Source organism: Pseudomonas sp. CGJS7 (genome assembly GCF_036961695.1).
The window spans coordinates 1-54,917 of sequence record NZ_JBAMDI010000033.1 but is presented as its reverse complement, the minus strand read 5'-3'; the positions used below and the strand labels follow the sequence as shown (position 1 = coordinate 54,917).

Here is a 54,917-nt window from a genome sequence, read left to right as displayed (position 1 = left end):
GCGATGGCGATGCTCATTCGACGTCGCCATCACGTCGCGCGACCCACACTGCGGTCATCCCCATTCAGGGGGCAGCGATCGTCGGCGTTCAGGCGCGGCGTCGCGCATCGACTAGCGAACCGCGAGGAGAAGGCATATGAGCATTACCGGTTTGATCGTGTGGCTGGTGGTCGGCGGCGTAATCGGCTGGATCGCCAGCATGATCATGCGCACCGACGGTCAGCAGGGCATCATCCTCAACATCGTCGTCGGCATCGTCGGTTCGTTCCTCGGCGGCTGGCTGGGCGGTTTGCTCGGCATCGGCGCGGGCACCATCAACAGCGGCGCGTTCAATCTGCCGGGCTTGTTGCTGTCGCTGGTCGGCGCGGTGGTGTTGCTGGCGATCGTGAATTTGTTCCGGCGCGGACGCGTGCGCTGAAGACGTCGCGCGAACGCGCTTAAGCGCCGGTTTTCGCGAGCGAGAGAAAACGCCCGGCTTCGGCCGGGCGTTTTCGTTTTCGTTATCCAGCGCGTTGTGGTGCGCGCTTGCTTTGCGAGCAAGCACGCGCGAACCGACTCCGCGCAACGCGCGATGAATGTGTGGCGGCGACTGCGTTGCCGAAAGCTTCGAAAGGATTCGATCGAATGCACCGCGCGCTTTGGATCGCGCAGCGCGCATCTCACGACGACATCGCCAATCGCGCGAACTTCGACAAGCGCCGAATCGGTGCGCAAAAAAAAGTTGATGCAATCGGCTGAGCGATCGCGACGCGCGACATCGCCGCTCACCAACGACCGCGTTCGCCGCAATCGGCCCGGCTTGATTCAAAAGACAGGCTAGGTGCCTAAGCGGAAACCTACTTATGTAAATAAAGTGTCATTTATTTACCATATTTATGACATATAGCGCGATTTATGTGTGATGGAAGTCAATTTCATATGTAGGGTAGACACAATTCTGAAACAGTTGGTAGCGTCGATCCCGCTGGTTATCGCGGTCCGCGTTCAATCAGCGTCAACCCAAAAATAAGGAGATACACATGGATAAGAAGAGCCAGGAACTGGATCTGCGCAACCTCGACATCGTCACCGAGGTCTCCGCTAAGGCTGCCGGCGTTGATGTCAGCGAACCGTTCGAAATCTGGACCATCACGTTCAACCCGCACACCAATCCGCGCGTGGCCTGATCCGGCCCCTCGCGTTTGATTGCGGATGCGGGACCGGTTGATCCGGTCCCGCATTTAAAAACAGGAATGCGCCTCGCGCGCCGGGTCAATGGACGACTACGTTAGTAAATGAGCAGCTTCGCCGCCTCGAAATTCAGCCGGATACTCGGCTCGCAAAAGCCCGAGGCGCTGATAGTCGCGATCACTCTCGCCTTCGTTTTGGCGATATCGCTGCCGCTGCGGCTGATCGCCATCCACGATTACGTGGACGATGTGGAAGGCGCGATCATGACCGACGAGCCGCCGGTCAAGCTCATTTCCGAAGACCAGTACCTGATCAGCCGCGCCTATCGCCAACTGGGCGAACGGGTCGAACGCGGCGAACTGTTGGTGCAGTTGGACGGCGCCAAGCAGCGGGTCGGTCTCAGCAAGCTGGAGCAATCGCTGGAAAGCAAGCAGTTGCAGCTCAAATACGATGAGCAGTCGCTGCTGACCATCCAGAACAAGCTAGCCATCAATCGCCGCATCGTCGACGGCAAGATCCGCCTGGCCCGGATCGAGGACGAGGAAATCCGCCTGGCGGTCGAGCTGGACGCCAAGGGCAAGAAAGCCGCGGGCGAAATCGAGCGCCTGTCCGAGCGCATCCTGGCCAAGACCATTCCCGCCCTGGACAGCCCGGCGATCTCGCAGATCGAGAAGGCCAAGATCCTGTCCACCGCGCACTCGGACCTGCGCCAGATGCATCAGGTCACCGCCGAGGCGCAGGCCAATATCCACAAGCGCGAGCGCGAAGGCCTGCGCACCGAGATCGAGGTCGCCGAGCTGCAGAAAGAGCGCTCCGACCTGGAACTCTCGCACACCGACGCCGAGCGCGGCATCGCCGCGTTGCGTGCGGAGATCGGCACCCTGGTCAAGGAGCGCGAACAGATCAACGACGCCCTGACCCGGCTGGAGATCCGTTCGCCCACCCGCGGCACGGTGATCCGGGTCTCGCCGAACCTGCAGAACGCCAATCTGGTCGAGAAAGCCGAGGAGCTGTACCTGATCCAGCACGAGGGCTCCAAGCTGGAGGCCGAGCTGGTGCTGACCGATGAGCAGTACAAGGACGTCAAACCCGGGCAGAAGGTCAATCTGGAGCTGTACGCCTGGAACCACTACAAGCACGGCGCGGTGCGCGGAACGATCTTCTTCGTCTCCAAAAGCAAGGTCATGCCGCAGATGTACCCGTCCAAGAGCCCGATCTTCGTGGCGCGGGCGCGGATCGATCCCGGCCAGAGCCTGACGATCCAGCCCGGCTACAGCTTCAAGGCGCGGGTGATGCTGGAAAAGATCAGCCTGTTCGAGTTCATCCTCAAGAAGATCCGGTTCGAATGAAAAGGAATGGGTTCTTCGCCAGGTTCGGAGCGGCCGCGCGTTTGCGCACGCTGAACAAATGCGCCGAGCGCCAGCTGGCCAACAACGATTGCGGCCTGGCGGTCAGCAAGTCGGCGTTGAACTTCTGCGGCGTGTCGGTGGCGCGCCACGAGTTGCGCGAGGCGCTGTCGTTCGACGAAGAGGGCAGCAGCTTCGAGGACATCAAGCGCACCCTGGAAGGCCACGGCGTGGAGTGCGTGTACCGCATCATCGAGACCTCCAGCCTGTCGTTGGACGCGCTCGAGGCGGTGCTGCCGTGCATCGTGATGGTCGAGTCCAAGCGCCGCAATCACTACCTGCTGCTGCACTCGCTCTCGCCCACCGGCGTGTACGTGCTCGACCCGCAGAAGGGCTATTTCGAAGACCGCAAGCTGGATTTCCTGCGCGACACGCTCAGCCGCATCACCTCCACGGTCAACGAAGAGGCCACCCTGGCCTTCGTCAGCAGCTACAACCTGCGCCGCTGCGAAGAACTGGGCATCGCCTACGACCCGCGCAAGCCGCGCGCGGGTTTGATCATGGACTACAACAAGATCGTCTACTTCGAGTCGCTGGTGGAGCGGCTGGGGCTGGAGGACCGCCGGCAGAAGGCCGAGTACCTGTCCGAACTGCTGGCCAGCGCCGACGACTCGGTGATTCCATCGCGCTTCAAGACCTTCCGCGTCGACACCGAGCAATTCATCGCCAAGGCGCCGCTGGCGCTGAGCTTCCGCTCCGGCCAGAAGCCGGTGCTGAGCGAGGAATCCAGCGGCGCCGAGCCGATCCAGCGCCTGCTGCTGCGCATGCTCGACGCCGACGAACAACGCGCCAACCTCAAGCGGATGTTCGTGCTCGGCGTGGCCGGATCGCTGATCTCGTTGCTGATCGTCTACGCCAACCAGATTCTGGTCGATGAGGTCATCCCCTCGCGCGAGCTGTCCACGCTGTACGCCTTCGTGACCATGCTGCTGCTGTTCCGGCTGTTCGAACTCAGCCAGAACCTGATGAAGTCGTACGTGGAAGTGAGTCTGGGCAAGACCATGGACCAGTGGTTGTGCCAGAACCTGCACGAGAAGCTGATCTATTCGAGCTTCGAGTCGATCTCCAGCTACAGCCGCGGCGAGCTGTCGCTGCGCCTGAACGACCTGCTGCGGATCAAGACCATCGTCTCGGTCTTCATCAACGACTACATCTTCAGCTTCGTCACCTTCGTGCTCGCCTTCTGCATGGCGTCCTACATCAGCGTCAAGGTCAGCCTGGTGATCGTGCTGGTGTCGGCGTCCTACGCCTACATCCTCGGCAAGACCGTGGCCTATGTGAAGTCGATGGAAAGCCGGCGCTTCTCCGAGAAGAGCCAGGTGGTGAACTCGCTGATCAACATCGTCGAAGGCCATGCGGTGATCGCCAAGAACCACGGCGAAAGCGTGTTCCTGGACGATCAGCGGATCAAGGTCGAGAAGTTTCTGGACGTGCAGTTCAAGGGCATGCTGGCCTCGCAGCTGCTGGTCTACATCCCGCGCTTCATCGCCATCATCGGCAGCCTGTTCGTGGTCCTGATCAGCGCCAAGTCGCACATCCTCGACGGCGAGCTGTCGCTGGGCGAGATCTTCACGCTGATCGCGCTGTCGGAAATGTGCTTCGTCGCCCTGCGCACGATCCTGCGCACCAAGCTGAACCTGCAGGAGCAGGCGGTGGTGGTCGAGCGCTATTTCGACCTGATCAACATCGAACAGCGCAAGCGGCCGGACGTGGACCACGACCGGGTCCAGGCGATGAACATCCGCGGGCTCGAATACCAGTACCCGGCCTCGAATTTCCGGATCAAGGTGCCGGAGCTGAGTCTGCGCGCCGGCGACCGGGTGCTGCTGACCGGCAGCAACGGCTCGGGCAAGTCGACTTTCCTGAAGATCATCTCCGGCATCCTGCAGAAGAACGTCGGCGGGTCGATCGAGTTCCTCGGCGAGAACGGCCTGCCGATCTCGCGCGATCAGGGTCTGCTGCGGGTCGCGCTGATCCGCGCCGAGGACAAGATCTTCAGCGAAACCATCGGCTTCAACATCACCCTGAGCAACGAGCGCGGCGGCAAGCGGATCTACGAGTTCGCGCGCAAGGTCGGCGCCGACGATTTCATCTCGCCGGTGGTGTACCCGCTGGACACGGTGATCCACGACCAGGGCGGAAACCTGTCGACCGGGCAGAAGCGCAAGCTGCTGATCCTGCGGGTGCTGTTCTCCAAGGCCGACGTGATCATCTTCGACGAGATCTTCCGCGGCATCGACGCGGATTCAAAACGCAAGATCGTGCAGACCCTGAACGAGATATCGGACCGCAAGATCGTCATTTACACGACCCACGAAGAACTGGACCAGCTGTCGATCACCAAGAAAATCGAAATTTCGGGCGGCTGCGCGGTCGAGTACGCCTGATCGGCCATCAAGGAGAGGCCTGGTGCGATGAACGAATCCCAGCGATTGCTGCGCCTGCATCCGGCGCTGGAGTACCAAGACGGCGATGACGGCCGGATCGTGGTCAGCGTGCGCCGCGGCGCCTCGACCACGCGCTACACCGTCAACGCCGCGATCCGCGACTTCCTTGAATGTTTTCGCCAGCCCGCGAGCCTGGAGCAGGTCGCCGACCGGATGGCCGCCGACGGGTACGAGCGCGCCCAGGCGATGCGCTTGGGCGAGAAGATCGTCAAGACGCCGATGCTGGAATTCGCCGAAGCGCAGCAGGGCGAGGACGCGGCCGAGCGCAGGATCCAATCGCTGGGGCTGCGGATCGAGGCGCGGTTGAAGGAGCGCAAGTACGACGGCGTGTACCGGGTGCGCGGCGCGGACGGCGCGCTGCGGGTGCTCAAGCTGCTGCATACCCGCGGCAAGGGCAGCAACGGTACGGCGATCCGCAAGCGCCTGCGCAACGAGTTCGAGATCCTGCGGGCATTGGACGCGGTCGAGGGCGTGGTCGATCCGCACGACTTCGACGAACGCGGCGGCGATTACTTCAGCATGCGCCATGTCGACGGCACCCCGCTGCTGGACCGCAAGTACGAATCGCTGGACAAGGCGCTGGGGCAATGCCGCCGGGTCGCCGAGATCGTTTCGGCGGTGCATGCGCGCGGCGTGGTCCACGGCGACATCCACACCTCCAATTTCCTGCGCGACGACGCCGGTCGCATCACCCTGATCGACTTCGACTGCTCGTTCCGTCCGGGCCAGGGCTACGTGCCCCGAGTCGGCGGTGCGGTCCACTTCATGCCGCCGGAGCGGGTGGTGCGCTCGTGGCACGACAAGACCATGAAGGCCGCGGATTTCCGCTCCGACGTCTATCAGTCGGCGGTGGTGATGTATGCGGTGCTGACCGAAGACCTGCCTTACCGCGGCGCGACCTTGAGCGAGCTGTCGCGCAACATCGCCGCCGGCGAATACCGGCCGCTGCAACGCGCGCGCTGCGGCACGCCGGTGCCCGCGGCGGTGCGCGAGGCCATCCACGGCGCGCTCGACGCCGATCCCGGCAACCGTCCCCAATGCCTGAAGGAGCTGATGCATGTCTTCGCATGACACCGAAGCGATGGAGTTCCTGCAGGCCCCGGACGGCGAGGGCGGCGGCGGCTTCACCGGGTTGGCCGACCTGTTGAGCCCGCTGGGCGAGCAGCGCTTCGCCGAAGAATTCGCCGAGAAGAAACCGTTCTTCATCAAGCGCAACCGGGTCGGCTATTTCGATCCGGTGATCTCGCTGGAACAGATCGGCGATCTGCTGTCGTCGGTGGTGTTCTACGAAAGCGAAGTGCGGGTGGCCAAGGACGGCGGCATCGTCCCCAACTCCGCCTACTGCAACAGCGGCACCGTCAACCGGGCGAAGATCTGGAGCCAGTACCGCTCCGGCGCGACCCTGGTGTTCGAGCACCTCAGCCGCAAGCACGCCGGCCTGCTGCGGTTGATGAGCGCTTGCGAGCAGTCGCTGATGGTGCCGTGCCGGGCCAACGCGTACATCACCCCGCCGTCCTCGCGCGGGTTCAATCTGCACTACGACACCCACGACGTGCTGATCCTGCAAGTCTCCGGCAGCAAGCTGTGGCGGGTCCACGACTCGCCGCTGGCGTTGCCGCACGAGGAACAGAGTTTCCGCCCGGAGTGGGCGCAACGCTCCAGGCTGCTGGCCGAGATCAATCTGGAACCCGGCGACGTGCTGTACCTGCCGCGCGGTTACATCCACGGCGCCAGCACCAACCACGACACCTCCTTCCACGTCACCATCGGCATCCGCAGCGTCACCCTGCGCGATGTCTACGCCACCGCGTTGCGGCGCGCGCTGATCGCCGATCCGGCGATGCGTCCGGTCGCGCTGTTCCAGGTGGCGTCGACGGATGTGGACGCGCTGCGGCGCTCGCTGCTGGAACGGGTGGACTCGGTCGATCTGCTCGGCGCGCTGCGCGATGCCGAGGTCAGCTTCCTGCGCAAGCGCGGCCGGCCGTTCGACGGGCGCCTGATGCAGGTGGTGCAGCAGGGCGATATCGAACTGGACACGCGCTTGCGGGTCAGCCCGGGCGCGATCTTCAGCGCGTTCGAGCACGATCGCAGCGTGACGGTGAAGTTCGACCGCCGCTCGATCACCTTGCCGTCGGGCGTGCGTCCGGCGCTGGATTTCGTCAAGACCACGCCGGCGTTCCGGCCGGCCGATCTGCCCGGGCTGGAGCAGGAAAGCCGGTTGATCTTCGCCCGCACCCTGTTTTCCGCGCGCGTGATCGAGCGTGCCGCATGAAGGAGGACGCGATGGAGCTGCAACTGGACGAATTCGAAGCCGGCCCCGACGACGGCGGGATCGATCTGGCCGACTTCCACGGGCTGCTGGCGCCGGTGTCGGCCGAGCGCTTCCAGGCCGAGTATTGGCAGAACAAGCCGCTGCTGATCCGCGGCCGCCTGCGCCGGTCGATCCAGCGCGTGCTGAGCTTGCCGCTGATCGACGCGCTGCTCGGGCAGGCGGTGCTGCGGCCGACCGATCTGCGCGCGTCCAAGGATCACCATCCGGCCGAGCGCGACCGTTTGTTCCCGGAAGGCGTGGCCGACAAGCAGGCGGTGTTCGATCTGTTCGGCGAAGGCTATTCGTTGATCTTCGACCAGATCGACCGCCATCTGCCGGCGCTGGGCGCGGTGATGTACGCCTGGGAAACCGCGCTCAAGCAGCCGGTGCGGGCCAATGCGTTCCTGACTCCGCGCAGTTCGCGCGGCTTCAATCGCCACTTCGATACCCACGACGTGGTGGTGGTGCAGGTGCACGGCAGCAAGGTCTGGGACGTATGCGACAGCCCCCTGCCGCTGCCGCACGAGGATCAGCAGCACCTGTCCAGCCATCACGGCGCGCGCGCCGCGCTGATCCGTCAGGTCGAGCTGCAACCCGGCGACGTGCTGTATCTGCCGCGCGGCTTCGTCCACGGCGCCCAGGCCAATGCCGGCGACACCCTGCATCTGAGCGTGTCGATCCGCAACCGCGCCCTGCGCGAAGTGCTGGCGGCCGGGCTGCGCGAACAAGTGTTGCGCACGCCCGCGCTCAAGGCCGGGTTGCGCTTCGACACCGACGCGGCGCCGCGGATCAAGCGCGAGCTGTTGGCGGCGGTCGAGCGGATCGATGTCGGCGCCGCGCTGGCCGACCTGGGCGCGGCCTTCCTCGGCCAGCGCCAGCGCGTGGACAACCGCTTGAGCGAGTTCGAGGCCGCGCGCGCGCTGCGCCCGGAAAGCCGGCTGCGCTTCGCGCCGCAGGCGTGGCTGGAAACCGTCGAGGACGCCGAAGGCATCAGCGTGATCGCCAACGGCGAGCGGATCCGCTTCGCCGGCGGCGACGAGCGCTTGCTCGCCGCACTGCGGTCGCGCACGCCGTTTTTGGCCGGCGAGTTTCCTTGCGCGGCCGGCCAAGAGCCGTTGGCGGCCGCGCGCGATCTGTATCTGTCGGGCGTGCTGCGCGCCGACGACACCGATGTTCGGGTCTGAAACCAAGGAGTGGCGACAATGAGCAACGCACTGGAAATCATCGAGCCCCAAGGCCCGCACGGACAGTTCCGTTTCGACGGATTCGATTCGATGGTCCATCCCAAGACCACCGAGGAGTTCTACAGCCAGTACTGGGAGCAGCGGCCGTTCTTCGTCCGCCGCGACGCGCCCGGCTATTTCGATTCGCTGCTGACCTTGGCCGATGTCGACCGTTACCTGGGCACCAAGGCCTTGCACGCCTCGGAGATCCGCATCGTCAAGGGCGGCGTGGACAAGCGCTTCGAAGACTATTCCAAGGACGGCATCGCCGACGCGGCGCAGATGATGGCCGCGTTCCGCACCGGCTCGATGCTGCTGCTGTCGCACATGAACCGCCATCACCCGCCGCTGGCCGAGCTGCTGAGCCGCTGCGAGGCGCAGACCCATGTGCCGATGCGCGCCAACGCCTACCTCAGCCCGCCCGGATCGACCGGGTTCAAGCTGCACTGGGATACCCACGACGTGCTGGTGCTGCAGATCTCCGGCGCCAAGAAGTGGCACATCTACGACAATCCGCTGCCGCTGCCGCACGAAGAGCAGATGTCCGAGCTCAAGCATTGGGTCGGCCAGGCCAACAAGATCGACGAGATCGCGATGCGCCCGGGCAGCGTGCTGTTCCTGCCGCGCGGTTATGTGCACGGCGCCGAAGCCGAGGACGAACATTCCCTGCACATCACCTTCGGCCTGCGCAGCCTGACCGTGGCCGATATCGTGCTGCGCGAGTTCCGCCGCGCCTCGCTGGAGGATGAGGACATGCGCAAGGTCGCCCGGCTCGGCGACTACGCCGATCCGGCCAGCGCCGAGCGCGCGCGCCAGGCGCTGCGGCGGGTGATCGAATCGATGGACCTGCAAGGCGCGATCGACGAAGTGCACAAGTCGTTCATCCGCAGCCGCCAGCCGCCACGCCTGGGCGCGCTGCTGGAGATCACCGGCCAGAGCGCGATCGATCACGCCACCGAGCTGCGGCTGCGCGAAGACGCGTTGTACAAGGTGTTCAAGAACGCGGACGGAATCAGTCTGGCAGTCGACGGGACGGTGTTGAATTTCCCCGGCGGCATCGAGACCGCGATCGATTACGTGGTCGAGCACAAGCGCTTCACGCCCGGGTCGTTGCCGGGGCTGGAGCACGAAAGCAAGCTGCTGTTCTCGCGTTCGATGCTGGATTGCCGGCTGGTCGAACGCGCGCAAGCCGCGTGAGCGCGGCGGCGATGACGGCGGTCAAGCGCTGGACCCGGCGGCTGCTGGGTCTGACCGCGGTCGTGCTGGCCTTGGTGTCGGCGCTGTTGGCCTGGGCGCTGGCTTCGGCCCAGGTCGAGCTGAGCCCGGGCGGCGTGCATCGGCGCCTGCTGGTGCCGGCCGGCGGCGGCCGGATGATGGCGTTTCCGATCTACTCCGGCACCGGCGATGCGGTATCGATTCCCGGCTATCTGGAAGGTCCGGTGGTGCGGCGCGGCAGCGACGGCGGCTGGACCGCGGCGTGGTTTTGCCAGGACCGGGTGCAGCACGCGAGCGGCCGCGGCGATGCGTTGAGCATCGATTGCGCCGGCCGCCGCCGCCGCTTCGATCTGAGCCAGGTGCCGGCGGCCGAGGCGGTCGCGCCGATGCCCGCGGCGCTGACCGTGCTCAGCGACCTGGAAGGCAATGCCGAGTTCCTCGATGCGGCCTTGCCGGCGCTGGGCATCGCCGACGCGCAAGGCCGCTGGACCTATGGCGCGGGCCAGTTGCTGATTCTCGGCGATTCGGTCGACCGCGGCCGCGACGTCTCGGCGGTGCTGTGGCGGCTGCACGATCTGGCCGCGCAAGCGCAGCGCGCCGGCGGCGCGGTGCACATGCTGCTGGGCAATCACGAGCAATACCTGCTGCGGACCAACAACTCGCGCGCCAATCCCGAAACCGTGTACGCCTTGAACCGCCTGGGCGGTTACGGCGAAGCCTTCGCCGATGGCACCGTGCTCGGCGACTGGCTGCGCGCGCAGCCGGTGGCGGTGAAGCTGGGCTCGACCTTGTTCGTGCACGGCGGCGTCTCGCGCGGCGTGGCCGAGATCGAAAACGATCCGCGCAAGCTCAATCGCGCCATGCGCGAGTACTGGCCGGCGTCGCGTCAGGGCCAGCATCTGTCATCGCCACATTGGGACGCGGTGCTGGGGCTGGGCGGGGTGACCCAATACCGCGGCTATCTGATGGCGGTGGAAGGCCACTACGGCCGCGTCGGCGAAGCCGATTTGAACTACGCGCTCGAGCGTTTCGGCGCGCGGCGGATGGTGGTCGCGCATACCCCGGTCGATCGGGTCGAAGCCCTGTTCGGGGGACGGTTGTATGCGGTCGACGTCAACGAGCCGGGCGCGCGTTCGCAGGTGCTGGTGTTCGAGAACGATGAGCCGCGGGTGGTCGAACTCGCTGTGCCGCGTCACCCCGATGCGCGCGCGCCGGTGCGTTTGCGCGATTTCGAGCCCTCGCGGGCCGAAGACCGGCGTTTGTTGTGGGCGATGATCGGACAGGCGCGCAAGTTGTCGGCGTTGCCGCATCCTTATTGATCGAGTCCGGACCGCGTTGCCCCGCGGCCCGGACGCGCGCGGCTCAGCCGGCCAGTTCCACCCAGGCCGGCGCGTGATCGCTGGGACGGTCCCAGGTGCGCGGTTCGCGATCGATGCCGGCGGCCACGCAACGCGCGCGCAGCGAGTCGGAGATCAGGGTCAGGTCGATGCGCAGGCCCAGATTGCGGCGGAACCCGGCCTGGCGGTAATCCCACCACGAGAACTGGCCTTCGTCCTGGTGGTGCAGGCGGTAAGCATCGTGCAGGCCGAGCGCGAGCAAGCGTTGCAGCGCGTCGCGTTCGGCGGTGGAGGTGAGGATGTGGTTTTCGTTCCACACCGCCGGATCGTGGGTGTCGCGCGCTTCGGGGGCGATATTGAAATCGCCGAGCACGACCAGATCCGGATGGCGCTGGATTTCCTGCGCGATCCAGCCATGCACCGCGTCCAGCCAGCGCAGCTTGTACTCGTACTTGTCGGTGCCCACGTCCTGGCCGTTGACCACGTACAGGTTGACGATGCGGATCCCGGCGACGGTCGCGGCGATCACCCGCTTTTGCTCATCCTCGAACCCTGGGATGCCGATCTGCACGTCCTGTGCGTTCTCGCGCGAGAGGATGGCCACGCCGTTGTAGGTCTTCTGCCCGGCGAACACGCTGCGGTAACCCGCGCCGAGCAGCGCGGTGTCCGGGAAGCGCGGGTCTTCGAGCTTGGTTTCCTGCAGCGCGACGATGTCCGGTGCGAACCCGGCCAGCCACTGTTCCAGGTGCGGCAGGCGCACGTTGAGGGAGTTGACGTTCCAGCTGACGATTTTCATGCGCGCCAGTGTAGCCCGCGGGCCGGGCGTTGTCGGCGGCCGGGCGTCGGGCGCGGCGGCGCCGGCCGGTTACGCCGCCGGTTCGCCCCGGGATGCGGCCGGCTTGCACAAGGCGGCGTGGATGCGCGCGGCCGCGGTTTTGCGCTGCGGCGTATCGGCGCGGATCCGCTCGCCGCCGTTATCGGTGGAATGGCCGGCGGCGAGCCGTTGCGCGCGCCAGCGTTCGCCGCGTTCGAAGATGGAGCATGCGTTCTGGCTCTGCCCGCCGCCGCGCTGCGGGGCGGCGATGAGCGCGGCATAGGTTTCGATCAGCTCGGCCTGCTGCGCGGGCTGCTCGCTTTGGTCGAGCGCGGAGGGCAGGGCGAATGCGATCTGGCCGAACACTTCGCCGCCCGCCGGGTCGGCGGCCAACACCCGTTGAGGATCGACCCCCGCCGCGCGCAGCCGCTGCAGCGCGGCCGGCGTGCGTATCGCCGCGAGCGCCGGCCCGGTTTGTTCGTCGGTGAAGCCGAAACCGGCGTCCAGCCAGGCCGCCAAGCCGAGGTCGTGCCAGCCGCCGAGGATCAGTTTGGCCAGGGCCAGATCGTCGCCGTCGCGGCAGGCGCCGTCGCGGACCGGGTAGCGCGGGGTGTCGAACACCAGGCGCTTGGAGGTCGGATCGGCCTGGGTGCCGCGCCACAGTTCGGTCCATTCGCGCAGATAGACGTCCTGGTCGCGATGGGCCATCGACCGCAGCACCGCGTACAGCGCCGCCTGTTTTTGTTCGCGCGGCCAATCGCCTTGAACCACGCTGCGGGCGGCTTTGAACAGATCGTTGGTATCGACCGAGCGCAGCTCGCCGCCGGGCGCGCGGGTCAGCCAATCGCCGGTGCCGGGTTCTTCGCCGCCGCCGAGCGCGCACAACGCGTTGGGCATCGGAAAATCCGCGGGCAAGCCGCGCAGCGCGCGATCGATCCGGCCGTGGTCGCCGTCCTCGACGATGTCGATCAGCCCGGCAAAGCGGCCCTGCGCGGCTTCGATTCGCGCGGTCTTGCGCGCCGCGTGGGCGCTCTGGATCGAGTCGTGGACGAAGTTCAGCAACACCAGCCCGGCCGGCATCCCGAGCAACAGCCCGATCAGGCAATGCGGCAAGCTGCGGGTGAGCGCGCCGTGGACGATCGCGCCCACTACCGCCAAGGCGGCCATGGCCGCGCCGAGCAACAACATGTTCATGCCGTTGATCAGGAATTCGACCATGTGCGGGCCGAACAGCCCGCCCTGCGGCATGTGCCGGTAGCTGATCGCCAGCCAGATCATCGCCAGCACCGGCCCGGACGCGAACCACAGGCCGAACCCCAGCCAGGGGCGGTTGGGACGCGCGCGCGGCGCGACGGGCGCGCCGCTGGATGCGGAATCGGAAGAGCCGGCCATGGCGTGACTGTCCTTGCGTGGCGGTGGACGCGGCGCGCAAGCCGCGCCGCTGTCGGTGTCCGCTATTTCGCCAACCAGCGGATCATCGTGTCGATCATGCCACGGTACGGCGGCTTGAGCAGATCGCTGCCGGCCTTGGAGCGCTGATAGAACACCGGCAGCAATTTGCTGAAGGCGTCGAAGCCGCTGCGGCCGTGGATCGCGCCGATGCCGCTGGGGCCGATGCCGCCGAAGGGCAGGTCGTGGGCGCCGAAATGCAGCAGGGTGTCGTTGACGGTGACGCCGCCGGACAGGGTCTGGGCGAGGATTTTTTCCACCGAAGCCGAGTCGTGGCCGAACGGATACAGCGCCAGCGGGCGGTCGAGCGCGTTGATCCGGGCGATGGCTTCGTCCAGGGTCTTGTACGACACGATCGGCAGGATCGGCCCGAAGATTTCGTGCTGCATCACCTGTGCGTCGGCGTCGGGTTCGATCACCAGCGCCGGCGGGAAGATGCGTTCGCTCTGGCGCTGTTCGCGCGAGCCGGTGTCGGCGAAGGGCTCGATCACTTGCAGGCCGCGGCTGCGCGCGTCGTCGAGGTAGGACGCCAAGCGCGCGTACTGGCTGGCGTTGATGATGCGGGTGTAGTCCTGCGGCGCGACCAGGTCGCCGTAGCGTTGCTTGAGTTGCTTGAGCAGCGCGGCGACTAATTGATCGCGGCGCGCGGCGTCGACCAGCACGTAGTCCACGCCGATGCAGGTCTGCCCGGCGTTGAACCACTTGCCGCTGGCGATGCGCGCGGCGGCTTGTTCGATCGGATAGTCGGCGCAGATCAGCGCCGGCGCCTTGCCGCCGAGTTCCAGGGTGACCGGGGTGAGGTTGGGCGCGGCCGCGGCCATGACCTTGCGGCCGACCGCGGTGGAGCCGGTGAACAGCAGGTGGTCCAGCGGCAGCGCCGAGAACGCCGCGCCCACCTCCGGCCCGCCGATCGCCACCGCCACGCGGTCGGCCGGGAACACTTGCGCCAGCAATTCGCGCAGGAACTGCGCGGTGTGCGGGGTGTGTTCGGACGGCTTGAGGTAGACGTGGTTGCCGGCGGCGATCGCCGAGATCAGCGGCACCAGCGCCAGATTCACCGGGTAATTCCACGGCGACAGGATGCCGACCACGCCGACCGGCTCGGGCCGGATTTCCGCGCGCGCCGGCCAGAACCGCCAGCCCACCGCGGCGCGGCGCGGGCGCATCCAGCGGCGCAGATGGCTCAAGGCGTGGTCGAGCTCGGCCAGGGTGATCATCGCCTCGGACAGCAGGTTCTCGTGGCTGGAGCGATGGCCGAAGTCGGCGCGGATGGCCGCGTCCATGTCGGCGCGGCGGTCGCGGAACACCTCGCGCAGGCGGATCAGGTCGGCGCGGCGCTGGGCATAGTCGGGCTTGCGCGCCTGCCACGCGGCGCGCAGGCGCTCGCGGGTGGCGGCGAGTTCGGCGAGCGGCGTGTCCGTGGCCAGTGCGTCGGTGGTGGGCATGTGCGGTGCGAGCCTGTCTGAGGCGGGCCTGGTCGAGGCCGGCGGGTCGGCGAGGGTGTCCATACGCCGCAGTGTAGTCGCCTGCGCGGCGCGAAAGTGGGGTGACGGTGGGGCGGCTGAGGTCAGGCGTGGGGGGCGGGGCGGTCGAGTTGGCGTCTCTCTGACATTCGGCGGGTCCTTTCGCATTTCGTCAGTCCCGCGAAGGCGGGAATCCAGAGCCAAGAGCCTTCAGCGCGATTTCTCCAGAACGTCATTCCCGCGAAGGCGGGAATCCAGAGACTTCAGCGCCATCTTCCCTGGTCGTCATTCCCGCGAACGCGGGAATCCAGCGACTTCAAAGGTTCTCGCACGAAAGGCCCTGGATTCCCGCGTTCGCGGGAATGACGTTCTGGAAAGACGGCGCCCGCTGCCCGGATCGGGCGATTCGCGCACCGCCCCCCGGCCGCACCGCCGTCAGCGCCTACAATGTCGAAATGAACCTGCGCCCCTACCTCGATACCTACCCCACCCTCGGCGAACGCGTCTACGTCGACCCCGCCGCCACCGTCATCGGTGCGGTGACCCTGGCCGACGACGTGTCGATCTGGCCCGGCTGCGTGGTCCGCGGCGACGTCAATTCGATCTCGATCGGCGCGCGCACCAACGTCCAGGACGGCACCATCGTCCACGTCACCCACGAAGGCCCGTTCACCCGTCCCGGCGGCCTGCCGACGGTCATCGCCAACGATGTGACCATCGGCCACGGCGCGATCGTGCACGCCTGCACCATCGACGAATTCGCCCTGATCGGCATGGGCGCCAAGATCCTCGACGGCGCGCGGGTGATGCGTTTCGGCTTCGTCGGCGCCGGCGCGGTGATCGCGCCGGGCAAGGTGGTCGGCGAGGGCGAGCTGTGGCTGGGCAATCCGGCGCGGCTGGCGCGCAAGCTCAGTGAGCGCGAAATCGAGCAACTGCAATACAGCGCGCAGCATTATGTCCGGCTCAAGGATCGCTACCTGGGCATGTCGGTGGGCTAGTCAGGTCCGGCGGCCGCGTTTACAGTCGCGGCAGGGGAAAGCAGGGCTCAGGGAGTCATCGCCACATGGAAGAAACGCAGAATCCGTACGCCGCGCCGAGCGCGCCGCCGCCGTTGCCGTCGGAATTGGGCGAAAGCGTCAAGGCCGACCGCGGCATCCGCCTGGTCGCGCGCCTGATCGACTGGGGCCTGCAGATGGTGTTCCTGGTGCCGGCGGTCGTGGGGATGCTGTTGCTCAGCCCCCCCAATTCCAATCCCGGCCAACCCAACGATTTCACCCCAGCGCAAATGGCGGTGCTCGGCGTGGGCGTGCTGCTCGCGCTGGGCCTGGCGGTCTATCAGCTGGTGCTGCTGTACCAGACCCAGCAAACCCTGGGCAAGCGCTGGATGAACATCAAGATCGTCCGCAACGACGATTCCCAATGCAGCTTCGGCCGCATTTTCGGCCTGCGCATGGTGCTGGTGGCGGTGATCGAGCAAGTGCCCTGCCTCGGCGCCTTGTTCGCCCTGGCCAACGTGCTGTGGATCTTCAGCGAAGACAGCCGCTGCCTGCACGATCTGCTCGCCGACACCAAGGTCGTCAACGTCTGATGCTGGACACCTACCGCCAGGTGGTGACGCCCGAAGGGGTGGCGCTGCACCTGCGCGCGGCCGGTCCGGTGCCGCGCGCGCTGGCCTATGCGATCGATCTGGCCGCGCGCGGCGCGATCTACACCGCGATGTTCCAGGCCTTGGTCACCCTGTTCGGCGGTTCGGGCTACGCGATCTTGATGCTGATCAGCTTCGTGCTGAGCTGGTTCTATTCGGTGCTGTTCGAAGTGCTGATGCAAGGCCGCACGCCCGGCAAATGGGCGCTGGGGCTGCGGGTGGTCGCCGCCGACGGCGCGCCGGTGGGCTGGATGGCTTCGTTCACCCGCAATCTGTTGCGCGTGGTCGATGCGTTGCCGGTCGGTTACGCGGTCGGTCTGACCACCTGTTTGATCGATCCCTGGGGCCGCCGCCTCGGCGACATGGTCGCCGGTACTTTGGTGGTGCACGCCGCGCGCTCGCAGCCGCTGCACGAGGCCGCGCAGGCGCCGGCGCTGGCGCCCAATCAAGTGTTGCTGCCGCACGAACAAGCCGCGGTGGTCGCCTTCGCCGAACGCGGCCCGCGTCTGACCGCGGCGCGTCAGGCCGAACTGGCCGATCTGGTCGAGCCGCTGGTGCTCGCGCGCGGCGCGCCGGCGGTGGCGCGGCTGCACGGCATCGCCAACTGGTTGCTGGGGCGGCGATGAGGCAGGACCGTTTCGTCGAGCGGCATCAGGCCGAGTGGCGCGAATTCGAGCTGTGGCTGGACAAGCGCTCGCTCAGCGCGCGCGATGCGCGCAAGCACCGGCGCGAGTGGACCGGCATCGGCGACGACGAACTGCCGGCGCGGCATCGCCGCCTGTGCCAGCAACTGGCGCTGGCGCGCCGGCGCGGTTACAGCGCGGTGGTCACCGACCGCCTGCAGGCGCTGATGCAGCGCGGCCACAGCGTGCTGTACCGGAGCAAGCCGCTGCATCCGCGCCGCGCGGTCGAGTTCCTGCTGGCCGGCTTCCCGCGTCTGGTCCGCGCCGAATGGCGCTGCATGCTGGCCGCGACGGTGTTGTTCGTGGTGCCGCTGGTGACCATCTTCATCGCCATCCAGATCAAGCCCGATCTGGCCTCGGGCCTGTTCGACGCCGGCACCCTGGCCAGTTTCGAGCAGATGTACGACCCGTCCGGCAAGCGCGATCTGGGCCGCACCGACGAAGACGATCTGCAGATGTTCGCCCATTACATCGGCAACAACGTCGGCATCGGCTTCCAGACCTTCGCCAGCGGCCTGGTCGCCGGGCTCGGCACGGTGTTCGTGCTGATCTTCAACGGCATCATGATCGGCGGGGTGGCCGGGCATTTGCAGGCGGTCGGCCACGGCGATCCGTTCTGGCGCTTCGTCGCCGGGCACTCGGCGCCGGAACTGACCGCGATCGTGATCGCCGGCGGCGCCGGTTTGCGCCTGGGCCTGAGCCTGATCGCGCCCGGGCAGCGAAGGCGGGTGGATTCGCTGATCCACGGCGGCCGGCGCGGCGCCAAGATCTGCATCGGGGTGTTCGCGATGCTGGTGTTCGCGGCCTTCGTCGAAGCGTTCTGGTCGTCGATCGGCAGCATGCCGGCGCCGATCAAATACGCGGTCGGCGCGCTGTTGTGGTCGCTGGTGGCGCTGTGGCTGGCGCGCGGCGGCCGCAATGCGCTGCATCAAGACGACGAAGACGCGCAATGAAGCTCGAAGCGCTCACCGTCGCCCTGCGTCCGCGCACCTCCTGGGAAGCCTGCGAGCTCGGCATGGCCCTGGTCCGCCGCCACGCAGGCGCGATCTGGAAGCCGTGGCTGCTGGTCACCCTGCCGTTGCTGGTGCTGCTCAACGCCGCCGGCTGGGCGCTGGACCTGCTGTGGCTGTCGGGCCTGCTGATGTGGTGGCTCAAGCCCTGGTTCGACCGCATTGCGCTGTACGTGATTTCGCGCGCGGTGTTCGGCGATGTTCCCAGCACCCGCCAGACCGTGCGCGAACAGTTCCGCTGGGGCGCGCGCTGGTGGTTGCCGTATCTGACCTGGCGGCGGCTCGGTCCGGCGCGGTCGCTGTATCTGCCGGTGGACTTGCTCGAAGGCGGCAGCGGCGCGGAAGCGCGCGAGCGCCGCGCGGCGTTGGGCGCGCCGGTTTACGGCGTGTGCGCGCTGCTGACCTTGGTGTGTTCGAACTTCGAGTTGCTGATCATCATCGGCGCGGTGTTCGGCGGCTTGATGTTCATTCCGTTCGACTACCTGCCCGACACGTTGAAGTCGCTGTGGGATTCGTTCCTGGAACAGCCGCATTGGATGAACGCGTTGTTCAACGCGCTGATGTGGCTGGCGGCGAGCGTGATCGAGCCGTTCTACGTCGGCGCCGGCTTCGGCCTGTACCTCAACCGCCGCACCGAGATCGAAGGCTGGGACATCGAAATCGTGTTCCGCCGCTTGCGCGCGCGGCTGGCCGCGGCGGCCGCGCCGACCCTGCTGGCCTTGTGCCTGTGCATCGGTTTTCTGCCCGATGCCGCGGCGCAGGCGCACGCCGATCCGCACACCGGCGGCGAAGTCGCGGTCGAGGTGGATCAAGCGGGCGCCGACGGCGAAACGGCGGACGAATCCGGCGAGGAAGAAGACGCGAGCGAGGCGACCACCCGCAGCGCGCCGATCCGCGCCTTCGTCGACGGCAAGAAATCCAAGCGCCTGCCGTCCACCTTGGGCGAGCTGTACGGCGATGCGCGCAGCGACGACCGCGCGCTGCGCGAGGCGGTGGCCAAGGCGATGAAGGAACCCACCGTCGCGCCCAAGCGTAAGGAAACGGTGTGGAAGTCCAAGGAAGAGATCAAGGAGCGCGAGCGCGATCCTGAGCGCTCGCGTCGCGATTTCAGCGGCCTGAGCGGCGGTTTCGCGTCGCTGGTGCAGATCGTGCTGTGGGGGATCGTGGCGTTGATCGTCGCCGCGTTGCTGTTCAGCATCGGCCGCTGGGCCGGCTGGTTCCGCGGCGGCGGCGATGCCGAACCCGATGCGCCGGGCGAGCTGCGCACCGGCGCGATCGCCGAAGCCGAACCGCTGCCCGACGACGTGCCCACCGCGATCCGCCGCTTGTGGAACGACGGCCGCCGCCGCGACGCGCTGGCGCTGATGTACCGCGCGGCGGTCGAATCGATGGCCACCCGCGCCGAAGTGGTGCTGGTGCCCGGCGCGACCGAGGCGCAATGCCTGCGCGCCTCGCGCAAATTGAACTCGGCCGAAGACCGCGAGGTGTTCGCGCGCGCGGTGCGTACCTGGCAGTACGCGGCCTATGCGCAAGCCTTGCCCGCGTCGGACGACTTCGACGATCTGGTGGCGCAGTTGAGCCAACGCTTCGGGTGGGCGGCATGAACCGCGGCAACGGCGTGTTCATCGCCATCGGCGCGGCGGTGCTGATCGCGCTGACCGTGCTCGGCGCGGTGATCTGGAAGCGCGGCTACACCAAGGTCGAAGAAACCGTGGACGCGCCGCGCACCGGCGAGGCCGCCAGCAATCCGCTGTACGTGCTCAAGCTGGCGTTGCAGAACGACGGGGTCAAGGTCGATGCGCGCCAGCGGCTGTTGCTGCTGACCACCACCCTGCAGCCGCGCGACACCGTGCTGATCTACCGCGACCCGCGCACCCTCAGCAGCGGCGACGCCGAGCGCCTGCTGGCCTGGGTCGAGGGCGGCGGCCATCTGATCGTGCGCACGCCGCCGTGGCGCGAACGCCTGGGCAGCTCGCCGGTGCCGGTGCTCGGCGCGCTCGGAGTGACCTTGCTCGACGCCGAGGATGTCGGCGTGGATGCCGAGAACGAGCGCAACGATTGCGTGGGCCTGTACGAGCGCAGCCTGGCGCCGCAGCGGATGTTCTGCGGCGGCCGCCGGTTCTATTTCTACAACAGCGAGGTCGAGCCGGATTTCGCCTGGGGCGATGAAGACGAAGCCTACGTCTACGCGCGCTTCCCGCACGGCCGGGGCAAGGTCGATGTGCTGTCGGATCTGGACTTCCTGTCCAACCGCGGCGGCAGCGGCAATCCGTTCTTCGATGGTTTCCGCCTGGGCGGCGACCGCATCGCCGAACCGGCCAACGTCGCCTTGGCGCGGCAGGTGCTGGCGCCGAACTACCGCGCCGGCACCGTGCATCTGATTTACGCGGCCGATGTCCCGTCGTTGTGGAAGACCTTGATCGTCAACAGCTGGATGGCCTGGGTGCCGTTGCTGCTGTGGTTGTTGGGCTGGCTGTGGCAGCGCATGCAGCGGTTCGGGCCGCTGCGGCCGGCGCCGGCGATGGAGCGGCGCTCGCTGCTCGAACACATCGTCGCCAGCGGCGAGCACATCTACCGTTACGGCTACGGCCCCAGTCTGTACGCGGCGGTGCTGGCCGCGTTCATGGCGCGGCTGCGCCGGCGCGATCCCTATGCCGCATCGACCCAGGGCGAAGCCCAGGTCGATCTGCTCGTGCAACGCTACAAGAACGAACCCAACCTCGGCCTCGCCCAGATCCGCGACGCCCTGACCCCGCCGCTGGCGCGCGACCACGCCGCGTTCCGCACCCGCATCGCCACTTTGATCCGCATGAGAAACCGCTTATGAGCCTCGACGCCGCTCCGCTCGTTCCGATTACCGGCGCCGCGCTGGCGCAACGCGCCGCCGATGTGCGCGAGGAAGTCGGCAAGGCCTTCATCGGCCAGGCCGAAGTGCTCGATCAGATCCTGATCGCGCTGCTCGCCGGCGGCCACGCGCTGCTGGAAGGCGTGCCCGGCCTGGGCAAGACCCTGGTGGTGCGAGCGCTGTCCAAGGCGCTGGATTGCGGCTACGCACGCGTGCAGTTCACCCCCGACCTGATGCCCAGCGACATCAGCGGCCACGCGGTGTACGACCCCAAGACCGAGAGCTTCAACATCCGTCGCGGCCCGGTGTTCACCAACCTGCTGTTGGCCGACGAAATCAACCGCGCCCCGGCCAAGACCCAGTCGGCGCTGCTGGAGGCGATGCAGGAACTGCAGGTCACCATCGAAGGCCACAGCTTCGAACTGCCGCCGCCGTTTTTGACCCTGGCCACCCAGAACCCGGTCGAGCAGGAAGGCACCTATCCGCTGCCGGAAGCGCAGCTGGACCGGTTCCTGCTCAAGATCCTGATCGACTATCCCAGCCGCGCCGACGAGAAGCGCATGGTCACCGCGGTCAGCCTTGGGCGCAGCGCCTCGGACTTCGATCTGTCGCAAGTGCGGCGGGTACTGGGGCCGGAGGAAATCGTGGCGATGCAGCAGGGCACCGCGCTGGTGCGGGTGGATGAGGCGGTGATCGATTACGTGGTGCGCATCGTCGGCAAGACCCGCGACTGGGCCGGCATCGCGCTCGGCGCCGGTCCGCGCGGCAGCCTCGGCCTGGTCCGCGCCGCGCGCGCGCAGGCGGTGCTGGCCGGCCGCGATTTCGTCACCCCCGACGATGTGCGCGAAGTGGCCAAGCCGGTGCTGCGCCATCGCATCGCCTTGTCGCCGGAACTGCAGATCGAAGGGCAATCGCCCGACGACGTGCTGCACGCGTTGCTCGCCACGGTGGAAGCGCCGCGGCAATGAAATCGGCGTTGCCGCCGCCGTTGCCGGTCGCCTCCCGCGCTGCCGCGCTGTCGGTGCCGCGCGATCGCGCGCTGCCGGCGCGCGGTTGGGCGCGGCCGTCGCCGCGGCTGGCCTGGGTGGCGTTGCCGTGGTCGGCGTTGGGATTGGCGGCGAGCGCGGGCTGGATCAAGCCGCAGCTGTGGCAGTTGGCGACCTCGGCGATTCTGCTGATCTTGATGATCGACTTGTGGCGTTTGCTGCGCGCGCCGACGCCGCGCGCCAGCCGGCGCATGCACGACACCTGGGCGATCGGCGTGGAACGCCCGGTCACCCTGGAATTGGAAAGCGAGCGGCGCCTGAGGTTGGATGCGTTCGATCTGCATCCGGGCGGCTGGGCGATGCGCGACTTGCCGCGCCGGCTGGATCTGGACGCGGGCCAGAGCGCCGCCTTCGAGTATCACTTGCGCGCCAACGCGCGCGGCGACTTCCAGTTCGACGGCGTGCAATTGCGCCTGCATTCGCCGTGGGGCTTGTGGTGGCAATCGCGGGTGGCCGGGGAAATCCAGCGCGTGCGCGTGTTCCCCAATTTCGCGCCGTTGGCCAAGTTCGCGATGTTCAGCGCCGAACAGGCCTCGCGTCTGGTCGGCGCGCACGTCAAGCGCCGCCGCGGCGAAGGCACCGACTTCCATCAGATGCGCGAATACCGGGTCGGCGACAGCCTGCGCCAGATCGACTGGAAGGCGACCGCGCGCGCGCGCCGGTTGATCTCGCGCGAGTATCAGGACGAACGCAATCAGCAACTGGTGCTGATGCTCGACACCGGCCGCCGGCTGATGGCGCGCGACGGCGATCTGTCGCACTTCGACCACGTGCTCGACGCGGCCTTGGTGGTGGCGTACCTGGCCTTGCGCCAGGGCGACGGCGTCGGCCTGCTCGCCAGCGGCGGCCAGAGCCGCTGGGTGCCGCCGCAGCGCGGCGTCGGCGCGATCGACAACCTGCTGCGCGCCAGCTACGCGTTGCAGCCGCAACCGGTGGCCACCGACTTCCTCGCCGCCGCGACCGAACTGTCGCTGCGGCAGCGTCGGCGCTCGCTGGTGATGCTGGTGACCAACCTGCGCGATGAGGACATGGACGACTTGCTCGCGGCCGTGCGGATGCTGCGCGGGCGCCATCTGGTGTGCGTGGCGAGCTTGCGCGAAGGCTCGCTGGACCAGGCCTTGGGCGAAGACGTCGAGGATCTGTCGGGCGCCGTCCGCGCTGGCGCTACCGCGCAGTACCTTGAGCATCGTGTGCGTGCGCACGAAGCGTTGCGCAATCATGGGGTGATGGTGCTCGACGTCAACTGCGATCAGCTGGCCGCGTCGTTGGTGGAGAAGTATCTGGCGGTCAAGCGCGACGGGTTGCTCTGACTCCAAGCAAAAGCAAATCCCCCACGTCCGCTGCGCGGCCGTTCGCCCCCTTTTCCAAAGGGGGCAACAGCAAAAGCGTCCGACTTCGCCTCTCCAAGCCCCGCTCTGCCGTTCCCCCCTTTGAAAAAGGGGGGCTAGGGGGGATTTGCTTTTGCTTTTGCCTTTGCTTCAACTCAAAGCAAAAGCAAATCCCCCACATCCGCTGCGCGGCCGTTCGCCCCCTTTTTCAAAGGGGGCAACAGCAAAAGCGCTCGTTCAATTAGGCGCCGTCGCCCGCTCCAATTCCGCCAGCCAAGCCATCGCCTCATCGCGATCGCCCCCGCACATCTCCCGCTGCGGCTGCAACGACCCGCAAAACGCCGGTCGCTCCGGTTTACCGAACAACCGGCAACGCAACTCATCATCCAGTTGCACGCAAGGAATCCCAGCCGGCTTGCCGTGCGGCATCCCCGGAATCGGCGAAGTGATCGAAGGCGCGATGCAACACGCGCCGCAGCGGTCGCGGCATTGCATCGCGGGGTCTCAGGCGTCCGGTGCGGGGCGGCGGGCGAGGATCGCCGCCAGCAGCGCGATGGTGCCGGTCAGCGAGACCACCGTTCTGACGATGCCCATCGCCGTCATCCGCATGGACAACGAGCTGCCCGCGTGACCGTCCTGCACCATCCATCCCAGCCACAGTTGCGCGCCCGCGCCCAACAGCGCGCCCAGCAGAAGCAAGCCGAAGCCCAGGCTGGCGTAAGTGCTGGCCACGCCCAAGCTGCGGCGCCTGGCCAGGCACAGCGAGATGCCCAGTACGTACAGCAGCATGCCCGGCACCGCAAACGCCAGTTGCGGCAGAGCCGCGAGTACCCAATCGCTCATCGTGATGCGCCCTTGTCGAAGTCGTCCATGAAGGCGGCCGATCCAACGGCCGCGCGCCGCGCGCATGCAAGGCGACGGCGATGCGTCGTCGTCGCCCGCGCATTCGCGCCGATGGTCAGTCCGCGGTGACCAATGCGACCGCGCCCTGGCGCAACTGCGCATACACCGGATCGGTATCGGGGCGCTTGCGGTGCCAACGCTCGAAACTCTCCGCGGCTTGTTCGACCAGCATGCCCAACCCGTCGATGCGGTCGTGCGCGCCGGCGACCTTGGCCCAGGCCAGGAACGGAATCGCCGCTTCGCCGTAACTCAGGTCCACCGCCGCGGTGCGCGGGGTGGCCAGACTCATCGGCAAACTCAGGCTGCCGTCTTCGCGCGCGGCCGAGGTGGCGTTGACGATCAGATCGAAATTGCCGAGCGTGCCGACGTCGGCGAGATAGCGCGGGTGCACGCGGCCGGGTTGGCCGAGCGTGTCGGCCAGGGCGTCGCTGCGTTCGGCGGTGCGGTTGACGATGTACAAATCGCCGATGCCGGCGTCCAGCAACGCCGGCGCCACGCCGCGCGCGGCGCCGCCGGCGCCGATCAGCAGGGTGCGGCGCTCGCGCAGGTCCAGGCCGTGGCGTTCGGTGAGGTCGCGGATCAGGCCGACGCCGTCGGTGTTGTCGCCTTCCCAGCCGGTGGCGCTGCGGATCAGCGTGTTGACCGCGCCGGCGCGGTGGGCGCGGTCGCTCAGGTGCCCGCAAGTGCTGGCGGCGCGGGTCTTCAGCGGCAGGGTGATGTTGGCGCCCAGGCCGCCCTCGGCGGCGAACTCGGCCAGGGCCACGTCGAAGCGCTCCGGCGCGGCGTCGATGGCGGTGTATTCCAGCGCGATCCCGAACTGCCGGGCGAACGCGGCATGGATGCGCGGCGACAGCGAATGGGCGACCGGATGGCCGAACACCGCGTAGCGCAGGACCGGGCTGGACGAACTGGAATCGATCGACATGAGCGCGCCTCGTTCTAGACTGTGGACCCTTCCTGTGGGAGACGCACAATGCGGCACGCCGGGGTCTGGTTCGGATCGAGTGTACTCCTCGCCTGCGGGCTGGCCAGCACGGTCCAGGCGGGTTTGAGCGAATTCGGCATAGAAGGCATGGGCGTTGTCTCGACCCCGCACAGTGAGGTGCGCGCGAGCGTGAGTCCCGACGGACGGCGCATCGTCTGGGGCAGCAGCGACCGCCCCGGCGGGCCGGCCGGGCGCGACCTGTGGCAGGCCAGCCTGATCGACGGGCGCTGGCAGAACCCCGAGCCGCTGCCGATCAACAGCCCGGCCAAGGACTACGACCCGATGTTCAGCGGCGACGGCCGCTGGCTGTATTTCTTCTCCGACCGCCCCGGCGGGCAGGGCAAGGAAGATCTGTACCGCGCCGCGGTGCTGGCCGACGGCGGCTACGGCCCGGTCGAGAACCTCGGCCCCGGGGTCAACACCGCCGGCAGCGAATGGGCGCCGGCGCCCAGCCGCGACGGCCGTCATCTGATGTTCGCCAGCGACGGCCACGGCGGCGCCGGACGCCAGGATCTGTGGATCGCGCGCTGGGACGGCAAGGCCTTCGTCGATCCGCTGCCGGTGCCCGGCATCAACACCGCCGCGGACGAATTCGACGCGACCTGGATCGGCGACGGCCGCGCGATCGTGTTCACCCGTTCCGAGGACGTGATGAACAAGCCGGTGCGTCTGTACGTGGCCCAATGCGACGGCCGCCAGTACGGCGCGGCCGAGCCGTTGAAGCTGTCGTTCAACAGCGAAGACGGCTTCACCTACGGCCCGGTGATCGACTGGAACAAGCCCGGCGAATTGCTGCTCAACGGCAGCGCCAAGGCGCCCAAGGCCGGCAAGCAGGACATCTATCGGATGAAAGCGCCGACGGCGACCGGGCAGGGCGGCTGCGTCGCCGACGCGGTGCTCAAGCAAGGACGGGAGCGGGCGTTGCCGCGGATTCGGTGACGGCGCATCGGTCGCGGCGCGGGCGCGACGTCGAAACAACGCGCAGCGGCCAACCTTCCGTCGGGCGCGAACGGTAGCGCGCATTTGATGCGGTGCATTAGCGATGAGCGCGCGCGGCGCGATCGCATTCCGTCGATCCGCATCGATTCGCCGCCCATCGGCTTGGCGGCGGCCACCGCGTTTGCGCGCGTCCGCGTCTGTCTATGCTGCGCCGGCCACAGTCGGTGGCTTACAAGAAAAGGACTTGCTATGCGCAACATGACTCGTAGCGCGGGGGGAATGCTGATCGCGTTGTCGTTGGCGATGGCGGCGATGTCGTCGGCCGGCGCCGCGCCCGTCGGCGGGATCAAGCCGCAACCGCCGCAGCCGCGGTGGGGCACTTGGGAAGCGACGGTGCGCTGGATCGAGCCGCACACCGTGCCGGGCCCGAACGGCCCATTGGTGTACACCTTCAAGTACGCGCACATCTCGGCCGCTACTCAGGGCGATTGCGAGACTCAGCTGTACGGCTACGCCAGTCAGCCGGGCGTGACGGTGACCGAGTTCTGCACGTTCCACTCGTTCTGATGTAGTGCGCCGCGGGGCCGTGCGGCCGGCCTCGTGGTATTGGGATGTGGAAGGTTAGGCGTTGCTCGGAAACGGTGATGTACGCGAGCCGGGGAGGGCAAAGTCAAAATGGATTCCGGCTTTCGCCGGAATGACGATTACGCAGTTACGCAGTTACGCAGTTACGCGGTTGTTTCGGCGGTGGTTTGCACGCCAGCCGTTCGCGCCGATCGGCACTGCCTCAGCGCGCCTCGCGCAACCACTGCGCCGCATCCAACGCGAAATACGTGAGTACCCCGTCGGCGCCGGCGCGCTTGATCGAGGTCAGCGCTTCCAGCACGCAGCCGCGTTCGTCCAGCCAGCCGTTCTGAATCGCCGCGCGCAGCATCGCGTACTCGCCGCTGACTTGATAGACGAAGGTCGGCGCGCCGAACTCGTCCTTGGCGCGGCGGACGATGTCCAGATACGGCATGCCCGGCTTGACCATGATCATGTCGGCGCCTTCGTCCAGGTCCAGCGCGATCTCGCGCATGGCCTCGTCGCTGTTGGCCGGGTCCATCTGGTAGGTGTACTTGTTGCCCTTGCCCAGCGCGCCGGCCGAGCCGACCGCGTCGCGGAACGGGCCGTAGAAGCTCGATGCGTACTTGGCGCTGTAAGCCAGGATGCGGGTGTGGATGTGGCCGTCTTGTTCGAGCGCCGCGCGGATCTGGCCGATGCGGCCGTCCATCATGTCGCTGGGCGCGACCACGTCGGCGCCGGCGACGGCGTGCGAGAGCGCTTGCTTGACCAGCGCTTCGACGGTTTCGTCGTTGATGACGTAGCCGTTGTCGTCGATCAGGCCGTCTTGGCCGTGGGTGGTGTAAGGGTCGAGGGCGACGTCGGTGATGACGCCCAAGTCCGGGAAGCGCTGCTTGAGCGCGCGCACCGCGCGCTGGCACAGGCCGTCGTCCTGCCAGGCCGCTTCGGCGGTCAGCGACTTGGCTTCCGGCGCGGTCACCGGGAACAGCGCCAACGCCGGCACCCGCAACTCGCTGGCGCGTTCGGCCACGCGCAGCAGTTCGTCGATCGACAGACGCTCGATCCCGGGCATGGAACCGACCGGCGCGCGGCCGTCGAGTTCGTGGACGAAGACCGGATAGATCAGGTCGTTGGCGGTGAGGACGGTCTCGCGCATGAGGCGGCGCGAGAATTCGTCGCGGCGCATCCGCCGCGGGCGGGTGTAGGGGTAGCTCATGGCGGGTAGTTTACTCCCGCCGCGCGCGCCGGCCCGCGACCGGCTGTCGCGGTGGGGTGGGGATGGTGTGTTCTGCCGGTTTGGGCAAGGTCGAACTGCTCCCTCTCCCGCTTTCCACCCAAGGTGACTTCCTTCGGGGCGCGGGAGAGGGTTGGGGTGAGGGGATGAGCGCCTTAGGCGCGAATGCTCTTAGAGCTGCGAGGCGGCTGGTTGCCCTCACCCCAACCCCTCTCCCGCGCCCCGAAGGAAGTCACCTTGGGTGGCAAGCGGGAGAGGGGCTCATGGGTCACTCCGAATAAACGCGATACCGCAACGGCCGCACATGCACGGTACTGCCCGAAGTCGGAATCACCGCATCCGGCGTAGCCACCAAATCCAGCTCCAGCGGCCGCTGCTGCCCTTCGATGCTCAGCTCCAACGTGATCCGCTCGGCCAAGCGATGCGCGGAAATCACCCGCGCCGGCAAACCTTCGCCGTCGCCGACCAGGGCGATGTCGTGCGGGCGCACGTACAAGCGCGCGCGGCTGCGGCTGTGGCTGTCGACCGGCAGACGCAGCGCATGGCCGTTGACCGACAACTCGCCGCCCTCGGTCTGGCCCTCGATCACGTTGGCGCGGCCGATGAAGTCGAACACATACGCCGAGGCCGGCGCGCTGTAGATTTCATCCGGCGTGCCGATCTGTTCGATCCGCCCGTCCTTGAGCACCACCACCCGATCGGCCAGCTCCAGGGCTTCTTCCTGATCGTGAGTGACGAACAAGGTGGTCTGCCCGGTCTGTTCGTGCAGCCGCCGCAACCAGCGGCGCAGTTCGACCCGGACCTTGGCGTCGAGCGCGCCGAAGGGTTCGTCCAGCAGCAGCACGGTCGGATCGATCGCCAGCGCGCGCGCCAGCGCCACCCGCTGCTTCTGTCCGCCGGAGAGTTGTTCGGGATAGCGCCCGCCCAACTCGGGCAGTTGGATCAGGCCCAGCAATTCCTGCACGCGCTTGGCGATGGCGGCCTTGTCCGGCCGCCGCGAACGCGGCCGGCTGCGCAGGCCGAAGGCGATGTTCTCGGCCACGGTCATGTGCTTGAACAAGGCGTAGTGCTGGAACACGAAGCCGACGTTGCGCTCGCGCAAGCTCAGCCGGGTGGCGTCCTGTTCGCCGAACAGCAACTGCCCCGAATCGGGTTGCAGCAGCCCGCCGATCACCCGCAGCAAGGTGGTCTTGCCCGAGCCCGACGGCCCCAGCAGCGCGACCAGTTCGCCCGAGGCGACGTCCAGGCTGACCGCGTCGAGCGCGGCGACGTTGGCGTAACGCTTGGCGATGGCTTTGAGATGCAGATCCATTGGTACCGATATCCAGTCAATCCAGGCCGGCCGTTCAGTGCCGGCGATGCGAACGCGCGAGCGCGTCGCCGTGGCGCGCTTCCAGCCAGATCTTGATCACCAGCGTGACCAGGGCCAGGCCGGCCAGCAACGAGGCCACCGCGAACGCCGCCGCCGGCTCGCCGCCGGCTTGCATGTGCAGCACTTCCACGTGCAGCGACAAGGTGTTGGTCAAACCCATGATGTTGCCCGAGACCACGGTCACCGCGCCGAACTCGCCCATCGCCCGCGCGCTGCACAACAGCACGCCGTACAGCAGGCCCCATTTGATGTTGGGCAGGGTGACCCGGAAGAACATCGTCCAGGCGTTGGCGCCGAGCGAACGCGCGGCGAGTTCTTCGTCGCTGCCTTGTTGCTCCATCAGCGGGATCAACTCGCGGACCACGAACGGAAACGTCACGAACATCGTCGCCAGCACGATCGCCGGAGTGGCGAACATGATCTTGATGTCGTGGGCGTTGAGGAAATCGGCGAAGAAGCCGTGGCTCGGGCTGAACAACAGAACCAGGCACAAACCGGCGACCACCGGCGAGACCGCGAACGGCAGATCGATCAACGCCAGTAACGTGCTTTTGCCGCGGAACTCGAAGCGGGTCACCGCCCAGGCGGTGAACACGCCGCAGACCGCGTTGACCGGCACCACGATCGCCGCGGTGAGCAAGGTCAGCTTGAGCGCCGAGACGGTGTACGGGTCGGTCACCGCGTTGAGCCAGACCTTTAGCCCGCTGCCGAACGCGGTGCCCAGCAGCATCAGCAGCGGCAGCACCACGATCAACACCATGATCGCCGCGGCCGCGCCGATCAGGGTCCAGCGCAGCCAGGCCGGTTCGCGCAGCGGATCGTTGGCGGCGTGCGGCTCAGCCATCGCGGCGATTCCCGTGCGAGAACAAGGCCGAGGCCGCGTTGATCGCGACCAGGCAGGCGAACGACATCAACAGCAGCAAGGTCGCCAGCACGATCGCCGCGGCGATGCCGCCGTCTTCGTCCAGACGGATGGTGATCAGCAGCGGTGCGATCTGGGTCTTCAGCGGCAAGTTGCCGGCGATGAAGATCACCGAACCGTACTCGCCCAGGCCGCGGGCGAAGGCCAGCGAGAAACCGGTCAGCAGCGCCGGCAGCAGTTCGGGCAGGATCACCCGCCGCAACGTGGTCCAGCGCGAGGCGCCGAGCGAGATCGCGGCTTCCTCTTGTTCGCGGCCCAGCGCTTCCAGCACCGGCTGGACCGTGCGCACCGCGAACGGCAGGCCGATGAACACCAGCGCGATCACGATGCCGGTGAGGTTGTGCACCAGCTTGATCCCGAATGGTTGCAACAATTGTCCGATCCAACCGGTCTCGGCGTAGATCGCGGCCAGGGTGATGCCGGCGACCGCGGTCGGCAGCGCGAACGGCAGATCCACCAGCGCGTCCATCAGCCGCCGGCCGGGGAAGCGATAGCGCACCAGCACCCAGGCGATCAACGCGCCGAACACCAGCGCGATCACCGCGGCGATGAAGGCGCTGAGGAAGCTGACCTTGAGCGAGGACAGCACCAGCGGATCGGAGATCGTGCGCAGCCAACCGGCATAGCCGAGCCCGCCCGAGCGCAGGATCAGCGCGGCCAGGGGCAGCAGGACGATCAGGCCGAGCCAGATCATGCCAATGCCCAAGCCGAGCCCGAGACCGGGCAACGGCCGGCGCCAGCGGGTGGCGGAGGTCGGCAGGGGAAGGACTTGCTCGCTCATGTGGCGGTGGGCGGCAACAGGTTGTGGGGACAGAGGGTTGGACGCTATCGCGGGCGCGGGGTTCCTGGGAAATGCGCGTTGGTTGTTTCGAGGTGCGCTATGGCGATATGGGGCAGCGCAGGATGGCTGCGGGGGTGTTCGGGTGGGATGAATGCGGTCCGTGATCCTGCTTTGGCCGTTGCTGTTGCCCCCTTTGCAAAAGGGGGCGAACGGCCGCGAAGCGGACGTGGGGGATTCGCTTTTGCTTTTGCTTCTTCATAGAAAGGCAAAAGCAAAAGCGAATCCCCCCTAGCCCCCCTTTTTCAAAGGGGGGAATCGGTCGTGAGGGGGCGTGTGAGGGCGGGGGTTACTTGGGCAGATAGATCTTGTCGAAGAAACCGCCATCGGAGAAATGCGCCGCCTGGGCTTTCTTCCAGCCGCCGAACGCGCCGTCGATGGTGACCTGCTTCACCGCCGGGAACTTGGCCAGTTCCGCCGCCGGGACCTTGTCCGGCTCGGACGGGCGATAGCCGTGCTTGGCCGCCAGGCGCTGGCCTTCCGGGGTGTAGAGGAAACGCAGGTAAGCCTCGGCCTGTTTGCGGGTGCCGTGCTTGTCGACGTTCTTGTCGATCCAGGCCACCGGCGGCTCGGCCTTGATGCTCAGGCTCGGCACCACGATTTCGAACTGATCGCGGCTGTTGGCCTGTTGCAAGGTCAGCAGCGCCTCGTTCTCCCAGGCCAGCAGCACATCGCCGATCTTGCGGTCGACGAAGGTGGTGGTGGAGCCGCGCGCGCCGGTGTCGAGCACGGGCACGTTCTTGAACAACTGGGTCAGGTAGTCGACGACTTTGTCGCCGTCGCGGAACTTGGTCGAGGCCCAGGCCCACGCCGCCAGATAGTTCCAGCGCGCGCCGCCGGAGGTTTTCGGGTTGGGGGTGATCACCGCGATGCCCGGCTTGACCAGATCGTCCCAGTCCTTGACGCCCTTGGGATTGCCCTTGCGCACCAGGAACACGATGGTCGAGGTGTAGGGCGAGCTCTGATGCGGCAGGCGCGATTGCCAATTGGCCGGCAACTGCTTGGCGTTGGCGATGGTGTCGATGTCGCCGGCCAGCGCCAGAGTCACCACATCGGCTTCCAGGCCGTCGACCACCGCGCGCGCTTGCTTGCCCGAGCCGCCGTGCGAGGCGCGGATGTTGAGCGATTCGCCGGTCTGTTGTTTCCATTGCGCGGCGAAGACTTGGTTGACCTCGGCGTAGAACTCGCGGGTCGGATCGTAGGACACGTTGAGCAGTTCGGCGTCCTTGGCCGCGGCGGTGCCCGCGGCCAGCGCCAGGCTCAGCAGCATCAGGCGGAAAGCGGTTTTCATGGTGAAGTCCTCATGCGGAATAGCGATTCGTCGGAAGGCGGAAGGTCGCAACGGTGCGGATCAGAAAGCCAGCTGAGCGCGAGTGAAGAAGGCTTTTTCGTCCTCGCGGTCGCGGCCCGCGGCGGCGCCGCCGTCGAATTGGGTTTGGGTGTAGTTGGCGACGAGCTTGAGGTTGCCGGTGAGATACCAGTTCAGGCCCAGGCCCCACGAACGCGCCGCGGACGCGACCGCCGCCGGATCGGCGTAACGCGGGAACGCGTCGCCGTCGATCTCCAGGCGGCCGTAACGCGCGACCAGTTCGAACGCGCCCCAGCCTGCACCACCGACCGTAAAAGCTTGGTTAGGCCGGGCCACGCCCTTGTAGCCGGCGTCTTCGCCGGTGAGCACCAGACCGGCGGTGAGTTGCCAGGCGTTGTGGTCGAGTTCGGCCCGATCCGCGCCGATGCGCACTTGCTGACTGGAGTCGACGTATTCGCCGAGCAGGCTGAACGCGTTGCGGTAGTAGTACACCTGCGGCGACCAGCGCTTGGCCGCGCCGTCGGCGAGCACCGCGGCGCGGTAGTTGAAGAACTGCGATTGCCCCGGCGTGCGATAACGCGGCAGGAAGTTGTTGCCGCTGCCGGCGCGATCGCCGACGCTGCCGCCCACGCCGAAGCCCAGGCCCGACAGCGCGTTGCTGGCGTTCTTCCACGGTTCGAAGAACAAGCGGCCGGCGTATTCGAACTCGTTGTCGGGATTGGCGGTGGGGCTGTCGCGGCCGTCGACCGCGCCGTTGAACACGCCGAGCGCGTACGACACGGTCGAGCCGGCGAACTCGCCCTGCAACTGCACGCCCAGATCGCGGTTGGGGGTGAGCTCGGAGGCCAGGCCCAACTCGATCAGGCCGGTCGAACCGCTGGATTGCAGGCGCTCCAGACCGACCGGGCTTTTGAACTTGCCAATGCGCAGGGTCGCGCGCGGATCGAATTTCAGATCCAGGTACGCATCGTTGATGGTGGCGCTGTCGCCGGCGAACTCGGGCAGGATGCGGAAGCCGATCAGCGAACCCCAAGTGCCTTCGATGCTGGGCTGGATGCGGCGGAACAGGAAGGTGTCGTTCTGCGGCACTTGCTGATCGCCGATGAAGAAGCGGCCGTCGGCCTGCACCAGCGCCTTGAACTTGACCTCGACATCGCCCGGCGGCGGCGACTTGATCGCCAGGCCCTTGCTCGCGCTCAACGACACGGTCGGGGTGCTGGCGGCTTTGGCCGCGCTTTCCTCGGCTTGCAGTTCCAGCTTGCGCTCGATCACCCGCAGGCGTTGATCCAGATCGGCCAAGCCTTCGCCCGCGGCGGGCTCGGCGCCCCCGGCGGTGCCCAGGCGTTGTTCGATCGCGCGCAACCGCTGGGCCAATTGTTCGACCGTGAGTTCGGCGGCCTGCGCGGGCAGTCCCAGCGCGCAAGCGAGCGCGGCGCTCAGGCAAGCGACTGCGATGCGCGAGTGGCGGGTGGGCCGAGGCCGGGTTTGCATGAGGTGCTCCTTCGATCGATCGGTAACGAGGGTGGAAGGCCCGGTGGCGCGGACCACGGAATTGGCAGAAAAAGCAACAACGAAAAATCTCTTAGAAACCGCAGCACCACCCAGACGCACCCGCGTCGTCGCAGCGGTTATCGCCGCTGCGCGAACCCGCGCGCGAAGACCAACGGCAGTGGCCGAAAACAGCGCTGCCCCACAGCGCCAGACGAAATCGCCCCCCTCAGCCCAGCGACACCCTCAAGCCCAAGACTCCCCCGCGTCCGCTGCCTGCACCGTCACCCGCTGAGTGCGAGTGATCTCGACGATGCGCGAGCCCTGCACCAGGATTTCGACCTTGCCCGCGCCGAGTTCGCGCACGGCTTTGAGCAGCACGTACTCGCTGTCGCTGAGATTGACGATGTTGATTTCCGGTTCGCGCTCGCGCGCGGCTGCGTAGCGCACCGTCGATACTTGCGCGGCGGGCGTTTTATTCGCACCGCGCGCGGTGGGCTTGCGCGAATCGGCGCGGCTCATGGCCGGTCTCCGCTGTAGGCCCGCGTCGTGGTCGGCAAGAACGACGCGTCCAACAGCGACGGGTCCAACGCCGCCGCGCCGAAATCCGCGGCCAGCGCCAACTCGCGCAGGCTGCGCCGATCGAGCACGTGCGAGAGCGCGTCGCGCGCCTCGCGCATCAGCGAGCGCAGGCTGCAGGCGTCGGGGTCGGGGCAATCGGCGCAAGGTTGATAAGCGCTGACGCTGGCGCAGCGCACCGGCGCCAGCGGGCCGTCGATGGCGCGGATCAGATCGCCGACCATGATTTGATCGGCCGGTCTTGCCAAGGCGTGGCCGCCTTTCTGGCCGCGGCGGCTGTCGATGAAACCGGCCTGGCGCAGATCGACCAGGATCGATTCCAGGAATTTGCCCGGAGCGCCGCTGTGTTCGGCGATCGCGCGCGCTTGCAGGCGGCCTTGGCGCGGCGGATGCGCCGAACCGGCCAGCCGGCCGCTTTCGGCGCGCGCGAGCGCGCACATCGCGCGCAGGGCGTACTTGGCCTTCATCGTCAGCATTTCCCAGTCACCATGTAGGAAATGTGGCGGGGGGCGGGGCGGAGGGGAAAAGGTATTGCTTTATCTGCTTATGACCGGGGGATATGTGTGGGAGAGGCGAAAACCCGCCCCCTTTGCAAAAGGGGGCAGGCGCTGATGAGGTGCGAAGGGCGGTGGGCTGGCGCGCCGGGGGATTGGCGGCAGGTCGCGAGGGCAGAGCAAAGCAAAAGCAAATCCCCCCTGGCCCCCCTTTTTCAAAGGGGGGAACAGCAGCGGCGCGGCGGCGGGGATACGGAGCCGGCTGAGACCAACGCCCCCTTTGCAAAAGGGGGCCGGCGCCGCCGAGGCACGAAGCCTGGCGGACCCAGCGCGCCGGGGGATTACCCGCACATCGCGACACACCCCCACCCCCGACCCATTAGGATGACGCCAATGCGTTCTCTCCCCTCCCTGCCGCCGCTAGCGCGCACCTGTCTATTCGTCCTCGCCGCGCTAGCCGCCGTCTGCTGGCTGGCGCCGTCGCTAAGCCGCTACGGCCCGGTGCTGCCGGACTGGGAATCGCTGTCGTCCGCGCCCGGCGTCGCCGGGCATTGGTTCGGCACCGACGCCATCGGCCGCGACGTGTTCGCGCGGACCCTGGCCGGCGGACGTCTGTCGCTGGGCATCGGTCTGCTGGCCAGCGTGGTCGCGCTGGTCATCGGCGTGAGCTACGGCGCCATCGCCGGGCTCGCCGGCGGGATGGTGGAACGGTTGATGCTGCGGGTGCTCGACGTGTTCTCGGCGCTGCCGTTCCTGCTGGTGGTGATCTTGCTGCTGACCCTGTTCGAGCGTTCGCTGTGGTTGCTGTTGGCGGCGATCGGCGGCTACGTCTGGATCGATCTGGCCCGGGTCATGCGTGCGCAGGCCGCGCGCCTGCGCGAGGCGCCGTTCGTGTTGGCCGCGCAGGCGGCGGGCGCGAGTTTCGGCCAGCGGCTGCGTTGGCACGTGGTGCCGAATCTGATGCCGTTGGCGTTCGTCTATCTGGGGCTGATCCTGCCGCAGGCGATCTTGGTCGAAAGCTTCCTCGGCTTTCTGGGCCTGTCGATCGACGAACCCTCTTCCAGCTGGGGCGGCTTGCTCGCCGAAGGCGTGCAGGAACTCGACAGCGCGCCCTGGACCTTGCTGTTCCCTGCCGGATTTCTGGTCGCGACCTTGGCCGCGTTCCAATTCCTCGGCGACGGCCTGCGCGATTGGCTCGACGTGCGCGGCGAGATGCGCGCCAGCCCCGCATCGGCCAAGGCCGCAAGCGCATGAGCGCGTGGCTGACGCTGGAAGCCTTGAGCGTGCAGGCGCAGGGCCGCGACGGCTCGGCGCAACGCCTGCTCGGTCCGATCGATCTGCAATTGCAGGCCGGCCAATGCCTGGGCGTGGTTGGCGAAAGCGGCAGCGGCAAGAGTCTGACCGCGTTGTCGCTGCTGGGTCTGTTGCCGCCGCCGCTGCGCGCGCAAGGCCGCTTGTGCGTGGATGCGGCGCCGATTGAGTTGGCCGGCGCCGCGCACGCGCGTCTGCGCGGACGCGGGCTGGCGTGGGTGCCGCAGGACCCGCTGGCTTCGCTGCACCCGCTGCGTCGGGTCGGCGCGCAATTGGTAGAAACCCTGCGCGCGGTGTGCGGGCTCGGCGCGGCCGCCGCGCAAGCGCAGGCGTTGGCGTTGATCGAGCGAGTGCAATTGCCCGATCCGGCCGACGCGTTGCGGCGTTATCCGCATCAGTTCTCCGGCGGCCAGCGCCAGCGCATCGCCATCGCCCTGGCCTTGGCCACGCAACCGCGCGCGTTGATCGCCGACGAACCCACCTCGGCTTTGGACGCGCGCATCGCCCGCGACATTCTCGATCTGCTCGACCGCCTGCGCCGCGAAGACGGCCTGAGCCTGTTGTTGATCAGCCACGATCTGCCGCTGGTGGGCGCGTACGCGCAGCAGTTGCTGGTGCTCAAGCGCGGCGAAGCGGTCGAACGCGGAGCGACGGCGGCGCTGTTCGCCGCGCCCGCGCAGGCCTACACCCGCGAGCTGTTGGCCGCCGACAAGATCGCGCCCTTGCCCGAAAGCGAATCGGCGCCGGCGTCGGAACCGGCGTTGCTCAGCGGCGAAGGCTTGCGCATGCGCTATCCGCGCGCGCCGCGGCCGGCGCTGGATGGCGTGGACATCCAATTGCACCGTGGCGAAGGCCTGGCGCTGGTCGGCGAAAGCGGCAGCGGCAAGAGCACCCTGGGCCGAGCGTTGTTGCGCCTGCTGCGCGGCGCGCAGGGGCGGGTGCGTTTGGATGGCGTGGATCTGGCCTCGCTGGACGCGGCGGCGCTGCGCAAGTTGCGCGCGCGCACCGGGGTGGTGTTCCAGGACCCTTATGCTTCGCTCGATCCGCGCTTGCGCATCGCCGAGATCGTCGCCGAACCGTTGCGCATCCACGGCCAGGGCGACGCTGCCTCGCGCCGCGCCCGCGCCGGCGAGCTGCTGCGCGCGGTCGGTCTGGACGCGGACATGCTCGATCGTTATCCGCATCAGTTCTCCGGCGGCCAACGTCAGCGCATCGCCATCGCCCGCGCATTGGCGACGCAACCGCAGTTGTTGGTGTGCGATGAGGCGGTATCGGCGCTGGACGCGCACCATCGCGCGGCGATTCTGGCTTTGTTGGTCCAGCTCAAGCGCGAACGCGGTCTGGCGTTGCTGTTCGTCACCCACGACCTGGCCGCGGCCGCGGCGGTGGCCGAGCGCATCGCGGTGTTGGAAGCCGGGCGTATCGTCGAGACCGGGCCGACCGCAAGGGTGTTGCGCGCGCCCGCGCATCCGCACACCCGCGCCTTGCTGGCCGCGCGGCCGGCGGTTTGAGCGCGCCGGCGGCTCAGCCGGCGCGGGCGATCACACGATGCCGCCGCCGATGCTCAGGCGGACGATGCCGACCACGATCACGATGCCGTTGAGGATCAACCCGGCCTTGGCCCGGCCGCTGTTCTCCGAACGGGTGAACAGCAAACCGATGGCGGCGATGATCGCGCCGATCGCGGCGAACGGAATCAGGAACCAGTTGCCCCAGCCGAGCAATGGAATCAGGGCGAGCACCATCCACGCCAGTGCGACGATGCCCCAAAGCAGACTGATCATTCCCATCGTTGTGCACTCCGCAGAGGGCCGGTTCGGCCACGTCTGGAAATTAGTGGTGCGGGCGTAAATTTCAAGTGTGGGGTGCTGGGCCGGTCAGTGCCGCGCAAGGAAGGCGGGGGTCTTTGGCGGTCCCGCCAGAACGTCATTCCCGCGAAGGCGGGAATCCAGAGACTTCAGCGCCATCCCTCCAGCCCGTCATTCCCGCGAACGCGGGAATCCAGTGACTTCAAACGTTCTCGCACGAAAGGCCCTGGATCCCCGCGTTCGCGGGGATGACGAGCAAAAAAAACGGTAAGCCGAGCACCCACCTGCCGTCATTCCCGCAAAGGCGGGAATCCAGCGACTTCAAGCGTTCTCGCACGAAAGGCACTGGATTCCCGCCTTCGCGGGAATGACGGTAGGGGAGTACGTCGTTGCCGATGCTACGTAAGTGCGCGGTTGCCGACGGTTGCTAACTACGCTGTTACCGAATTCGGAATTCGGAATTCGGAATTCGGAATTCGGAATCACGAATCGCGAATCGCGAATCGCGAATCGCGAATCGCGAATCAAAACCTACCCATGCACCCCATCGATCTCAACCCGCAACTCATGCCGGCAGATCGCCGCATGCAGCAGAATGCGCGGCACCCGCTCGCCATAGCGGCGGTCGAGTTCGGCGGCGACTTCGGCGATGTCTTCCACGTCGCGCACATAAACCTTCAAGCACGAACCCGGACCGAACGCGACCGGCAACCCCGGCCGGTGCTGGCGGGCCGCGCCGATCAGGCTGTCGAAATTGGCCAGGGTTTCTTCAAGCTGCGCGCCCACCGATTCGGCGTGCTTGGATTCGTGCCCGACCACCGCGGCGGTGCCCGACAGCAGCAGCGGCATCGCCGCCGGCTGCGGCGGCAGCATCGCGCGGGCGAAGCTGGGCGACTGCGGGCCGTACTTGCGCGGGTAGCGGTAGGCGCTGACCTGGCGCGGATTCTCCAGCGGCGTGCCCGGCGTGCGCGAGGCCAGCCAATACACCTGCAGGCGGCGCGCGCCGTCGACACGGCCGATCGCGGTCGCCGCGGGCAAACGCGCGATCGGGAAATCGCCGAGCCCGGCGGCGCGGCCGACGCAGAACACGCGGTAGCGCTCTTCGTCGCCGTGGCCCAGGGTGATGCCGTCCAGGTAATTCCAGATGCGCAGCAAGTGCGGATAGCCGCGCGCGGCGGTGAACGCGACCAGCTTGCGGTACAGATACTCGGCCGCGCGCGCGATCTCGCCGTTGGTGGCCTCGCCGGGCAGCGGATCGGGTTCGTCGAATTCGATCACGCCGAATTGCAGCGAGCCGTCTTCCGACCAGGCCAGATCGCCGTCGCGGCCGCTGACCACCGGCCCGTTGGCGCGCCAGCGTTCCAGGCGGCGGTCGCCGAAGGATTCCAGCGGCACGCGCAGGTAGCGCGGGTCGTCGTGGCGCGGCGCGTCCTGGCCGAAGCCGAACACCGCCAGGGTGTCGTCCTCACCCAGCAGTTGCTCGGGCGTGGCCTGGAAGTAATCCACCTGCAGGTGCGGGCCGGTGATCATGGCGGGCGCGGCGCTCACGGGCGCTCCCGCCGCGGCGCGTCGGCGCCGGTGCGCAGGGTGTCGGTGTCGCCAGGGGTGACGGCGGCGGGTGTGACGGAATCCGGGAAATCGGACGATGGGACGGCGGCGGCGGCCGTCCCGGACTCGGAAGCGGGTGAGTTCATGCGCAAATGATAGCCTGCGGCCCCGCCGGACAGTGCGCCGGCTGCGACGTTCGGCGACGCCGGCCCGGGATCGGCGGAAACGCTCAAGCCATTGAAATGATTGGCGATTGGCCGTCGGGGAGGGGGCGTGGGCCGGGCCGGACCACTGTGACGTGTTGCACGACGTGCGCCGATGAAGGATCGTTGCGCCCCTCGCTTATGCCGCAACCGGATCACACGATGTCTGAACAAAGCCCTGCCGAACGCGAACTGGCGCAGCTGCTGGTCGAGAGCCTGAACCTGGAAGACGTGGCGCCGGAGCAGATCGATCCGGAGGCGGCGTTGTTCAACGAAGGGCTGGGTCTGGATTCGATCGACGCGTTGGAGCTGGCCCTGGCGATCACCAAGCGCTACGGCTTCCAACTGCGCTCGGACAGCGACGAGAACCGGCGCATCTTCGCTTCGCTGCGCGCGCTGTCGAACCACATCCAGCAACACCGCGCGGCTTGATCGGTGCGGCGCGGTCGGCGTCGCGCGAGGGTGATCTCATGAGTGCCGCCGCAAACCTGCGCGCCGCGCTGTCGCGCCCGATGCCGTCGCTGTTTCCGCCGTGCCGAACGCTGCTGCCGTGAACGATCTCGGGTCCCGCATCAGCGCACCGGCGCGTGTGCTGCTGGCCATCGCATATCCGTTGCTGGCGCATTGGGCCAGCCACGACGGCGGCGGCGTGTGGGCGGCGTTGGCGCTGGCCGATCTGGTGGTGTTCGTGACCATCGACGGCTTGCTCGCGCCGCGCTTGCTGCCGTGGATCGCCACGGCAGCGTTGCTGGCGGCGTTGGCACTGTCGGCCGCCACGCCGTATGCGCAGGTGTTGCTGCTGGCGCCGCCGGTGTTGTTCAACGCGTGGTTGTCCTGGTGGTTCGCGCGCAGCTTGCGCGCGCCGCGGCAGGGGCTGATCACCCGCATCGTCGCGGGGCTGTACGGCTGCGCGCCGGACGAACTGGCCCCGGACCTGTATCGCTACACCCGCCGCCTCACCGCGGTGTGGGCCGGCGTGCTGGCGCTGCTGGCCGTGGTCAACGGCGCGCTGGCGACCATCGCCGTGCCCGACGGCTTTTTGTTCCGGCTCGGTTACACGCCGGCGCTGGCGATCAGCCGCGAGCAGTGGTCCTGGTTCGCCAACATCTTCAATTACGGGGTGGTCGGCGGCGTGTTCGCGGTCGAATACCTGGTGCGGCGACGTTTGTTCAAGGATCGCCCGGAAAAGGGCTTCATCGATTTCTTCCGCAAGATGGCCCAACTCGGGCCGAAGTTCTGGAAAGAGCTGTTTTCCTGAGCGCGCGCTTCGGCCTGGAAACTCCCGCCCACGCCGCCGCAAACCGCGCCACGCTGGGGCGATGAACCCGAACCGACGCGAAAATGCCGGTTTTCGTCACGTTTTGCGGTGGGCTGCTTTATCCTTCGATTTCAGCCGCCACGCCGCTTAATTACCGCACCATGCAGTTCGTTATTGCCGCCGATCATCCCTGCCTCCCGGGTCACTTCCCGGGCCGGCCGCTGGTGCCCGGCGTGGTGCTGCTGGAGCGGGCGATCGAGGCGGTCCAGGCCGAGCACGGGCCGTTGACCGGCGTGCGCCTGCCGCAAGTGAAGTTCATGCGGCCGCTGCTGCCCGGACAAGCGGCCGAGGTCGAACTGGAATCGGTCGCGCCGGCGCGCTGGAAATTCCGGGTGCGGCACGCCGATGAGATTCTGGCCAGCGGCGAGATCGCCGCCGACCCGCCCCAAACCCCTTCGCCTGCCACGGACGCGCACGCATGAACCCTTCGCATTGGAAGCAACGCCCGGAAGGCGGCAGCCGCTTCGCCTTCCATCTGATCCGCTTCATCGCCAGCAACGGCGGCCGCGCGATCGCGCGGCTGACCCTGTATCCGATCGTCGCCTACTTCCTGATCGTGCGCGGCCCCGAGCGCCGCGCTTCGCGCGCGTATCTGACCCGCGTGCTCGATCGCGCGCCGGGGCTGATGGAGGTCGCGCGCCACATCCACACCTTCGCCGCGACCATCCTGGACCGCTTGTACATGCTGCGCGGCGGCATGGGCCGGTTCGATGTGCGGGTCAGCGGGCTGGAGCCGCTGGATCGGCAGATCGAGCGCGGCCAAGGGATGCTGTTGTTCGGCTCGCACCTGGGCAGTTTCGAGGCCTTGCGCGTGCTCGCGCGGCAGCGGCCCGAGGCCAAGGTGCGGGTGGTGCTGGACCGCGCCCACAATCCGCAACTGACCCAATTGCTCGATGCGCTGGATCCGCAGATCGCCAACAACGTCATCGATGCCGGCCAGGACGGTCCGTCGATCGTGCTGGCGATCAAGCAGGCCACCGACGAAGGCGCCATCGTCGCGCTGCTGGTCGATCGCGCCGCGCCGGGCGAGGCCTCGACCAGCGCGAGCTTTCTCGGCGCCAGCGCGCCGTTCCCGACCGCGCCGTGGCTGATCGCGGCGGCGTTGAAGTTGCCGGTGGTGTTGGCGTTCGGCCTGTATCGTGGCGGCTCGCGCTACGACCTGGTGTTCGAATCGTTCAGCGAAGGTGTGGCGATCGAGCGGCATAACCGCCCGGCGGTGCTGGCCGCGCTGGTCCAGCGCTATGCCGAACGCCTGCAGCACCACGCCCGCAGCGCGCCGTACAACTGGTTCAACTTCTACGATTTCTGGCACGCCGATGACGCTCAACAAGCCTTGCCTGATGCTGGCGCTGATGTTCGCCGCCGGGTCGCCGCACGCCGCTCCGGTTACTGACACCCCGGCGCCGCCGGCGTCCGCCGCGGACGCCGCGCAAGCCGCCGACCCGGCCTGGATCCTGCCGCGCCTGGCCCAGCCGATTCCCGCGCGCACCGACTTCGTCGAGGTGCGCGGCTCGGCCCTGTTGAAGGCGCCGCTGCGGGTGGCCGGCGAATACCGCCGTCCGGATGCGACCACCCTGGTGCGCGAGGTGCGCGAGCCGTACGCGGAAACCACCACCATCCGCACCGGCGCCAAGCCGGGGCAGGGCGAGGTCGAGATTGCCCGCGTCGGCAAGCCTGCGAAGAAGTTCTCGCTGTCGCGTGCGCCCGAACTGGTTGCGCTGCAGGCCAGTTTCGGCGCCTTGCTCGGCGGCGACCGCGCCGCGCTGGAACAGCATTACCGGGTGGCCGCCGAAGGCACCCGCCGGCAGTGGACCATCACTCTGACGCCGAAGGACGCGCGCGTGGCCGAACGCATCCGCGAGATCGTCCTGCTCGGCCGCGACGCCGAACTGCGCTGCATCGAAACCCGCCCGGCGCGCGCCAACGAGCAGCAACGCACCTTGCTCGCCGGCGCCGCGCGCGCGGCCGCCGGCGTGAGCGACGCCAGCCAGCTCGCGGCGCTGTGCCGCGGCCACGGCGCCGCGCGTTGATGACCCCGGCGCGGCGTCTGGGCTTGGCCCTGCTGTGGCTGGGCGTGCTGGCCCTGGCCGGCTGGGCGATCGGCGCGAACCTGAAACTCAGCGGCGATCTGCGCCGCTTCATGCCCAGCGCGCAGACGCCGGCACAGAAGCTGCTGATCGACGAACTCGGCGAAGGTCCGGGTTCGCGCTTGTTGCTGTTGGCGATCGGCGGCGACGACCCGGCGGCGCTGGCCGCGCAATCGCAGGCGCTGCGCGAGCGGCTGGCCAAACAAGCGCAGATCAAACTGGTCGCCAACGGCGCCGGCCTGGGCCTGGACGCGGTGCCCGAGCGCTTGCGTCCGTACCGCTATCTGTTGTCGCCCACGCTCGACGAAAACGCGCTCGATGCGGCGTATCTGCGCGAGCAACTCGATACCCGCGTGCAGGATCTGGGCTCGCCCGCGGGCGAACTGATCGAACCGCTGCTGCCCAGCGATCCGACCCTGGAAATGCTGCGTCTGGCCGAGGCCTGGCAACCGGCGCAGGCGCCGCAGCTGCTCGACGGCGTGTGGTTCGACCGCGCCGGCAAGGAAGCGTTGTTGGCGGTGGAAACGCGCGCGGCCGGATTCGATCCGACCGGGCAGCAAGCGGCGATCGGCGCGATCCAGCAAGCGTTCGCGCAAGTGCGCGGGACCAGCAAATCGGCGTTGACGGTCAGCGGCCCGGGCGCGTTCTCGCTGGAAATCGGCGGACGCACCCAGCGCGAAGCGAGTTTGATCGGCACCATCGACAGCCTGGTGTTCATCGCGCTGTTGTGGCTGGCGTATCGCAGCTGGAAGGCGCCGCTGATCGGCGGCCTGCCGCTGGCCACCGCGGGTCTGGCCGGCCTGGGCGCGGTCGCGGCGGTGTTCGAAGGCGTGCACGGCATCACCGTCGCGTTCGGTTTCACCTTGATCGGCGTGGTCCAGGATTACCCGATCCATTTGTTCAGTCATCAGCGACCCGGGCTGTCGCCCTGGGCCAGCGCGCGCAGTCTGTGGCCGACGCTGGGCACCGGCGTGGCTTCGACCTGTATCGCCTACCTGACGTTCTTTGTTTCCGGCGTCGATGGCTTGCAGCAACTGGCGGTGTTCACCATCGTCGGTCTGGCCACCGCGGCGCTGACCACCCGTTTCGTGCTGCCGGCGCTGATCGATCCGGCCCCGCGCGATGTCGCCCAATCGCAGCGGCTGGCGCGGGTGTGGAGCGCGCTCGCGCGCTGGCCGCGGCTGGGCGTGGCCAGCGTGTCGCTGATCGCGGCGCTGGCCTTGGCGGTGATCCTGTTCGTGCCCGGCGCGTTCTGGCAGAACGATCTGGCCAAGCTGACGCCGGTGCCGGAGGCGGCGATGGCGCGCGACATGCAACTGCGCGGCGAGATCGGCGCGCCGGACGTGCGCTATATCATCGCCATCGACGGCCGCGATACCGAGGCGGCGTTGCAGGCCTCCGAAGCGCTGTTGCCGCAGCTGCCGTTGCTGCGCCAGCGCGGCGCCATCGCCGGGTACGACCTGGCCGCGCGCTATCTGCCCAGCGCCAAGACCCAGCGCGAACGCCAGCAGCGGCTGCCTGATCCGGCGAGCTTGCGCGCCGCGCTCGACAGCGCGGTCGCGGCCACGCCGTTCCGCGGCGATGCCTTCGCCGATTTCCTGCGCGATGTCGAGCGCGCCCGTCACGCCGAGCCGTTGCGGGTGAGCGATCTGGCCGGCACGCCGCTGGCGGTGAGCGTGGAAGGTTTGTTGTTGCAGCGCGGCGACCGCACCACCGCACTGGTGTCGCTGACCGGCCTGCGCGATCCGGACGTGGTCGCCGACGTGGTGCGCGAGCATGGCGCGCAACTGCTCGACTTGAAGCAGGCCTCGGAGTCCTTGGTCGCCGAGTACCGCGGCCGGGTGCTGATGGCGCTGGGCTTGGCCGGCGTGCTGTTGGCCGCGGCGGTATGGATCGCCCTGCGTTCGCCGCGGCGGGCGCTGCGCGTGCTCGCGCCGATGGCGCTGACCACGCTGCTGATTCTGGCGGTGCTGCGCGGCCTGGGCGTGGAATTGAATCTGTTCCACCTGGTTTCGTTGATTCTGGCCGCGGGTCTGGGGCTGGATTACGCCTTGTTCTTCGATCACGCCGGCGACGACCGCGCCGAACAGCTGCGCACTTTGCATGCGGTGATCGTTTGCAGCCTGACCACGTTGATGGTGTTCGCATTGCTGGCGCTGTCGTCGATTCCGGTGTTGCGCGCGATCGGCGCCACGGTCGCGTTGGGCGTCGCCTTCAATTTCGTGCTGGCGCTGCTGATCGTGCGCGAGCCGGCGGCGATGCTGGAAGAGGGCGACGATGCGCAGGCGTGAGGACATCGCGGCGCTGATTCCGCATCAGGGGCTGATGTGCCTGTGGGAGCAGGTGCTGGAGTGGGATGAAGAGCGCATCGTTTTGCGCAGCGACGGACATCGCGATCCGGCGCATCCATTGCGCGGCGCTGGCGGTTTGCATGCGGTGCACTTGTGCGAGTACGGCGCGCAGTTGATGGCGGTGCATGGCGGTTTGTCGGCGGCCAAGCACGGTGGCGTCGCCAAGCCTGGGGTGTTGGTGGCGTTGCGCGGTGTGCAGTTGCAGGTGGCGCGTATCGACGACTTGCCTGGGGCGTTGGAAGGTGTCGGGCGCAAGCTCATCGATACCGGCGAGAGTTGGCAGTACGAGTTTGAGATTCGGCATGCCGGCGATGTCATCGCGCAAGGGCGCGCGGCGGTGATGGTGCGGTCGGACTAGCGGCCCTCATCCGCCCTTCGGGCACCTTCTCAGCCTTGCACACCCTTCGGGCGCCGCAAGCGGGAGAAGGACTCGAAGCCAACCCTCTCCCTGAAGTTGATAGCCCCTCTCCCGCTTGCGGGAGAGGGGTTGGGGTGAGGGCAATCCGGCAAGCATTCACACCATCGCCCCCAAAGCGTTTCCTCCAGCATTGCGGCCCACCGCACCAGGAGCGAAGCGATGCCCATGCAGTTCCACTTCCAGGACCGCGGCCCGCACCGCCAAGACGGTCATTTCGGCCACCGCTTCGATCTGCGCATCGTCTTCGGCCAGCGCCGCGGCGCGCAGCTGGCGTGGTTCGAACGCTGCGACCGGCCCTACGACCCGGACATGCCGCAAGACACCTGGGTCGACATGCATCTGTTGCTGGGCGCTCGCTCGCCGCTGTTCGCGCAGTGGCTGGAAACCACCGTCGACAGCGGCCGGGTCGAGATCGATTTCGACCACTGGGCGGCGATGCGCCAGGAGCCGTACGCGCAGCGCAGCCTGGAATGGTGCGTGGTCGCCGTCGACGGCGATGAAGACGCCGAAGACGACGGCCATCGCGAATGGGCGATGTGGCGCGGCGTGCAGCAACTGTCTTGCGACAGCGAAGGCCGGGTGGTCGATCAGTCCATGCGCACGATCGATTCGCTCCACGGCCGCAGCGGCCAGCCGCCGTCGCCGGACCAGTTTCCGCATTACTGAGGGTCGGCCCGGGCCCCGACGGGGCGCAGATTCCGCGGGGGCGGACGGTCCCCGCTCCGCGCGGCGCCGTGGCGGAGCGGGGACCGGCAAGCGCGCGGCGGTGGGCGTGGGCTTCTACAATCGGGGTTTGAGCATCGGGCCCAGGCCCAGGAATCGCCCCATGTCCGAGCCCTCCGTCCCTTCGCGCCGCGCCTTGGTCACCGGCGGCAGCGGCGATCTGGGCCGCGCGATCTGCCTGCGTCTGGCCGCGCAGGGCTGGCGGGTGATCGTGCACGCCAACAGCGGGATCGAGCGCGCCGAAGCGGTGGTCGCGCAGATCCGCGACGGCGGCGGCTACGCCGAAGCGATCACCTTCGACGTCGCCGACGGCGACGCCGCCGCGCGCGCGATCGAGGGCTTGCTGCAGGACGGCCCGATCCAGGGCGTGATCAACAACGCCGGCATCCACGACGACGCGCCGATGGCGGGCATGAGCGCGCAGCAGTGGAAGCGGGTGATCGATGTGTCCCTGCACGGCTTCTTCCACGTCACCCAGCCGCTGCTGCTGCCGATGGCGCGCACCCGCTGGGGGCGCATCGTCAGCGTGTCTTCGGTCGCGGCGGTGTTGGGCAATCGCGGGCAGACCAATTACGCCGCGGCCAAAGCCGCGCTGCACGGCGCGTCCAAATCGCTGGCGCGGGAAATGGCCAGCCGCGGCATCACCGTCAACGTGGTCGCGCCCGGCGTGATCGAGGGCCGCATGGCCGCCGAGGCGTTCCCGCCCGAGGCGATCAAGCAGATGGTCCCGGCCGGGCGCGCCGGCCGTGCCGATGAGGTCGCCGCGCTGGTCGGGTTCCTGTGTTCGGACGATGCCGGTTACATCAGCGGGCAGGTGATCGGGATCAACGGTGGGATGGGCTAGGCGCTGCGCGGCACGGTTTCTGTGGTGGCTGTGCAGTGTGACGCAGAACGCATAATCTATCCCGCGCTCGCCGAATGGATCGGCGGCTTCAAGGGGAAACATCATGTCCAAACTGCTGCGCTATGCGCTGCTGCTGCTATTGCTGTGCGCGCCGACGGCGTTCGCCAAGTCGGTGAAGATGCCGCTCGCCGCCGATCAGGATCCCAAGCCCGAGGCGGGCAAGGCCCTGGTGGTGTTCTTGCGTTCGTCCTTCGTCGGCAGCGCCATTTCGTCTTCGGTGTACGCCGCGCCCGACAGCGACACGCGCTTCCTCGGCGTGGTCCAGAACAAGAACAAGCTGGCCGTGCAGGTCGAGCCGGGCGAACACCGTTTCATGGTGATCGCCGAAAACGCCGACTTCCTCGACGCCAAGCTCGACGCCGGCAAGACCTATTACGTGCTGATCAGCCCGCGCCCGGGCGCGTGGAAGGCGCGTTTCTCGCTGCTGCCCATCCACAACCGCGCCGATGCCGAGTACAGCCTGCTCAGCGACGATTTCAAGAAGTGGACGGCCGCCGGCAAGTACGTGTCGATGAGCCCGGAAGCGGAAGCCTGGTACGAAGCCAATAAGGCCAGCGTCGCCGAGAAGAAGGCCGACTACCTGGTCAAGTGGAACAAGATGCTGCCCAAGGATCGTGCGGAACTGGTGTTGCACGCCGAGGACGGCGTCGCGGCGCCGTAAGCGGCCCACGCGCGCGATCCACGGCCCGGCCCGAGCCTGCGATGCAGGTTCCGGCCGGGCTTTTTTATGTCTGCATCTCGGGGCACCCGGACCATCGGTAGCGGCGCGGCGTCGGGCGGCGCCCGCTTCACCCCGCGCTGGGGCGGCCCGGCGTAGCATGGCTGCCTGTCCGATATCGGGATCGCCGCCATGTTCAGACCGCTTCTGCTCGCGCTGACGACTTCGTTGCTGGCCGCCTGTGCCAGCTCGCACGTAATGACCGGCACGCCGCGGCCGCCGGTGCCGGTGGAGCAGGTGCGGGTGTATTTCGCGCCGCCGCCGAGCCGTTACGAGGAAATCGCCTTGCTCGAGAGCAACAGCGGCGCATTCACCTACGGCGAGCAGAACAAGACCAATTCGGTGCTCAACAAGCTGCGCGTCGAGGCGGCCAAGCTCGGCGCCAACGGGGTGTTGTTCCAGGGCACCCAGGACGGCGCGGGCGGTACCGGCGTCAGCGTCGGTGCGGGCGGCGGCAGTTACGGCGGCGGTCGTCATTTCAGCGGCGGCGGGGTCGGGATCAGCATCAGTCCGCGGCAGAAGTTCGCGCGCGGGGTGGCGATCTATGTGCTCAATCCGCCGCCGTTGAACGATCCGGGTCCGCAGGGGCCGGTGAGTCCGAATCCGGGTGCCAGTCCGCCGCCGCGCGACTAAGCATCGGCGCAGCAACCATTGCCCCCTTTAGAAAAGGCGGCGGCGCTCGCGCAGCGGGCGCGGGGATTTGAGCTTTTGCGGTTGCTTGAGAGCGAAAGCAAATCCCCCCTAACCCCCCTTTTTCAAAGGGGGGAACTGCTTTCGCGGGGGGCGTGCGGAGTCGGCGCGACGTCGTCTGCGCCTTTGAGTATCGGCGCAACAGCCATTGCCCCCTTTAGAAAAGGGGGCGGCGCTCGCGCAGCGGGCGCGGGGGATTTGAGCTTTTGCGGTTGCTTGGGAGCAAAAGCAAATCCTCCCTACCCCCCCTTTTTCAAAGGGGGGAACTGCTTTCGCGGGGGGCGTGCGGAGTCGGCGCGACGTCGTCTGCGCCTTTGAGTATCGGCGCAGCAGCCATTGCCCCCTTTAGAAAAGGGGGCGGCGCTCGCGTAGCGGGCGCGGGGGATTTGAGCTTTTGCGGGCGCTTGGGAGCAAGAGCAAATCCCCCCTAGCCCCCCTTTTTCAAAGGGGGGAACTGCTTTCGCGGGGTTTGTGTGGAATCAGCGCGATGTCGTCTGCGCTTTGTGCACGCCTTCGCTACCGAACTCGCCGCTGGGATCGTCGATCAGCGGCGGGTTCGCGCGGATGCTGCGATACACCGCTGGCACGCCACCGCGGCGCAAACACTGCACCACGATGTGTGAGGTGATCCGGCTGAAATCGCGCAGCGGCTTGAAATGGCTGGCGCGGAATTGCTGCTGCGAATCCTGGCTGTTGTAGCGCGATTCGATCGGCACCGACACGCAGCGGGTGCCCAGGCGCTGCGCCGCCGACATCAGGATCTGCGCTTCGAATACGAAGTCTTCGCCCGGCACTTCGCCCAGCGCGATCACCTCGGCCGGGTACAGGCGTTGGCCGCTCTGGCTGTCGGCGACTTGATAGCCGGTGCCCCAGGCCACGCCCCAGTCGCCGAAGCCGTTGGCCAGCCGGCGATAGGTCGGCTGCGAGGCACGCTTGCGCAGGCGCGCGCCGATCACGATGTGGCCAGGATGGCGGTTGGCGCTGTCGATCAAACGCGGAATGTCTTCGGCCGCGTGCTGGCCGTCGCCGTCCATGGTCACCACCGCCGCCGCGCCGCGCCGCTGCGCTTCGGCGAAACCGTCGCGCAGGCTCGCGCCCTTGCCTTGGCGCTGGCGATGGCGCAGCAACGTCACCGGCAGGTCGGCGATGCGCTCGCCGGTGCCGTCGTCGGAGCCGTCGTCGATCACGATCACTTGCGCGCATTGCGCCAGCGCGCCTTCGACCACTTCGCGAATGCGCAGCGCCTCGTTGAGCGCGGGAATCACCACCGCGACGTTGTGCCGGTCCAGCCGCACGCGCGCGCCGCCGTTCGCGGAAGTTCGCGCCCAGGCCGGCGCGGTCGTGTCGCGTCCAGGCGACGAAGTGTCAGTCATGGCTCAGTTCCACCCACAGGCTGCGGCCGGCGCCCGCCGGCAACGCGACGCGATCATGCCGCGCAGCCAGGGCGTCGAACAAGGGCAGCATCGGCGCGCTGGCGTTGCCGGCCTCGCGCTGGGCCAGCCGGCCGGGCTCGGACTGCGCCGATTCTCCCAGCCAGGCGCGCAGGGTCGGCAGGCCCTCACGCGCGCGCGTCAGCACCAGCGCGCCGCCGAGCAGGCCCTGGCTGTGCGCGATTTCGGCCAAGGGGCCGTAGCCGCCGCCGTCGTAACCGACCAGCAACGCGGCGTCCTCGCCAGTGGCGATCTGGCTCAGCGCTTCGATCAGTCCCTGGGCGAAACTGGCCTGCAACGCGCTCAGCGCGGTGGCCGGGCGCATCGCCCCGGCGCCGATGGTCCAGTAGCCGGCGGCGGCGTTGTGCACCGAGTTGTGGAAGCGGGTCGGCGAGATCGTGCGCGGTTCGCTGGCCAAGGTCGCGCACATGTAATCGGTGATCTGCATGTCGCCGTGGCTGGAGGCGAACACCGAGGACAGGCCGGCCGGATCGCGGCCGGCGGCCTGGCACGCGGCCAGGGCCACTTCCAGCGCCACCGCCACCGTTTCCGGCGCGCGCCGGCGTTCGTTGGCGGCCAACAAGGTCGGCGCCGGCCGCGTCGGCGCGTCGGCGACGGCGTCGGCCTGGCCCAGCGCATAGGCGCGCGCGGCGTTCCAGTCGGGCAGGCCGCGGCTCCAGTAACCGATGCCCTCGATGCCGGCGCTCAACGCCGCGGCCGGACGCGCGATGGGAGCGCTCATGCGCGCGCGAACACCAGCGAGCAGTTATTGCCGCCGAAACCGAAAGAGTTGTTCATCGCGTACCGAATGGAGTGGCGGGCGTTGTCGAAGCGGATCTGCGGACCGTTGCCGGGATCGGGTTCGACGCTGTTGAGAATGCCGGGCAACTCGCCGCTTTCCAGCGCGAGCAGGGCGATCGCCGATTCGACGATGCCGGCCGCGCCGAGGGTGTGGCCGGTCCAGCCCTTGGTCGAACTGGCGTGCAGCGCGGGCGGAAACATCGCCGCCACCGCGAAGGCTTCGACCTGATCGTTGGCCGGCGTGGCGGTGCCGTGCAGATTGAGATAACCCACCTCGCCCGCGTCGATGCCGGCGCGGGCCAGCGCATCGGCCATCGCCAGGCGCGCGCCCAGACCCTGCGGGTGCGGGGTGGACATGTGGTGGGCGTCGCTGGACTCGCCGTAACCGCGCAGCTCCAGACCGCTGGCGGCGTCGCCGTCGCGGCGTTCGAGCACGGCGAAACCGCCGGCCTCGCCCAGCGACAAGCCGACCCGGTTCGCGTCGAAGGGTTTGCACGGCTCGGTGGAAACCAACTGCAGCGAGTTGAAGCCGAACAGCACGCTGCCGCACAAGGTGTCCACGCCGCCGACCAGGGCCGCGTCGGCCAGGCCGGACTGGATCAACCGTGCCGCTTGCGCGAACACCTTGGCGCTGGACGAGCACGCGGTGGCCACGGTCGCGCACGGGCCGCGCAGGCCGGTCGCCGCGGCGACGAACGCGCCCAGCGAATGCGGGGTGTGCAGGATCGGCGCCGACAATTCCTGCGGGAAACGCGGCGGATCGCCTTGCAGGCCGGCATAGGCCTGTTCGGTCGCGCCGATGCTGGAGGTGGAGGTGCCGACGATCACCGCCACCCGATCGGCGCCGTAGCGCGCGACCGCCGCGGCGATGGCCGCGGGCACGCCGTCGTGCTGCAGGCTCATCCAGGCCAGGCGGTTGTTGCGGCATTCCCAGTCGGCCAGCGCCGCCGGCAGCGGCGCGTCTTCCACGCCCTCGACCCGGCCGATCCAGCAATCCAGCGGCGCCTGATCCGGCGCCAGCGGGGCGAAATCGTTGCGACGCAGGCCGCCGCGGCGTTCGCGCAGGGCCCGGGCCTGGGCTTGCAGGCCGTGCCCGAGCGCGGTGGTGGCGGTGTAGGCGCGGATCGCCAGCGGCGGCATCGGTGAGACGTTGGATGTCACTAGACAGGTACGACGCTGCGTGCGGAATCAGCCGGAAGTATAGCCACCCGCTGTCGCCGGCCGGCCGCGACGCAGCCGCGTATCATGGCCGCCGCTGCGGGTCGGTTCATCGCCGCGCGGCGGCTGTTCAGGCCGCCGCGGCGCGTTCGGGGCGATCGGCGCGGCACCGTTCAGGGGATCCACGGAGGATCCCGACCACAGGGGGAAACACCATGCGTTTGATGCATCTGATGTTGGCGGCGTTGTGTCTGGCCGCGTTCGCGGCATTTCCGGGAGCGGTGCAGGCGCGTTCGGCGCCGCTGATCGATCCCGATCCGATCGCCATTCCGGCCGGCACCGATCCGGCCAAGGTCGCCAAGGACATCAAGCGCGCGCTGATGGGCCGCGGTTGGTCGATCACCAACGAACAGCCGGGCCAGATCGATTCCACCTTGAACCTGCGCGCCCACGTCGCCCGCATCCGGGTCACCTACGACGCCAAGCACGTGCGTTTCGCCTACGTCGACAGCAACAACCTCGACTACAAGCTCAAGGGCGGCAAGCCGTACATCCACAAGAACTATCTGGGCTGGATCGGTTATCTGACCACCGACCTGTCGACCAACCTGCAGTTGTCCGCGCAAGACTGAGCCGGTCTCCGCGGCGCGGCATCGGCCGCGCCGCGGGCATCGCCGCCGCCGCTGTCTTGATCGCCGCTCTTCGTCCGCCGCCACCGGTTTTTCTCTTGACCAGCCGCACCGCTCACCGCATCGCATTGTTCGGCGACCGCGACATCCTGCATGTCGCGCTGATCACGGTCGTGGTTTGCGTGCTCAGCGCCGGCCTGGTGTATCTGGGTTATCTGCTGCACGTGTTGCGGGTGGCGCGGCGCGCGCCGTGCCGGCCCGAGCGCGGCGAGTGCGTGTTGCTGTTCGGCAAGCACGCGCCGGGCGGGCGGTTGGATGCCGATTTCCAAGCGCGCCTGGATCGGGCGATGGCGTTGTGGCGCGAACGGCCGCCGGCGTGTCTGGTGTTGCTCGGCGGCGGCCCGGAGAACGAGCCGACCGAGGCCGAACTGGCGCGGCGCGGATTGCTTGCGCGCGGCCTGCCGGCGGATGCGCCGCTGCGCCTGGAATCGGAATCGCGCGATACCTTGCAGAACCTGCGCAATGCGCGCGCGGTGCTGGGCGAGCGGATGCATTCGCGGGTGACCTTGCTCAGCAGCCGCTATCACCTGGCCCGTTGCGCCTGGTTCGCGCGCCGCCTGGGCTACGACTGGGAGCTGTGCGCGGCCGAGCCGCGTCTGTCGCTGGCGCCGCGGATGTGGCCGCGGCTGCTCGGCGAAGCCGGCTATGTGTGCATGAGCGACATCGGCGCGCGCTGGGCGCGCTTGATCGGCAGCCAGCGCATGCTCGCGCGGGTCAGCTGAGCGCGCCGGTTCGCGCCGAAACCACTTTCAAAACGGGAAAACGCAGCGTCGTGATCGGCGTTTGCCGATCTTGTGACCGCAATCCGCCGCGGCGGGCTTACGGCTCTTGCCGGCGCCGCGCGGCGGCGCGCGATTCATGGCAGGCGCGGCCGGCTCAGTCTTCGCCGGAGCGGCGGCCGCGCACGCCGCGCGCGGCCGGGCGCGCGGCTTCGGCGCTGTTCTGGCGCAACATCGCTTCGCGCAGATGCGACTCGCCCCCCGAGCACACCGCCAGCACCCGGCAACGGCCCGGCGCGGCGGCGATGTAGGCGTGGCCCATGGCGCTGTCGAAATAAATCGAGTCGCCCACTTCCAACCGCGCCGGCGCGTACAACTCGCTGTGCAGTTCGATCGCGCCTTCCAGCACCAGCGCGAATTCCTCGCCGCTGTGGCGGATCAGTTCGCCGAATTCCTCCAGCGAACGCGCGTGGACCTCGGCGAAGATCGGCACCAGCCGTTTGTTGAGCAGTTCCGCGGCGGGATAGAGGTGGCCGTAGTTTTCGGTGCCGATCGCATAGCCTTCGCCGGCGCGGGTGATGCTGCGGCGGCCGCTGAAGGCGTCGTTGCCGGCCGGCGGCTGCGAGGAAAACAGCTCGCCGATGTCCACTTCCAGGCCTTGGGCGATGCGGGTGAGCTTGTCGAAGCTCAGCGACATCTTGCCGTTCTCGATCTTCGACAAAGTCGAGATCGGCAGACCGGTGCGCGCGCCGATTTCGGCCAGGGTCCAGCCGCGCTGGCGGCGCAGGGCGCGCAAGGCGACGCCCGGATTGTGGACGGCGGCTGGCGCGGCGACGGTGACGGTCTTGCTGCGCTTGGCGGGCATGGACGGGGCCGAGGGAGTTCACGGCGACTCTAGGCGGGCGTCATCGGCTTGCCAAGCGAGTCGGGGCGGGGCTTGTTCAGTTTACGAAATCTGTTTGCGAATTCCGAAAATTCAGCGATGGCCGTCGGCGGTGAGGCTTGCCCGCGTGCACGGCCTG

54 protein-coding genes are annotated in these 54,917 nt (G+C 67.9%); 34 read left to right on the top strand and 20 right to left on the bottom strand.

Going from position 1 to position 54,917, the window contains the following annotated elements:
- Positions 1-136: 136 nt before the first annotated feature.
- From V7787_RS20465 to V7787_RS20425, 9 genes are all read left to right on the top strand, one after another.
- Entirely contained in the window at positions 137-418 is a 282-nt protein-coding gene (locus tag V7787_RS20465; protein ID WP_336089385.1) for a GlsB/YeaQ/YmgE family stress response membrane protein, read from the top strand.
- A 601-nt stretch (positions 419-1,019) separates the two neighbouring features.
- Complete coding sequence (locus V7787_RS20460; RefSeq protein ID WP_336089384.1) at positions 1,020-1,166, top strand: hypothetical protein; 147 nt, start codon at positions 1,020-1,022, stop codon at positions 1,164-1,166.
- Between the two features lie 108 nt (positions 1,167-1,274).
- Positions 1,275-2,519: an HlyD family efflux transporter periplasmic adaptor subunit gene (locus tag V7787_RS20455; protein ID WP_336089383.1), complete on the top strand. Its 1,245-nt coding sequence runs from the start codon at positions 1,275-1,277 to the stop codon at positions 2,517-2,519.
- Positions 2,516-4,963, top strand: coding sequence for an ATP-binding cassette domain-containing protein (locus V7787_RS20450; protein ID WP_336089382.1), 2,448 nt, complete (start codon positions 2,516-2,518; stop codon positions 4,961-4,963). Before V7787_RS20455 ends, V7787_RS20450 begins: the two co-directional genes overlap by 4 nt.
- A gap of 27 nt (positions 4,964-4,990) precedes the next feature.
- A complete protein-coding gene (locus tag V7787_RS20445; RefSeq protein ID WP_336089381.1) occupies positions 4,991-6,094 on the top strand; it encodes a serine/threonine protein kinase in 1,104 nt (367 codons plus the stop codon).
- Positions 6,081-7,295, top strand: a complete 1,215-nt coding sequence (locus V7787_RS20440) for a cupin domain-containing protein (protein WP_336089380.1) — start codon at positions 6,081-6,083, stop codon at positions 7,293-7,295. The genes V7787_RS20445 and V7787_RS20440 overlap by 14 nt, the downstream gene beginning before the upstream one ends.
- A complete protein-coding gene (locus V7787_RS20435; protein ID WP_336089379.1) occupies positions 7,292-8,518 on the top strand; it encodes a cupin domain-containing protein in 1,227 nt (408 codons plus the stop codon). The genes V7787_RS20440 and V7787_RS20435 overlap by 4 nt, the downstream gene beginning before the upstream one ends.
- A gap of 18 nt (positions 8,519-8,536) precedes the next feature.
- On the top strand, positions 8,537-9,754 hold the full coding sequence (locus tag V7787_RS20430; protein WP_336089378.1) for a cupin domain-containing protein: 1,218 nt from the start codon (positions 8,537-8,539) through the stop codon (positions 9,752-9,754).
- A gap of 11 nt (positions 9,755-9,765) precedes the next feature.
- On the top strand, positions 9,766-11,091 hold the full coding sequence (locus V7787_RS20425; protein WP_336089377.1) for a metallophosphoesterase: 1,326 nt from the start codon (positions 9,766-9,768) through the stop codon (positions 11,089-11,091).
- A gap of 43 nt (positions 11,092-11,134) precedes the next feature.
- On the opposite strand, the gene xth is transcribed toward V7787_RS20425, so the two are convergent.
- The 3 genes from xth to V7787_RS20410 all read right to left on the bottom strand — a co-directional run bounded on the left by xth (position 11,135) and on the right by V7787_RS20410 (position 14,817).
- Positions 11,135-11,905, bottom strand: a complete 771-nt coding sequence (xth, locus tag V7787_RS20420; protein WP_336089376.1) for an exodeoxyribonuclease III — start codon at positions 11,903-11,905, stop codon at positions 11,135-11,137.
- A gap of 69 nt (positions 11,906-11,974) precedes the next feature.
- Positions 11,975-13,315: a hypothetical protein gene (locus tag V7787_RS20415; protein ID WP_336089375.1), complete on the bottom strand. Its 1,341-nt coding sequence runs from the start codon at positions 13,313-13,315 to the stop codon at positions 11,975-11,977.
- A 62-nt stretch (positions 13,316-13,377) separates the two neighbouring features.
- Positions 13,378-14,817 carry a coniferyl aldehyde dehydrogenase gene (locus V7787_RS20410; RefSeq protein ID WP_336089374.1) on the bottom strand — a complete coding sequence of 480 codons (1,440 nt, stop codon included), beginning with the start codon at positions 14,815-14,817 and terminating at the stop codon, positions 13,378-13,380.
- Between the two features lie 380 nt (positions 14,818-15,197).
- On the opposite strand from V7787_RS20410, the gene V7787_RS20405 reads away from it, so the two are divergent.
- From V7787_RS20405 to V7787_RS20370, 8 genes are all read left to right on the top strand, one after another.
- A complete protein-coding gene (locus V7787_RS20405; protein ID WP_336089373.1) occupies positions 15,198-15,833 on the top strand; it encodes a gamma carbonic anhydrase family protein in 636 nt (211 codons plus the stop codon).
- Positions 15,834-15,898: 65 nt separating this feature from the next.
- Entirely contained in the window at positions 15,899-16,423 is a 525-nt protein-coding gene (locus V7787_RS20400) for an RDD family protein (RefSeq protein WP_336089371.1), read from the top strand.
- A complete protein-coding gene (locus V7787_RS20395) occupies positions 16,423-17,106 on the top strand; it encodes an RDD family protein (protein WP_336089370.1) in 684 nt (227 codons plus the stop codon). Before V7787_RS20400 ends, V7787_RS20395 begins: the two co-directional genes overlap by 1 nt.
- Positions 17,103-18,116, top strand: coding sequence for a stage II sporulation protein M (locus V7787_RS20390; RefSeq protein ID WP_336089369.1), 1,014 nt, complete (start codon positions 17,103-17,105; stop codon positions 18,114-18,116). Before V7787_RS20395 ends, V7787_RS20390 begins: the two co-directional genes overlap by 4 nt.
- On the top strand, positions 18,113-19,777 hold the full coding sequence (locus V7787_RS20385) for a hypothetical protein (RefSeq protein WP_336089367.1): 1,665 nt from the start codon (positions 18,113-18,115) through the stop codon (positions 19,775-19,777). Before V7787_RS20390 ends, V7787_RS20385 begins: the two co-directional genes overlap by 4 nt.
- Positions 19,774-21,000: a DUF4350 domain-containing protein gene (locus V7787_RS20380; protein WP_336089366.1), complete on the top strand. Its 1,227-nt coding sequence runs from the start codon at positions 19,774-19,776 to the stop codon at positions 20,998-21,000. The genes V7787_RS20385 and V7787_RS20380 overlap by 4 nt, the downstream gene beginning before the upstream one ends.
- Positions 20,997-21,986, top strand: a complete 990-nt coding sequence (locus V7787_RS20375) for an AAA family ATPase (protein WP_336089364.1) — start codon at positions 20,997-20,999, stop codon at positions 21,984-21,986. The genes V7787_RS20380 and V7787_RS20375 overlap by 4 nt, the downstream gene beginning before the upstream one ends.
- A complete protein-coding gene (locus V7787_RS20370) occupies positions 21,983-23,374 on the top strand; it encodes a DUF58 domain-containing protein (RefSeq protein ID WP_336089362.1) in 1,392 nt (463 codons plus the stop codon). The genes V7787_RS20375 and V7787_RS20370 overlap by 4 nt, the downstream gene beginning before the upstream one ends.
- A gap of 255 nt (positions 23,375-23,629) precedes the next feature.
- Here the strand turns inward: V7787_RS20370 and V7787_RS20365 are convergent, their stop codons facing one another.
- The 3 genes from V7787_RS20365 to aroE all read right to left on the bottom strand — a co-directional run bounded on the left by V7787_RS20365 (position 23,630) and on the right by aroE (position 25,220).
- Positions 23,630-23,887, bottom strand: a complete 258-nt coding sequence (locus V7787_RS20365) for a YkgJ family cysteine cluster protein (protein ID WP_336089361.1) — start codon at positions 23,885-23,887, stop codon at positions 23,630-23,632.
- A gap of 9 nt (positions 23,888-23,896) precedes the next feature.
- The gene (locus V7787_RS20360) at positions 23,897-24,235 is read right to left on the bottom strand and encodes a hypothetical protein (protein ID WP_336089359.1); all 339 of its coding nucleotides are present in this window, start codon (positions 24,233-24,235) and stop codon (positions 23,897-23,899) included.
- 115 nt (positions 24,236-24,350) lie between these two features.
- Positions 24,351-25,220 carry a shikimate dehydrogenase gene (aroE, locus tag V7787_RS20355; protein WP_336089358.1) on the bottom strand — a complete coding sequence of 290 codons (870 nt, stop codon included), beginning with the start codon at positions 25,218-25,220 and terminating at the stop codon, positions 24,351-24,353.
- Positions 25,221-25,268: 48 nt separating this feature from the next.
- Between aroE and V7787_RS20350 the strand changes: the two genes are divergently transcribed.
- Complete coding sequence (locus tag V7787_RS20350) at positions 25,269-26,219, top strand: TolB family protein (protein ID WP_336089357.1); 951 nt, start codon at positions 25,269-25,271, stop codon at positions 26,217-26,219.
- Between the two features lie 249 nt (positions 26,220-26,468).
- Positions 26,469-26,786 carry a hypothetical protein gene (locus V7787_RS20345; protein WP_336089356.1) on the top strand — a complete coding sequence of 106 codons (318 nt, stop codon included), beginning with the start codon at positions 26,469-26,471 and terminating at the stop codon, positions 26,784-26,786.
- 220 nt (positions 26,787-27,006) lie between these two features.
- On the opposite strand, the gene hemB is transcribed toward V7787_RS20345, so the two are convergent.
- From hemB to V7787_RS20305, 8 genes are all read right to left on the bottom strand, one after another.
- The gene (hemB, locus tag V7787_RS20340) at positions 27,007-27,999 is read right to left on the bottom strand and encodes a porphobilinogen synthase (protein WP_336089355.1); all 993 of its coding nucleotides are present in this window, start codon (positions 27,997-27,999) and stop codon (positions 27,007-27,009) included.
- A 286-nt stretch (positions 28,000-28,285) separates the two neighbouring features.
- Complete coding sequence (locus tag V7787_RS20335) at positions 28,286-29,329, bottom strand: sulfate/molybdate ABC transporter ATP-binding protein (protein ID WP_336089354.1); 1,044 nt, start codon at positions 29,327-29,329, stop codon at positions 28,286-28,288.
- A 34-nt stretch (positions 29,330-29,363) separates the two neighbouring features.
- Positions 29,364-30,233 carry a sulfate ABC transporter permease subunit CysW gene (cysW, locus tag V7787_RS20330; RefSeq protein WP_336089353.1) on the bottom strand — a complete coding sequence of 290 codons (870 nt, stop codon included), beginning with the start codon at positions 30,231-30,233 and terminating at the stop codon, positions 29,364-29,366.
- Complete coding sequence (cysT, locus tag V7787_RS20325) at positions 30,226-31,092, bottom strand: sulfate ABC transporter permease subunit CysT (RefSeq protein WP_336089352.1); 867 nt, start codon at positions 31,090-31,092, stop codon at positions 30,226-30,228. Before cysT ends, cysW begins: the two co-directional genes overlap by 8 nt.
- Positions 31,093-31,438: 346 nt before the next feature.
- Positions 31,439-32,440: a sulfate ABC transporter substrate-binding protein gene (locus V7787_RS20320; RefSeq protein WP_336089351.1), complete on the bottom strand. Its 1,002-nt coding sequence runs from the start codon at positions 32,438-32,440 to the stop codon at positions 31,439-31,441.
- Between the two features lie 60 nt (positions 32,441-32,500).
- On the bottom strand, positions 32,501-33,949 hold the full coding sequence (locus V7787_RS20315; RefSeq protein WP_336089350.1) for an OprO/OprP family phosphate-selective porin: 1,449 nt from the start codon (positions 33,947-33,949) through the stop codon (positions 32,501-32,503).
- Positions 33,950-34,192: 243 nt separating this feature from the next.
- On the bottom strand, positions 34,193-34,468 hold the full coding sequence (locus V7787_RS20310) for a hypothetical protein (protein ID WP_336089349.1): 276 nt from the start codon (positions 34,466-34,468) through the stop codon (positions 34,193-34,195).
- On the bottom strand, positions 34,465-35,001 hold the full coding sequence (locus tag V7787_RS20305; RefSeq protein ID WP_336089348.1) for an RrF2 family transcriptional regulator: 537 nt from the start codon (positions 34,999-35,001) through the stop codon (positions 34,465-34,467). Before V7787_RS20305 ends, V7787_RS20310 begins: the two co-directional genes overlap by 4 nt.
- Positions 35,002-35,412: 411 nt before the next feature.
- On the opposite strand from V7787_RS20305, the gene V7787_RS20300 reads away from it, so the two are divergent.
- Positions 35,413-36,273, top strand: a complete 861-nt coding sequence (locus V7787_RS20300) for an ABC transporter permease (protein WP_336089347.1) — start codon at positions 35,413-35,415, stop codon at positions 36,271-36,273.
- Positions 36,270-37,841, top strand: coding sequence for an ABC transporter ATP-binding protein (locus V7787_RS20295; RefSeq protein WP_336089346.1), 1,572 nt, complete (start codon positions 36,270-36,272; stop codon positions 37,839-37,841). Before V7787_RS20300 ends, V7787_RS20295 begins: the two co-directional genes overlap by 4 nt.
- A gap of 30 nt (positions 37,842-37,871) precedes the next feature.
- On the opposite strand, the gene V7787_RS20290 is transcribed toward V7787_RS20295, so the two are convergent.
- The gene (locus tag V7787_RS20290; protein ID WP_336089345.1) at positions 37,872-38,114 is read right to left on the bottom strand and encodes a hypothetical protein; all 243 of its coding nucleotides are present in this window, start codon (positions 38,112-38,114) and stop codon (positions 37,872-37,874) included.
- A gap of 555 nt (positions 38,115-38,669) precedes the next feature.
- Entirely contained in the window at positions 38,670-39,686 is a 1,017-nt protein-coding gene (locus V7787_RS20285; protein WP_336089344.1) for a chorismate transformation enzyme, FkbO/Hyg5 family, read from the bottom strand.
- A gap of 365 nt (positions 39,687-40,051) precedes the next feature.
- Here V7787_RS20285 and V7787_RS20280 point away from each other — a divergent pair, with 365 nt between their 5' ends.
- The 11 genes from V7787_RS20280 (at position 40,052) to V7787_RS20230 (ending at position 49,041) form a co-directional block, all read left to right on the top strand.
- Positions 40,052-40,321: a phosphopantetheine-binding protein gene (locus V7787_RS20280; protein WP_336089343.1), complete on the top strand. Its 270-nt coding sequence runs from the start codon at positions 40,052-40,054 to the stop codon at positions 40,319-40,321.
- Positions 40,322-40,439: 118 nt separating this feature from the next.
- Entirely contained in the window at positions 40,440-41,147 is a 708-nt protein-coding gene (locus V7787_RS20275) for a hypothetical protein (protein WP_336089342.1), read from the top strand.
- Between the two features lie 83 nt (positions 41,148-41,230).
- Positions 41,231-41,629 carry a hypothetical protein gene (locus V7787_RS20270; protein WP_336089341.1) on the top strand — a complete coding sequence of 133 codons (399 nt, stop codon included), beginning with the start codon at positions 41,231-41,233 and terminating at the stop codon, positions 41,627-41,629.
- Entirely contained in the window at positions 41,626-42,600 is a 975-nt protein-coding gene (locus V7787_RS20265) for an LpxL/LpxP family acyltransferase (protein WP_336089340.1), read from the top strand. The genes V7787_RS20270 and V7787_RS20265 overlap by 4 nt, the downstream gene beginning before the upstream one ends.
- Positions 42,524-43,237, top strand: a complete 714-nt coding sequence (locus V7787_RS20260) for a LolA-related protein (RefSeq protein ID WP_336089339.1) — start codon at positions 42,524-42,526, stop codon at positions 43,235-43,237. Before V7787_RS20265 ends, V7787_RS20260 begins: the two co-directional genes overlap by 77 nt.
- A complete protein-coding gene (locus tag V7787_RS20255) occupies positions 43,237-45,585 on the top strand; it encodes an MMPL family transporter (protein WP_336089338.1) in 2,349 nt (782 codons plus the stop codon). The genes V7787_RS20260 and V7787_RS20255 overlap by 1 nt, the downstream gene beginning before the upstream one ends.
- Entirely contained in the window at positions 45,572-46,003 is a 432-nt protein-coding gene (locus V7787_RS20250) for a hypothetical protein (RefSeq protein ID WP_336089337.1), read from the top strand. The genes V7787_RS20255 and V7787_RS20250 overlap by 14 nt, the downstream gene beginning before the upstream one ends.
- Before the next feature lie 219 nt (positions 46,004-46,222).
- Complete coding sequence (locus tag V7787_RS20245; protein WP_336089335.1) at positions 46,223-46,729, top strand: hypothetical protein; 507 nt, start codon at positions 46,223-46,225, stop codon at positions 46,727-46,729.
- Between the two features lie 160 nt (positions 46,730-46,889).
- Complete coding sequence (fabG, locus tag V7787_RS20240) at positions 46,890-47,630, top strand: 3-oxoacyl-ACP reductase FabG (RefSeq protein ID WP_336089334.1); 741 nt, start codon at positions 46,890-46,892, stop codon at positions 47,628-47,630.
- 103 nt (positions 47,631-47,733) lie between these two features.
- Positions 47,734-48,351 (top strand): hypothetical protein, encoded by a 618-nt coding sequence (locus tag V7787_RS20235; protein WP_336089332.1) that lies wholly within the window; start codon positions 47,734-47,736, stop codon positions 48,349-48,351.
- 189 nt (positions 48,352-48,540) lie between these two features.
- Entirely contained in the window at positions 48,541-49,041 is a 501-nt protein-coding gene (locus V7787_RS20230) for a hypothetical protein (RefSeq protein ID WP_336089331.1), read from the top strand.
- 536 nt (positions 49,042-49,577) lie between these two features.
- Here the strand turns inward: V7787_RS20230 and V7787_RS20225 are convergent.
- Genes V7787_RS20225 through V7787_RS20215 form a run of 3 tightly spaced genes read right to left on the bottom strand, consistent with a single transcriptional unit; the run spans position 49,578 to position 52,490 of the window.
- Positions 49,578-50,471, bottom strand: coding sequence for a glycosyltransferase family 2 protein (locus V7787_RS20225; protein WP_336089329.1), 894 nt, complete (start codon positions 50,469-50,471; stop codon positions 49,578-49,580).
- Positions 50,464-51,270 (bottom strand): beta-ketoacyl synthase chain length factor, encoded by an 807-nt coding sequence (locus V7787_RS20220; protein ID WP_336089328.1) that lies wholly within the window; start codon positions 51,268-51,270, stop codon positions 50,464-50,466. Before V7787_RS20220 ends, V7787_RS20225 begins: the two co-directional genes overlap by 8 nt.
- Positions 51,267-52,490: a beta-ketoacyl-[acyl-carrier-protein] synthase family protein gene (locus V7787_RS20215; protein ID WP_336089327.1), complete on the bottom strand. Its 1,224-nt coding sequence runs from the start codon at positions 52,488-52,490 to the stop codon at positions 51,267-51,269. The genes V7787_RS20220 and V7787_RS20215 overlap by 4 nt, the downstream gene beginning before the upstream one ends.
- Before the next feature lie 212 nt (positions 52,491-52,702).
- On the opposite strand from V7787_RS20215, the gene V7787_RS20210 reads away from it, so the two are divergent.
- Together V7787_RS20210 and V7787_RS20205 are read left to right on the top strand one after the other, a co-directional pair.
- Positions 52,703-53,119, top strand: a complete 417-nt coding sequence (locus V7787_RS20210) for a hypothetical protein (RefSeq protein WP_336089325.1) — start codon at positions 52,703-52,705, stop codon at positions 53,117-53,119.
- A 95-nt stretch (positions 53,120-53,214) separates the two neighbouring features.
- On the top strand, positions 53,215-53,898 hold the full coding sequence (locus V7787_RS20205; RefSeq protein ID WP_336089324.1) for a YdcF family protein: 684 nt from the start codon (positions 53,215-53,217) through the stop codon (positions 53,896-53,898).
- A 154-nt stretch (positions 53,899-54,052) separates the two neighbouring features.
- On the opposite strand, the gene V7787_RS20200 is transcribed toward V7787_RS20205, so the two are convergent.
- Entirely contained in the window at positions 54,053-54,760 is a 708-nt protein-coding gene (locus V7787_RS20200) for a helix-turn-helix domain-containing protein (protein WP_336089323.1), read from the bottom strand.
- Between the last annotated feature and the right edge of the window lie 157 nt (positions 54,761-54,917).

What these genes read in the sequence shown, in the direction of transcription:
- V7787_RS20465 (WP_336089385.1), top strand. Translation starts at nt 137, where the DNA reads ATGAGCATTACCGGTTTGATCGTGTGGCTGGTGGTCGGCGGCGTAATC.
- V7787_RS20460 (WP_336089384.1), top strand. Translation starts at nt 1,020, where the DNA reads ATGGATAAGAAGAGCCAGGAACTGGATCTGCGCAACCTCGACATCGTC.
- V7787_RS20455 (WP_336089383.1), top strand. Translation starts at nt 1,275, where the DNA reads ATGAGCAGCTTCGCCGCCTCGAAATTCAGCCGGATACTCGGCTCGCAA.
- V7787_RS20450 (WP_336089382.1), top strand. Translation starts at nt 2,516, where the DNA reads ATGAAAAGGAATGGGTTCTTCGCCAGGTTCGGAGCGGCCGCGCGTTTG.
- V7787_RS20445 (WP_336089381.1), top strand. Translation starts at nt 4,991, where the DNA reads ATGAACGAATCCCAGCGATTGCTGCGCCTGCATCCGGCGCTGGAGTAC.
- V7787_RS20440 (WP_336089380.1), top strand. Translation starts at nt 6,081, where the DNA reads ATGTCTTCGCATGACACCGAAGCGATGGAGTTCCTGCAGGCCCCGGAC.
- V7787_RS20435 (WP_336089379.1), top strand. Translation starts at nt 7,292, where the DNA reads ATGAAGGAGGACGCGATGGAGCTGCAACTGGACGAATTCGAAGCCGGC.
- V7787_RS20430 (WP_336089378.1), top strand. Translation starts at nt 8,537, where the DNA reads ATGAGCAACGCACTGGAAATCATCGAGCCCCAAGGCCCGCACGGACAG.
- V7787_RS20425 (WP_336089377.1), top strand. Translation starts at nt 9,766, where the DNA reads ATGACGGCGGTCAAGCGCTGGACCCGGCGGCTGCTGGGTCTGACCGCG.
- xth (WP_336089376.1), bottom strand. Translation starts at nt 11,905, where the DNA reads ATGAAAATCGTCAGCTGGAACGTCAACTCCCTCAACGTGCGCCTGCCG.
- V7787_RS20415 (WP_336089375.1), bottom strand. Translation starts at nt 13,315, where the DNA reads ATGGCCGGCTCTTCCGATTCCGCATCCAGCGGCGCGCCCGTCGCGCCG.
- V7787_RS20410 (WP_336089374.1), bottom strand. Translation starts at nt 14,817, where the DNA reads ATGCCCACCACCGACGCACTGGCCACGGACACGCCGCTCGCCGAACTC.
- V7787_RS20405 (WP_336089373.1), top strand. Translation starts at nt 15,198, where the DNA reads ATGACGTTCTGGAAAGACGGCGCCCGCTGCCCGGATCGGGCGATTCGC.
- V7787_RS20400 (WP_336089371.1), top strand. Translation starts at nt 15,899, where the DNA reads ATGGAAGAAACGCAGAATCCGTACGCCGCGCCGAGCGCGCCGCCGCCG.
- V7787_RS20395 (WP_336089370.1), top strand. Translation starts at nt 16,423, where the DNA reads ATGCTGGACACCTACCGCCAGGTGGTGACGCCCGAAGGGGTGGCGCTG.
- V7787_RS20390 (WP_336089369.1), top strand. Translation starts at nt 17,103, where the DNA reads ATGAGGCAGGACCGTTTCGTCGAGCGGCATCAGGCCGAGTGGCGCGAA.
- V7787_RS20385 (WP_336089367.1), top strand. Translation starts at nt 18,113, where the DNA reads ATGAAGCTCGAAGCGCTCACCGTCGCCCTGCGTCCGCGCACCTCCTGG.
- V7787_RS20380 (WP_336089366.1), top strand. Translation starts at nt 19,774, where the DNA reads ATGAACCGCGGCAACGGCGTGTTCATCGCCATCGGCGCGGCGGTGCTG.
- V7787_RS20375 (WP_336089364.1), top strand. Translation starts at nt 20,997, where the DNA reads ATGAGCCTCGACGCCGCTCCGCTCGTTCCGATTACCGGCGCCGCGCTG.
- V7787_RS20370 (WP_336089362.1), top strand. Translation starts at nt 21,983, where the DNA reads ATGAAATCGGCGTTGCCGCCGCCGTTGCCGGTCGCCTCCCGCGCTGCC.
- V7787_RS20365 (WP_336089361.1), bottom strand. Translation starts at nt 23,887, where the DNA reads ATGCAATGCCGCGACCGCTGCGGCGCGTGTTGCATCGCGCCTTCGATC.
- V7787_RS20360 (WP_336089359.1), bottom strand. Translation starts at nt 24,235, where the DNA reads ATGAGCGATTGGGTACTCGCGGCTCTGCCGCAACTGGCGTTTGCGGTG.
- aroE (WP_336089358.1), bottom strand. Translation starts at nt 25,220, where the DNA reads ATGTCGATCGATTCCAGTTCGTCCAGCCCGGTCCTGCGCTACGCGGTG.
- V7787_RS20350 (WP_336089357.1), top strand. Translation starts at nt 25,269, where the DNA reads ATGCGGCACGCCGGGGTCTGGTTCGGATCGAGTGTACTCCTCGCCTGC.
- V7787_RS20345 (WP_336089356.1), top strand. Translation starts at nt 26,469, where the DNA reads ATGCGCAACATGACTCGTAGCGCGGGGGGAATGCTGATCGCGTTGTCG.
- hemB (WP_336089355.1), bottom strand. Translation starts at nt 27,999, where the DNA reads ATGAGCTACCCCTACACCCGCCCGCGGCGGATGCGCCGCGACGAATTC.
- V7787_RS20335 (WP_336089354.1), bottom strand. Translation starts at nt 29,329, where the DNA reads ATGGATCTGCATCTCAAAGCCATCGCCAAGCGTTACGCCAACGTCGCC.
- cysW (WP_336089353.1), bottom strand. Translation starts at nt 30,233, where the DNA reads ATGGCTGAGCCGCACGCCGCCAACGATCCGCTGCGCGAACCGGCCTGG.
- cysT (WP_336089352.1), bottom strand. Translation starts at nt 31,092, where the DNA reads ATGAGCGAGCAAGTCCTTCCCCTGCCGACCTCCGCCACCCGCTGGCGC.
- V7787_RS20320 (WP_336089351.1), bottom strand. Translation starts at nt 32,440, where the DNA reads ATGAAAACCGCTTTCCGCCTGATGCTGCTGAGCCTGGCGCTGGCCGCG.
- V7787_RS20315 (WP_336089350.1), bottom strand. Translation starts at nt 33,949, where the DNA reads ATGCAAACCCGGCCTCGGCCCACCCGCCACTCGCGCATCGCAGTCGCT.
- V7787_RS20310 (WP_336089349.1), bottom strand. Translation starts at nt 34,468, where the DNA reads ATGAGCCGCGCCGATTCGCGCAAGCCCACCGCGCGCGGTGCGAATAAA.
- V7787_RS20305 (WP_336089348.1), bottom strand. Translation starts at nt 35,001, where the DNA reads ATGCTGACGATGAAGGCCAAGTACGCCCTGCGCGCGATGTGCGCGCTC.
- V7787_RS20300 (WP_336089347.1), top strand. Translation starts at nt 35,413, where the DNA reads ATGCGTTCTCTCCCCTCCCTGCCGCCGCTAGCGCGCACCTGTCTATTC.
- V7787_RS20295 (WP_336089346.1), top strand. Translation starts at nt 36,270, where the DNA reads ATGAGCGCGTGGCTGACGCTGGAAGCCTTGAGCGTGCAGGCGCAGGGC.
- V7787_RS20290 (WP_336089345.1), bottom strand. Translation starts at nt 38,114, where the DNA reads ATGATCAGTCTGCTTTGGGGCATCGTCGCACTGGCGTGGATGGTGCTC.
- V7787_RS20280 (WP_336089343.1), top strand. Translation starts at nt 40,052, where the DNA reads ATGTCTGAACAAAGCCCTGCCGAACGCGAACTGGCGCAGCTGCTGGTC.
- V7787_RS20270 (WP_336089341.1), top strand. Translation starts at nt 41,231, where the DNA reads ATGCCGGTTTTCGTCACGTTTTGCGGTGGGCTGCTTTATCCTTCGATT.
- V7787_RS20265 (WP_336089340.1), top strand. Translation starts at nt 41,626, where the DNA reads ATGAACCCTTCGCATTGGAAGCAACGCCCGGAAGGCGGCAGCCGCTTC.
- V7787_RS20260 (WP_336089339.1), top strand. Translation starts at nt 42,524, where the DNA reads ATGACGCTCAACAAGCCTTGCCTGATGCTGGCGCTGATGTTCGCCGCC.
- V7787_RS20255 (WP_336089338.1), top strand. Translation starts at nt 43,237, where the DNA reads ATGACCCCGGCGCGGCGTCTGGGCTTGGCCCTGCTGTGGCTGGGCGTG.
- V7787_RS20250 (WP_336089337.1), top strand. Translation starts at nt 45,572, where the DNA reads ATGCGCAGGCGTGAGGACATCGCGGCGCTGATTCCGCATCAGGGGCTG.
- V7787_RS20245 (WP_336089335.1), top strand. Translation starts at nt 46,223, where the DNA reads ATGCCCATGCAGTTCCACTTCCAGGACCGCGGCCCGCACCGCCAAGAC.
- fabG (WP_336089334.1), top strand. Translation starts at nt 46,890, where the DNA reads ATGTCCGAGCCCTCCGTCCCTTCGCGCCGCGCCTTGGTCACCGGCGGC.
- V7787_RS20235 (WP_336089332.1), top strand. Translation starts at nt 47,734, where the DNA reads ATGTCCAAACTGCTGCGCTATGCGCTGCTGCTGCTATTGCTGTGCGCG.
- V7787_RS20230 (WP_336089331.1), top strand. Translation starts at nt 48,541, where the DNA reads ATGTTCAGACCGCTTCTGCTCGCGCTGACGACTTCGTTGCTGGCCGCC.
- V7787_RS20225 (WP_336089329.1), bottom strand. Translation starts at nt 50,471, where the DNA reads ATGACTGACACTTCGTCGCCTGGACGCGACACGACCGCGCCGGCCTGG.
- V7787_RS20220 (WP_336089328.1), bottom strand. Translation starts at nt 51,270, where the DNA reads ATGAGCGCTCCCATCGCGCGTCCGGCCGCGGCGTTGAGCGCCGGCATC.
- V7787_RS20210 (WP_336089325.1), top strand. Translation starts at nt 52,703, where the DNA reads ATGCGTTTGATGCATCTGATGTTGGCGGCGTTGTGTCTGGCCGCGTTC.
- V7787_RS20200 (WP_336089323.1), bottom strand. Translation starts at nt 54,760, where the DNA reads ATGCCCGCCAAGCGCAGCAAGACCGTCACCGTCGCCGCGCCAGCCGCC.